Origin of the sequence: Dyella sp. SG609, assembly GCF_012275375.1 — a bacterium.
In the GTDB taxonomy this organism is placed as follows: domain Bacteria; phylum Pseudomonadota; class Gammaproteobacteria; order Xanthomonadales; family Rhodanobacteraceae; genus Dyella_D; species Dyella_D marensis.
Map to the genome: position 1 here is coordinate 1 of NZ_JAAZQJ010000017.1, position 56353 is coordinate 56353.

The 56353-nt window shown below is 66.7% G+C and carries 56 protein-coding genes and 1 pseudogene (1 of these 57 cut by a window edge); 43 read left to right on the forward strand and 14 right to left on the reverse strand.

Features of this window, described 5'->3' with window-relative positions:
* From FHW85_RS21115 to FHW85_RS21260, 30 genes and pseudogenes are all read left to right on the forward strand, one after another.
* A pseudogene (locus tag FHW85_RS21115) lies at positions 1-91 on the forward strand (elongation factor Tu); the annotation flags it as partial.
* A 451-nt stretch (positions 92-542) separates the two neighbouring features.
* The gene (gene rpsJ, locus FHW85_RS21120; protein ID WP_014402136.1) at positions 543-854 is read left to right on the forward strand and encodes a 30S ribosomal protein S10; all 312 of its coding nucleotides are present in this window, start codon (positions 543-545) and stop codon (positions 852-854) included.
* A 20-nt stretch (positions 855-874) separates the two neighbouring features.
* A complete protein-coding gene (gene rplC, locus FHW85_RS21125) occupies positions 875-1516 on the forward strand; it encodes a 50S ribosomal protein L3 (RefSeq protein ID WP_167257939.1) in 642 nt (213 codons plus the stop codon).
* Between the two features lie 11 nt (positions 1517-1527).
* Positions 1528-2130: a 50S ribosomal protein L4 gene (rplD, locus tag FHW85_RS21130; RefSeq protein WP_167257937.1), complete on the forward strand. Its 603-nt coding sequence runs from the start codon at positions 1528-1530 to the stop codon at positions 2128-2130.
* Entirely contained in the window at positions 2127-2420 is a 294-nt protein-coding gene (gene rplW / locus FHW85_RS21135; RefSeq protein ID WP_026635833.1) for a 50S ribosomal protein L23, read from the forward strand. Before rplD ends, rplW begins: the two co-directional genes overlap by 4 nt.
* An 18-nt stretch (positions 2421-2438) precedes the next feature.
* Entirely contained in the window at positions 2439-3260 is an 822-nt protein-coding gene (gene rplB, locus FHW85_RS21140; RefSeq protein ID WP_167257935.1) for a 50S ribosomal protein L2, read from the forward strand.
* A 12-nt stretch (positions 3261-3272) separates the two neighbouring features.
* Positions 3273-3545, forward strand: a complete 273-nt coding sequence (rpsS, locus tag FHW85_RS21145) for a 30S ribosomal protein S19 (protein ID WP_026635835.1) — start codon at positions 3273-3275, stop codon at positions 3543-3545.
* Positions 3545-3880 carry a 50S ribosomal protein L22 gene (gene rplV, locus FHW85_RS21150; RefSeq protein ID WP_026635836.1) on the forward strand — a complete coding sequence of 112 codons (336 nt, stop codon included), beginning with the start codon at positions 3545-3547 and terminating at the stop codon, positions 3878-3880. The genes rpsS and rplV overlap by 1 nt, the downstream gene beginning before the upstream one ends.
* Before the next feature lie 15 nt (positions 3881-3895).
* Positions 3896-4645 carry a 30S ribosomal protein S3 gene (gene rpsC / locus FHW85_RS21155; RefSeq protein WP_167257933.1) on the forward strand — a complete coding sequence of 250 codons (750 nt, stop codon included), beginning with the start codon at positions 3896-3898 and terminating at the stop codon, positions 4643-4645.
* An 11-nt stretch (positions 4646-4656) separates the two neighbouring features.
* Positions 4657-5070 (forward strand): 50S ribosomal protein L16, encoded by a 414-nt coding sequence (gene rplP, locus FHW85_RS21160; protein ID WP_026635838.1) that lies wholly within the window; start codon positions 4657-4659, stop codon positions 5068-5070.
* On the forward strand, positions 5070-5255 hold the full coding sequence (gene rpmC / locus FHW85_RS21165; protein WP_167257931.1) for a 50S ribosomal protein L29: 186 nt from the start codon (positions 5070-5072) through the stop codon (positions 5253-5255). Before rplP ends, rpmC begins: the two co-directional genes overlap by 1 nt.
* Positions 5256-5266: 11 nt before the next feature.
* A complete protein-coding gene (gene rpsQ, locus FHW85_RS21170) occupies positions 5267-5527 on the forward strand; it encodes a 30S ribosomal protein S17 (protein WP_167257929.1) in 261 nt (86 codons plus the stop codon).
* A gap of 15 nt (positions 5528-5542) precedes the next feature.
* Positions 5543-5911, forward strand: coding sequence for a 50S ribosomal protein L14 (gene rplN / locus FHW85_RS21175; RefSeq protein ID WP_026635841.1), 369 nt, complete (start codon positions 5543-5545; stop codon positions 5909-5911).
* 13 nt (positions 5912-5924) lie between these two features.
* Positions 5925-6236: a 50S ribosomal protein L24 gene (gene rplX, locus FHW85_RS21180; protein WP_167257927.1), complete on the forward strand. Its 312-nt coding sequence runs from the start codon at positions 5925-5927 to the stop codon at positions 6234-6236.
* Between the two features lie 12 nt (positions 6237-6248).
* The gene (gene rplE / locus FHW85_RS21185) at positions 6249-6788 is read left to right on the forward strand and encodes a 50S ribosomal protein L5 (RefSeq protein ID WP_167257925.1); all 540 of its coding nucleotides are present in this window, start codon (positions 6249-6251) and stop codon (positions 6786-6788) included.
* A 17-nt stretch (positions 6789-6805) separates the two neighbouring features.
* Positions 6806-7111 (forward strand): 30S ribosomal protein S14, encoded by a 306-nt coding sequence (gene rpsN, locus FHW85_RS21190; RefSeq protein ID WP_167257923.1) that lies wholly within the window; start codon positions 6806-6808, stop codon positions 7109-7111.
* 233 nt (positions 7112-7344) lie between these two features.
* The gene (rpsH, locus tag FHW85_RS21195) at positions 7345-7740 is read left to right on the forward strand and encodes a 30S ribosomal protein S8 (protein ID WP_167257921.1); all 396 of its coding nucleotides are present in this window, start codon (positions 7345-7347) and stop codon (positions 7738-7740) included.
* Between the two features lie 10 nt (positions 7741-7750).
* The gene (gene rplF / locus FHW85_RS21200; protein WP_167257919.1) at positions 7751-8278 is read left to right on the forward strand and encodes a 50S ribosomal protein L6; all 528 of its coding nucleotides are present in this window, start codon (positions 7751-7753) and stop codon (positions 8276-8278) included.
* A gap of 44 nt (positions 8279-8322) precedes the next feature.
* Positions 8323-8676: a 50S ribosomal protein L18 gene (gene rplR / locus FHW85_RS21205; RefSeq protein WP_026635847.1), complete on the forward strand. Its 354-nt coding sequence runs from the start codon at positions 8323-8325 to the stop codon at positions 8674-8676.
* Between the two features lie 113 nt (positions 8677-8789).
* Positions 8790-9299 carry a 30S ribosomal protein S5 gene (gene rpsE / locus FHW85_RS21210; RefSeq protein ID WP_167257917.1) on the forward strand — a complete coding sequence of 170 codons (510 nt, stop codon included), beginning with the start codon at positions 8790-8792 and terminating at the stop codon, positions 9297-9299.
* Complete coding sequence (gene rpmD / locus FHW85_RS21215; protein WP_026635849.1) at positions 9292-9480, forward strand: 50S ribosomal protein L30; 189 nt, start codon at positions 9292-9294, stop codon at positions 9478-9480. Before rpsE ends, rpmD begins: the two co-directional genes overlap by 8 nt.
* A 5-nt stretch (positions 9481-9485) precedes the next feature.
* A complete protein-coding gene (rplO, locus tag FHW85_RS21220; protein WP_167257915.1) occupies positions 9486-9917 on the forward strand; it encodes a 50S ribosomal protein L15 in 432 nt (143 codons plus the stop codon).
* A 4-nt stretch (positions 9918-9921) separates the two neighbouring features.
* Complete coding sequence (gene secY, locus FHW85_RS21225; RefSeq protein WP_167257913.1) at positions 9922-11247, forward strand: preprotein translocase subunit SecY; 1326 nt, start codon at positions 9922-9924, stop codon at positions 11245-11247.
* 135 nt (positions 11248-11382) lie between these two features.
* Positions 11383-11739, forward strand: coding sequence for a 30S ribosomal protein S13 (rpsM, locus tag FHW85_RS21230; protein WP_167257911.1), 357 nt, complete (start codon positions 11383-11385; stop codon positions 11737-11739).
* 12 nt (positions 11740-11751) lie between these two features.
* Positions 11752-12138, forward strand: a complete 387-nt coding sequence (gene rpsK, locus FHW85_RS21235; protein WP_007513384.1) for a 30S ribosomal protein S11 — start codon at positions 11752-11754, stop codon at positions 12136-12138.
* 13 nt (positions 12139-12151) lie between these two features.
* Positions 12152-12778 (forward strand): 30S ribosomal protein S4, encoded by a 627-nt coding sequence (gene rpsD / locus FHW85_RS21240; protein WP_026635853.1) that lies wholly within the window; start codon positions 12152-12154, stop codon positions 12776-12778.
* Between the two features lie 15 nt (positions 12779-12793).
* Entirely contained in the window at positions 12794-13792 is a 999-nt protein-coding gene (gene rpoA, locus FHW85_RS21245) for a DNA-directed RNA polymerase subunit alpha (RefSeq protein WP_167257909.1), read from the forward strand.
* Positions 13793-14027: 235 nt separating this feature from the next.
* Entirely contained in the window at positions 14028-14411 is a 384-nt protein-coding gene (rplQ, locus tag FHW85_RS21250; RefSeq protein WP_167257907.1) for a 50S ribosomal protein L17, read from the forward strand.
* A 191-nt stretch (positions 14412-14602) separates the two neighbouring features.
* Entirely contained in the window at positions 14603-15106 is a 504-nt protein-coding gene (locus tag FHW85_RS21255; RefSeq protein WP_167257905.1) for a disulfide bond formation protein B, read from the forward strand.
* Positions 15107-15128: 22 nt separating this feature from the next.
* Positions 15129-16496, forward strand: a complete 1368-nt coding sequence (locus FHW85_RS21260; RefSeq protein ID WP_168649568.1) for a 3-deoxy-7-phosphoheptulonate synthase class II — start codon at positions 15129-15131, stop codon at positions 16494-16496.
* Positions 16497-16566: 70 nt separating this feature from the next.
* On the opposite strand, the gene FHW85_RS21265 is transcribed toward FHW85_RS21260, so the two are convergent.
* Positions 16567-18165: an amidase gene (locus tag FHW85_RS21265; protein WP_210427880.1), complete on the reverse strand. Its 1599-nt coding sequence runs from the start codon at positions 18163-18165 to the stop codon at positions 16567-16569.
* 101 nt (positions 18166-18266) lie between these two features.
* Here FHW85_RS21265 and FHW85_RS21270 point away from each other — a divergent pair, with 101 nt between their 5' ends.
* Together FHW85_RS21270 and FHW85_RS21275 are read left to right on the forward strand one after the other, a co-directional pair.
* Entirely contained in the window at positions 18267-19022 is a 756-nt protein-coding gene (locus FHW85_RS21270) for a c-type cytochrome (RefSeq protein WP_168649570.1), read from the forward strand.
* The gene (locus tag FHW85_RS21275; RefSeq protein ID WP_167257896.1) at positions 19019-20308 is read left to right on the forward strand and encodes a c-type cytochrome; all 1290 of its coding nucleotides are present in this window, start codon (positions 19019-19021) and stop codon (positions 20306-20308) included. The genes FHW85_RS21270 and FHW85_RS21275 overlap by 4 nt, the downstream gene beginning before the upstream one ends.
* Positions 20309-20484: 176 nt before the next feature.
* On the opposite strand, the gene FHW85_RS21280 is transcribed toward FHW85_RS21275, so the two are convergent.
* Both FHW85_RS21280 and FHW85_RS21285 read right to left on the reverse strand, forming a co-directional pair.
* Positions 20485-20835 (reverse strand): GFA family protein, encoded by a 351-nt coding sequence (locus FHW85_RS21280; protein ID WP_168649571.1) that lies wholly within the window; start codon positions 20833-20835, stop codon positions 20485-20487.
* 32 nt (positions 20836-20867) lie between these two features.
* Entirely contained in the window at positions 20868-21404 is a 537-nt protein-coding gene (locus FHW85_RS21285; RefSeq protein WP_168649572.1) for a mismatch-specific DNA-glycosylase, read from the reverse strand.
* 110 nt (positions 21405-21514) lie between these two features.
* On the opposite strand from FHW85_RS21285, the gene FHW85_RS21290 reads away from it, so the two are divergent.
* From FHW85_RS21290 to FHW85_RS21300, 3 genes are all read left to right on the forward strand, one after another.
* Complete coding sequence (locus tag FHW85_RS21290; RefSeq protein WP_168649573.1) at positions 21515-22621, forward strand: mechanosensitive ion channel domain-containing protein; 1107 nt, start codon at positions 21515-21517, stop codon at positions 22619-22621.
* A gap of 164 nt (positions 22622-22785) precedes the next feature.
* Positions 22786-24276, forward strand: coding sequence for a ribonuclease G (rng, locus tag FHW85_RS21295; RefSeq protein ID WP_167257888.1), 1491 nt, complete (start codon positions 22786-22788; stop codon positions 24274-24276).
* A gap of 24 nt (positions 24277-24300) precedes the next feature.
* Positions 24301-28167: a YhdP family protein gene (locus FHW85_RS21300; RefSeq protein ID WP_168649574.1), complete on the forward strand. Its 3867-nt coding sequence runs from the start codon at positions 24301-24303 to the stop codon at positions 28165-28167.
* Between the two features lie 7 nt (positions 28168-28174).
* Here FHW85_RS21300 and FHW85_RS21305 read toward each other — a convergent pair whose 3' ends face one another.
* Positions 28175-29383, reverse strand: a complete 1209-nt coding sequence (locus FHW85_RS21305; protein WP_168649575.1) for a sterol desaturase family protein — start codon at positions 29381-29383, stop codon at positions 28175-28177.
* Positions 29384-29533: 150 nt separating this feature from the next.
* Here FHW85_RS21305 and tldD point away from each other — a divergent pair, with 150 nt between their 5' ends.
* Entirely contained in the window at positions 29534-30973 is a 1440-nt protein-coding gene (tldD, locus tag FHW85_RS21310) for a metalloprotease TldD (RefSeq protein ID WP_167257882.1), read from the forward strand.
* A gap of 270 nt (positions 30974-31243) precedes the next feature.
* A complete protein-coding gene (locus FHW85_RS21315) occupies positions 31244-32854 on the forward strand; it encodes a S53 family peptidase (RefSeq protein ID WP_168649576.1) in 1611 nt (536 codons plus the stop codon).
* Positions 32855-32954: 100 nt separating this feature from the next.
* Here the strand turns inward: FHW85_RS21315 and yjgA are convergent, their stop codons facing one another.
* Both yjgA and FHW85_RS21325 read right to left on the reverse strand, forming a co-directional pair.
* Positions 32955-33488, reverse strand: a complete 534-nt coding sequence (yjgA, locus tag FHW85_RS21320) for a ribosome biogenesis factor YjgA (RefSeq protein ID WP_168649577.1) — start codon at positions 33486-33488, stop codon at positions 32955-32957.
* A gap of 20 nt (positions 33489-33508) precedes the next feature.
* A complete protein-coding gene (locus tag FHW85_RS21325; RefSeq protein WP_167257876.1) occupies positions 33509-33760 on the reverse strand; it encodes a DUF1653 domain-containing protein in 252 nt (83 codons plus the stop codon).
* A gap of 119 nt (positions 33761-33879) precedes the next feature.
* On the opposite strand from FHW85_RS21325, the gene pmbA reads away from it, so the two are divergent.
* Together pmbA and FHW85_RS21335 are read left to right on the forward strand one after the other, a co-directional pair.
* Positions 33880-35247, forward strand: a complete 1368-nt coding sequence (pmbA, locus tag FHW85_RS21330) for a metalloprotease PmbA (protein ID WP_168649578.1) — start codon at positions 33880-33882, stop codon at positions 35245-35247.
* A 115-nt stretch (positions 35248-35362) separates the two neighbouring features.
* Positions 35363-35791: a DUF4870 domain-containing protein gene (locus tag FHW85_RS21335; protein WP_167257872.1), complete on the forward strand. Its 429-nt coding sequence runs from the start codon at positions 35363-35365 to the stop codon at positions 35789-35791.
* A gap of 52 nt (positions 35792-35843) precedes the next feature.
* On the opposite strand, the gene FHW85_RS21340 is transcribed toward FHW85_RS21335, so the two are convergent.
* The 8 genes from FHW85_RS21340 to FHW85_RS21375 all read right to left on the reverse strand — a co-directional run bounded on the left by FHW85_RS21340 (position 35844) and on the right by FHW85_RS21375 (position 48426).
* Complete coding sequence (locus FHW85_RS21340; protein ID WP_243868222.1) at positions 35844-36707, reverse strand: farnesyl diphosphate synthase; 864 nt, start codon at positions 36705-36707, stop codon at positions 35844-35846.
* Between the two features lie 13 nt (positions 36708-36720).
* Positions 36721-36978 (reverse strand): exodeoxyribonuclease VII small subunit, encoded by a 258-nt coding sequence (locus FHW85_RS21345; protein ID WP_167257868.1) that lies wholly within the window; start codon positions 36976-36978, stop codon positions 36721-36723.
* Positions 36979-37079: 101 nt separating this feature from the next.
* Entirely contained in the window at positions 37080-38342 is a 1263-nt protein-coding gene (gene tilS, locus FHW85_RS21350) for a tRNA lysidine(34) synthetase TilS (protein WP_246866840.1), read from the reverse strand.
* A gap of 34 nt (positions 38343-38376) precedes the next feature.
* The gene (locus tag FHW85_RS21355) at positions 38377-39129 is read right to left on the reverse strand and encodes an NYN domain-containing protein (RefSeq protein WP_167257866.1); all 753 of its coding nucleotides are present in this window, start codon (positions 39127-39129) and stop codon (positions 38377-38379) included.
* 149 nt (positions 39130-39278) lie between these two features.
* Positions 39279-40235: an acetyl-CoA carboxylase carboxyltransferase subunit alpha gene (locus tag FHW85_RS21360; RefSeq protein WP_167257864.1), complete on the reverse strand. Its 957-nt coding sequence runs from the start codon at positions 40233-40235 to the stop codon at positions 39279-39281.
* 175 nt (positions 40236-40410) lie between these two features.
* A complete protein-coding gene (dnaE, locus tag FHW85_RS21365) occupies positions 40411-43959 on the reverse strand; it encodes a DNA polymerase III subunit alpha (protein WP_168649579.1) in 3549 nt (1182 codons plus the stop codon).
* 300 nt (positions 43960-44259) lie between these two features.
* Complete coding sequence (locus FHW85_RS21370) at positions 44260-44514, reverse strand: hypothetical protein (RefSeq protein WP_168649580.1); 255 nt, start codon at positions 44512-44514, stop codon at positions 44260-44262.
* A 1293-nt stretch (positions 44515-45807) separates the two neighbouring features.
* Positions 45808-48426, reverse strand: coding sequence for a LuxR C-terminal-related transcriptional regulator (locus FHW85_RS21375; protein WP_210427879.1), 2619 nt, complete (start codon positions 48424-48426; stop codon positions 45808-45810).
* Positions 48427-48891: 465 nt separating this feature from the next.
* Between FHW85_RS21375 and FHW85_RS21385 the strand changes: the two genes are divergently transcribed.
* From FHW85_RS21385 to FHW85_RS21400, 4 genes are all read left to right on the forward strand, one after another.
* Positions 48892-49515 carry a response regulator transcription factor gene (locus tag FHW85_RS21385; RefSeq protein WP_168649583.1) on the forward strand — a complete coding sequence of 208 codons (624 nt, stop codon included), beginning with the start codon at positions 48892-48894 and terminating at the stop codon, positions 49513-49515.
* A gap of 104 nt (positions 49516-49619) precedes the next feature.
* Positions 49620-50432, forward strand: a complete 813-nt coding sequence (locus tag FHW85_RS21390) for a sulfotransferase (protein ID WP_168649584.1) — start codon at positions 49620-49622, stop codon at positions 50430-50432.
* 513 nt (positions 50433-50945) lie between these two features.
* Entirely contained in the window at positions 50946-51311 is a 366-nt protein-coding gene (locus FHW85_RS21395) for a hypothetical protein (protein WP_168649585.1), read from the forward strand.
* Between the two features lie 39 nt (positions 51312-51350).
* On the forward strand, positions 51351-56353 hold the start of the coding sequence (locus tag FHW85_RS21400; RefSeq protein WP_168649586.1) for an autotransporter-associated beta strand repeat-containing protein. It continues 7435 nt past the right edge of the window; 5003 of the gene's 12438 nt are visible here — the first part of the coding sequence; the start codon lies at positions 51351-51353; the stop codon falls past the right edge of the window.

Genomic DNA, 56353 nt, shown 5'->3' on the forward strand with positions numbered 1-56353 from the left:
GCCGATCGCGATGACGGACGGCCTGCGCTTCGCGATCCGCGAAGGTGGCCGCACCGTCGGCGCCGGCGTCGTCGCCAAGATCACCAAGTAAGTAGCCCGCCTTCGGGCGAGCGAACACCGGGTCTGAAAGAGCGGGGCGCAAGCCCTGCTCTTTTTTTGCCTGTTTTTTGCGCAAAGGGCTTCCCATCGAGCTGATGTTCCTATATGCTTGATAAGTTATCCCTTTGCATTCGGGCCTGATCGCTCGAGGCACACAGCGAAATGAGGTGCAGGACGCGCTTCGAGTTCGCATACAAGGACGTTGCGGGGTCGCATGACGGCAGAGTGACCGCTCTGTTGCCATTTGCGTTTTCGCGTTCTATACTTTTTCGTCTGGGCAGACCGATACCGTCGGTCTGCCCGGTCTTTTAGGGGTCGAATCGCCGGGATTTCCCGGCAGCCGTCGACCCCTTTGCTGCACCAGGTAGTACCAAGGGTTGTGCGGAATGGTGAGAAGCCATTCCGAATCACAGAATCGTTCTTTAGATAACAGGACACGGTTTATGGCGAACCAAAAGATTCGCATCCGGCTCAAGGCGTTCGATCATCGTCTGATCGACCGTTCGGCCAGCGAAATCGTCGAGACGGCCAAGCGCACCGGCGCCACGGTCCTCGGCCCGATCCCGCTGCCGACCAAGATCGAGCGTTACACCATTCTGGTGTCGCCGCACGTCGACAAAGATGCCCGCGACCAGTACGAAACCCGTACCCACAAGCGCGTGCTCGATATCGTTGACCCCAACGACAAGACCGTGGACGCGCTCATGAAGCTTGATCTCGCCGCTGGCGTCGATGTTCAGATCAAGCTCGGCTGAGCGATAGACAGGATACGAAGATGAGTATCGGACTGGTTGGCCGCAAGTGCGGCATGAGCCGACTCTTCACTGAAGATGGACGCTCGATTCCGGTGACGCTGATTGAAGCCACCCCGAATCGCGTCACCCAGCTGAAGACGGAAGATAACGATGGTTACAGCGCTGTGCAGGTCGCGGCGGGCGTCAAGCGCGCCAGCCTGCTGACCCAGCCGCTGAAGGGTCACTACGCCAAGGCGAAGGTCGAGCCGGGTCGTGGTCTGTGGGAGTTCCGCGTGACTGCCGACGAGCTCGGCAAGTACAGCGTGGGCACCGAGATCAAGGCCGATGACGTGTTCCAGGTGGGTCAGATCGTTGACGTCGCCGGCGTGTCGAAGGGCAAGGGCTTCCAGGGCACCATCAAGCGCCACAACTTCACCATGGGTGATGCCACCCACGGTAACTCGCTGTCGCACCGCTCGCCGGGTTCTATCGGCCAGCGCCAGACCCCGGGTCGCGTGTTCCCCGGCAAGAAGATGTCCGGCCACATGGGTGCGGTGAACCGCACGCAGCAGGGTCTGGAAGTGGTCAAGGTCGACGCCGAGCGTCATCTGATCGCGATCAAGGGCGCAGTCCCCGGTGCTACCGGTGGCGACGTCGTGATCCGTCCGACCACCAAGGGTTGAGGAGAGACGCCATGGAACTGAATGTCATTGGCGCCAAGCCGCTCAACGTGTCGGACGAAGTGTTCGGCGGTGAGTTCAAGCAGGCCCTGATCCACCAGGTGGTCGTTGCCTACCAGGCCGGCGGTCGCGCCGGTACCAAGGCGCAGCTGTCGCGTGGTGAGCTGTCGGGTACCACCAAGAAGTTCAAGAAGCAGAAGGGCGGCGGCGCCCGTCACGGCGACTACCGCGCCCCGATCTTTGTCGGCGGCGGTGTCACCTTCGCGGCGAAGCCCCGCAACTTCGAACAGAAAGTCAACCGCAAGGCCTATCGCGTGGCGCTGCGCTCCATTCTCGCGGAGCTCAATCGCCAGGGTCGCCTGAAGGTGGTCGAGAGCTTCGGCATCGACACCCCGAAGACCAAGGCGATGGTTGCCAAGCTGGCCGAGCTGCAGGTTTCCGGTCGTGTGCTGCTGGTGTCGGAAGATGCCAACGAAGCCACCTTCCTGGCTGCCCGCAACATCCCGTACATCCACGTGGTGGACGTGCTGGCGCTGAACCCGGTGAGCCTGGTCGGTTCGGATCACATCGTCATGACCGTCGATGCGGTGAAGAAGATCGAGGAGTGGCTGGCATGAGCAACGAACGCATTCTCAACACGCTGCGCGCGCCGCACATCTCCGAGAAGGCGGCCCGTCTTGCCGAGGGCAACCAGTACGTTTTCGTGGTCGCGCCCGACGCGACCAAGGCCGATGTCCGCGCGGCGGTGGAGCAGATGTTCGACGTCAAGGTCGAGCAGGTGAACCTCGTCAACGCCAAGGGCAAGGTCAAGTCCTTCCGTTTCCGCGCTGGCAACCGCCAGGGCAAGCGCAAGGCCTACGTGCGCCTGGCCGATGGGCAGACCATCGACGTGGCGGCCAAGGCCTGAGCCAGGAGTTGAATTGAGATGGCACTGATCACTCACAAGCCGACCTCGGCCGGACGCCGCGACGCAGTCAGCGTGCGTACCCCGGGCCTGCACAAGGGCGCGCCGTACGCGCCGTTGACCGAAGCCCAGTCCAAGACCGGCGGTCGCAACCATTACGGTCGCATCACCGTTCGTCACCAGGGCGGCGGTCATAAGCAGCGTTACCGCATCATCGACTTCAAGCGCGACAAGGAAGGCATCGTCGCCCAGGTCGAGCGCATCGAATACGATCCGAACCGCACCGCGCACATCGCGCTGCTGTGCTACGCCGACGGCGAGCGCCGCTACATCATCGCCCCGAAGGGCGTGCAGGCGGGCGACCGCCTGGTGTCGGGCCACGATGCGCCGATCAAGGCCGGCAACAGCCTGCCGCTGCGCAACATCCCGGTCGGTTCGACCGTGCACTGCATCGAGATGAAGCCCGGCAAGGGCGCGCAGATCGCCCGCAGCGCCGGCGCTTCCGTCCAGCTGGTGGCCCGCGAGTCCGGCTACGCCACGCTGCGCCTGCGCTCCGGCGAAATGCGCCGCGTGCCGGTCGACTGCCGCGCCACCATCGGTGAAGTCGGCAACGGCGAGCACAGCCTGAAGAAGCTCGGCAAGGCCGGCGCCAAGCGTTGGAAGGGCATCCGCCCGACCGTCCGCGGCGTCGCCATGAACCCGGTCGACCATCCGCATGGCGGTGGTGAAGGCAAGACCTCCGGCGGCCGTCATCCGGTCAGCCCGTGGGGCACGCCGGCCAAGGGCTACAAGACCCGTAACAACAAGCGCACGCAGCAGTTCATCGTGCGTCGCCGCAAGTAACAGGAAACCGTCATGCCGCGTTCATTGAAGAAAGGTCCTTTCGTCGACCTTCACCTCGTGAAGAAGGTGGAAGCTGCGGTTTCCACCAACAACAAGCGTCCGATCAAGACCTGGTCGCGCCGCTCGATGATCCTGCCGGAAATGGTGGGATTGACCATCGCCATCCACAACGGTCGCCAGCACGTGCCGGTGCTCGTCAACGAGAACATGGTCGGGCACAAGCTCGGCGAGTTCGCGGTGACCCGCACCTTCAAGGGCCATGGCGGCGATAAGAAGGGCAAGTGATGAGCACCGAAGCCAAAGCAATCCTGCGCAGCGCCCGCATTTCGGCGCAGAAGGTGCGCCTGGTGGCTGACCTGGTCCGCGGCATGCCCGTGGGCCGTGCCAGCGACGTGCTCCAGTTCACCAACAAGAAGGCCGCGCACATCGTTCGTAAGGTGCTGCTGTCGGCCGTCGCCAACGCCGAGAACAACCTCGGCGCCGACGTCGACGAGCTGAAGATCGCTCGCATCTTCGTCGACGAAGGTCCGGCGATGAAGCGCATGTACGCGCGCGCCAAAGGCCGCGGTTCTCGCATCCTGAAGCGCACGAGCCACATCACTGTGGTCGTTGGCAACTGACTGGGGATATAGACGATGGGTCATAAAGTTCATCCCACCGGTATCCGCCTCGGCATTGCCAAGGACTGGAACTCGAAGTGGTACGCCAATAAGGGCGAATACGCCCAGTACCTCGCTGCCGACCTGAAGGTCCGCGAGATGCTGCGCAAGAAGCTGGCCCAGGCCGGCATCTCGAAGATCCAGATCGAGCGCCCGGCCAAGACCGCGCGCGTGACGATCCACACCGCCCGTCCGGGCGTGGTGATCGGCAAGAAGGGCGAGGACATCGAGAAGCTGCGCAAGGAAGTCAGCCAGCTGATGGGCGTCCCGGCGCACATCAACGTCAGCGAGGTGCGCAAGCCCGAGCTCGACGCGCAGCTGGTGGCCGAGTCGATCGCGCAGCAGCTCGAGCGCCGCATCATGTTCCGCCGCGCCATGAAGCGCTCGGTCGGCAACGCGATGCGCCTCGGCGCCCTGGGCATCAAGATCAACGTGTCCGGTCGTCTGAACGGCGCCGAGATCGCCCGCTCCGAGTGGGCCCGCGAAGGCCGCGTGCCGCTGCACACCCTGCGTGCGGACATCGACTACGGCTTCGCCGAAGCGCACACCACCTACGGTGTCATCGGCATCAAGGTGTGGATCTACAAGGGCGAAATCTTCGACCTGGCGCAGGTTGGCCAGGAAGCGAAGGAAGAGCCGTCGCAGCCGCGCCGCGAAGGTGGCGAGGGTCGTCGTGAATCGCGTCGCGAGGGCGGTGAAGGCCGTCGCGAGCGGACGGCGAAGTAAGGAGAGTTGCCATGTTGCAACCTAAGCGAACCAAATTCCGCAAGCAGTTCAAGGGCCGCAACGACGGTCTGGCGTTCAGCTCGAACCTCGTGAGCTTCGGCGAATACGGCCTCAAGGCCACCACTCATGGCGCGCTGACCGCGCGCCAGATCGAGGCGGCCCGCCGTTGCATCACCCGCTTCGTGAAGCGTGGCGGCAAGCTGTGGATCCGCGTGTTCCCGGACAAGCCGATCACCAAGAAGCCGATCGAAGTCCGAATGGGCGCGGGTAAGGGTGGCGTCGAGTACTGGGTCGCTCCGATCCAGCCCGGCCGCATGCTCTATGAAATCGAGGGCGTCGACGAAGCCACGGCCCGTGAGGCGTTCCGCCTCGCCGCCGCCAAGCTGTCGGTGCAGACCCAGTTCGTATCCCGAGCGGTGATGTGATGGCCATGAACGATCTGATCAACAAAACGGCCGACGAGCTGAAGCAGCATCTGCTGGACCTGCGCAAGGAGCAGTTCAACCTGCGCATGCAGAAGGGCACCGGCCAGCTCAACCAGCCGCACCAGCTGCGCCGCGTTCGGCGCGACATCGCCCGCGCGAAGTTCGCGCTCGGCGGCAAGAAGTAAGGACGGCGGATATGAGCGATAACCAGAAGCAGGCGCGCACCCTCGAGGGCCGCGTCATCAGCAACAAGATGGACAAGACGGTGACCGTCCTGATCGAGCGCCAGGTGCAGCACGGCCTGCTGGGCAAGATCATCCGCCGGTCGACCAAGCTGCATGCGCAGGACGACCTCGGTGCAAACGAGGGCGACCTGGTGCGCATCGCGGAATGCCGCCCGCTGTCCAAGACCAAGCATCACCGCGTGGTCGAAATCGTCACTCGCGCGGTCGGCTAAGGGGAGGGTGCAGACATGATCCAGATGCAAAGCACGCTTTCCGCGGCGGACAACAGCGGCGCGAAGGAACTGATGTGCATCAAGGTGCTCGGCGGCTCCAAGCGCCGTTACGCCGCGATCGGTGACGTGATCAAGGTCACCGTGAAGGATGCCATTCCGCGTGGCAAGGTGAAGAAGGGCGAGGTGTACAACGCCGTGGTGGTCCGTACCGCCAAGGGTGTGCGTCGTCCGGACGGCTCGCTGATCCGTTTCGACGGCAACGCGGCGGTCCTTCTCAACAACAAGCTCGAGCCGATCGGCACCCGTATCTTCGGGCCGGTCACTCGCGAGCTGCGCAGCGAGCGCTTCATGAAGATCGTCTCGCTCGCACCCGAAGTGCTCTGAGCGGAGGCTAGACATGAACCGTATCCGCAAGGGTGATCAGGTCATCGTGATCACCGGCAAAAACAAGGGCCAGCGCGGCGACGTGCTGCGCGTGGATGGCGATCGCGTGTTCGTCTCCAACGTCAACGTGGTCAAGCGTCACACCAAGCCGAATCCTCAGGCCAACCAGGCCGGCGGCATCGTCGAGCGTGAGGCTTCGATCCATATCTCCAATGTGCAGCTGTTCAACCCCGCTCAGAACAAGGGTGAACGCGTGGGCTTCAAGACGCTCGAAGATGGGCGCAAGGTCCGCGTGTTCAGTTCTGGCGAGGTCGTGGACGCGTAAGGAACACAAGTCATGACGCGCCTTGAAAAGTTTTATAAAGACGAAGTAGTCAAGAAGCTCACCGAGCGCTTTGGCTACGAGAACGTGATGCAGGTTCCCCGCATCACCAAGATCACGCTGAACATGGGCGTGGGCGAAGCGGCGGCGAACAAGAAGGTTCTTGAGAACGCCGTGGCCGACATGGCCAAGATCTCCGGCCAGAAGCCGATCCAGACCAAGGCGCGCGTTTCCGTCGCCTCGTTCAAGATCCGCGACGGCTGGCCGATCGGCTGCAAGGTCACCCTGCGCCGTGCCCAGATGTGGGAATTCTTCGATCGCCTGATCAACATCTCGCTGCCCCGTACCCGCGACTTCCGCGGCGTGTCGGGCCGCGCCTTCGATGGCCGTGGCAACTACAACTTCGGCATCAAGGAACAGATCATCTTCCCGGAAATCGACTTCGACGCCGTCGACGCGATGCGTGGCATGGATATCTCCATCACCACCACCGCCAAGTCGGACGAAGAGGCCAAGGCCTTGCTGGAAGCCTTCAGCTTCCCGTTCCGCAACTAAGAGAGCGCGAGAGATTTATGGCTAAGACCTCGATGATCAACCGCGATCTCAAGCGGACCAAGCTCGCCAAGAAGTACGCCGCCAAGCGTGCGGAACTGAAGGCGATCGTGCTGAGCCCCACCGCCTCGTACGACGAGAAGATGGAAGCCCAGACCAAGCTGCAGAAGCTGCCGCGCGACGCCAGCCCGACCCGTCAGCGCACCCGTTGCGCCCTGACCGGCCGTCCGCGCGCCGTGTACCAGAAGTTCGGCCTGGGCCGCAACAAGCTGCGCGAAGCCACCATGCGTGGCGATGTGCCCGGCCTGCGCAAGTCCAGCTGGTAAGCAAGACCTGTTAAACGACCCGCCCGGGCCTGGCCCGGGCGGGTTCATACGTCCGGGGGCGGGCTGTTCCAGTGCCGCCGCCGATGCGAAACGCGTGCCGTTATTCGCAAAACCGGAAAAGAGCTGATATAGTCGACAGTCTGCGCAAAGCAGACCGGCGCCTATGCCGGCTTACAACTCAATATTGATTTCCGGTTTTATCGGATATCGGTGCACTCTGAAGGATGTTTTTCATGAGCATGACTGATCCCATCGCCGATCTGTTTACGCGCATCCGCAATGCCCAGGCTACGGGCAAGCAGGCTGTCAGCGTGCCGTCGTCGAAGCTGAAGGTGGCCATCGCCAACCTTCTCAAGAACGAGGGCTACATCCTCGACGCCAAGACTTCCTCGCAGGAAGGCAAGCCGGTGCTCGAGATCAAGCTCAAGTATTTCGAGGGCCGCCCGGCCATCGAGAGCATTTCCCGCGTCAGCCGCTCGGGCCTCCGCGTGTACCGCGGCAAGGACCAGCTGCCGAAGGTCCTGGGTGGCCTGGGTATCTCGATCATCTCGACGTCCGCCGGTCTGCTGACCGATGCCCAGGCTCGCGCCAAGGGCCTCGGCGGTGAAGTCATCGGCCAGGTCGCCTAAGGAGCCGACGATGTCCCGTGTAGCCAAGAAGATCATCAATCTGCCCAAGGGCGTCGAGCTGAAGGCTGGCGCTGAAGGCATCTCCGTCAAGGGCCCGAAGGGCACCCTGTCCACGCACAACCTGCCGGGCGTGTCCGTGGCCGTCGATAACGGCAACGTGAGCATCGTGCTGGCCGAGGGCGCGGACCACAAGTTCGGCGGCACCGCGCGTGCGCTGCTGGCCAACATGGTCAAGGGCGTGTCGGACGGCTACGAGCGCAAGCTCGAGCTGGTCGGCGTCGGTTACCGTGCCGCCATGCAGGGCAAGGCGCTGAACCTGAGCCTGGGCTTCTCCCATCCGGTCGTGTTCAACGCTCCGGAAGGCATCACGCTGGAGACCCCGACGCAGACCGAAATCCTGATCAAGGGTTCGGACAAGCAGCTCGTGGGCGAAGTGGCCGCCAAGATCCGTGGCTATCGTCCGCCGGAGCCGTACAAGGGCAAGGGCGTGCGCTATGCCGGCGAGAAGATCACCCTGAAGGAAGCCAAGAAGGCCTAAGGCGCTGAAAAGCGCGTGCCTATCCGCTTCCTGGAGAGAACACGATGAACAAGAACGAATCCCGCCTGCGTCGCGCCAAGTCCACCCGCTCGCACATCCGCAAGCTGGGCGTGGCCCGCCTGTCCGTGCATCGCACCGGCCAGCACCTCTATGCCCAGGTGTTCGACGCCTCGGGCAAGAACGTGGTTGCCGCTGCCTCGACGGTGCAGAAGTCGATCGCCGAAGGCCTGAAGGGCACCAAGAACATCGAAGCCGCCACTGCCGTAGGCAAGGCGATCGCCGAGCGCGCCAAGGCCGCCGGTATCGAAGCCGTGGCGTTCGACCGTTCGGGTTTCCGCTATCACGGTCGCATCAAGGCTCTGGCCGATGCGGCGCGCGAAGCCGGCCTGAAGTTCTAAGCACCAAGGGGCAGGGCTCTGCGTAGCGCCTGCCCCATCAGCTGTACCTACAACTCCAAGCGGCCCAGCCGCAAGCAAAAGTCCCGGATCTTCCGGGCATGACGGAAAAGAATATGTCTTCTACCGATCGCGAAAATTCAGACGGCCTGCTCGAGAAGCTGATCGCCGTCAACCGCGTGGCCAAGACCGTGAAGGGTGGCCGCCAGATGAGCTTCACCGCGCTGACCGTGGTGGGCGACGGCGAAGGCCGCGTCGGCTTCGGCTATGGCAAGGCGCGCGAAGTGCCGGTCGCCATCTCCAAGGCCATGGAACGCGCCCGCCGCAACATGGTCGCCGTTGACCTCAACAACGGCACGCTGTGGTACGCCGTGAAGGCCAACCACGGTGCGGCCCGCGTGTTCATGCAGCCGGCTTCCGAAGGTACCGGCGTGATCGCCGGCGGCGCCATGCGCGCCGTGCTGGAAGTGGTCGGCGTAAAGAACGTGCTGGCCAAGGCCGTCGGCTCGCGCAATCCGATCAACCTGGTGCGCGCCACCATCAAGGGCCTGCAGGCCGTCGCCTCGCCGAAGCAGATCGCTGCCAAGCGCGGCAAGACCGTTGAAGAGGTGCTGGGCAATGGCTAACAACGAAAAGACCGTCCGCGTCCGCCTAGTCAAGGGCCTGCGCGGCGTGCAGAGCCGTCATCGCCTGAGCGTCAAGGCGCTCGGCCTGAACAAGCTCAACGACGTCCGTGAACTGAAGGACAGCCCGCAGGTGCGTGGTCTGATCAACACGGTCTACTACCTGGTCCGGGTCGAGGAGTAAGCATCATGCGTCTGAATGACATCAAGCCGGCCGCTGGCGCCCGCAAGACCCGCCTTCGCGTGGGTCGAGGCATCGGTTCGGGCCTGGGCAAGACCGCCGGCCGCGGCCACAAGGGTCAGCACGCCCGCGCTGGCGGCACCCACAAGTACGGCTTCGAGGGCGGCCAGATGCCGCTGCAGCGTCGCCTGCCGAAGGTCGGCTTCCGTTCGAAGAAGAAGGCCGAGAGCCAGGAAGTGTTCCTGTATCAGCTGGCCAACCTCAAGGCTGACGTGATCGACGTGGTCGTCCTGCACCAGGCCGGCCTGATCGACAGCAACGCCAAGAAGGTCAAGGTCGTCGCCAAGGGCGAGATCGGCCGCGCGGTCAAGCTGTCGGGCGTGCTCGCCACGGCCGGCGCCAAGGCAGCCATCGAGGCTGCCGGCGGCAGCGTGGAGTAATCACGTGGCGGCAGCCAAGGGCCCTTCGCTCGGATCGCTCGGCAAGCTGACCGAACTGCGTCAGCGCATCTTCTTCGTGATTGGTGCGCTGATCGTTTTTCGCCTCGGTTCGTTCATTCCCGTTCCGGGCGTCAACCCGGAAGCGATGACCAGCCTGATTGAATCGGGCGGCGGCCTGATGAACATGTTCAACATGTTCTCGGGCGGCTCGCTGGCCCGCTTCTCGGTGTTCGCGCTCGGCGTGGTGCCGTACATCTCGGCATCCATCGTGGTGCAGATGATGGGCGCGGTCATTCCGAGCCTGCAGGCGCTGCGCAAGGAAGGCGAGTCGGGTCGTCGCAAGATGACCACGTACACCCGCTTCGGCACGGTCGGCCTCGCGGCCTTCCAGGCCTTCGGCATCGCGGTGGCCCTGCAGAAGCAGGTCGCCAACGGCGGCGCGCCGGTGGTCTATACGCCGGGCATGGGCTTCATCATGGCTTCGGTGGTCGGTCTCACGGCCGGCACCATGTTCCTGATGTGGCTGGGCGAGCAGATCACCGAGCGCGGCATCGGCAACGGCATTTCGCTGCTGATCTTCGCCGGCATCGTGGCGGGCCTGCCCGGTGCGGTGGCGCACACCCTGGGCATGGCCAGCAACGGCGAGCTCAGCGTGATCCGCATGATCATGGTGGTGGGCCTGATCCTGGCCGTGACGGCCTTCGTGGTGTTCATGGAGCGTGCCCAACGGCAGATCACCGTGAACTACGCAAGGCGTTCCGGTGGGCAGCGGGCCTACATGAACCAGACCTCGCACCTGCCGCTGAAGATCAACATGGCTGGCGTGATCCCCCCGATCTTCGCCTCCAGCCTGCTGATGTTCCCGGCCACGGCTGCCACCTGGTTCACCGCCGGCAACCAGTCGCGCTGGCTGCAGGAGCTCACCCAGGCGCTGACGCCGGGCGAGCCGCTGTATGACATCGTGTTTGCGGTCCTGGTCATCACCTTCGCCTTCTTCTATACGGCGATCGTGTTCAATTCCCAGGAAACCGCCGACAACCTCAAGCGGTCGGGTGCGCTCATTCCAGGCATCCGTCCGGGTCGTTCGACGGCCGACTACATCGACAACGTGATGACCCGCCTCACCGGCGTCGGCGCGTTGTACCTGGTGCTGGTCTGTCTGGTGCCGTCGTTCATGCAAAAGGCTTGGCACGTTCCGTTCTACTTCGGCGGCACCTCTCTGCTGATCGTCGTGGTCGTGGTGATGGACTTCACTGCTCAGGTGCAGGCGCATCTGGTCAGTCACCAATATGAAAGTCTGCTCAAGAAGGCCAATCTCCGCCGCAACTGAGGCTGCTGGGGCGACGGAGTAGGGGCCTAAATCGGAGAGCGGCGGCACCTAGGGGCCGCAGGGCTTTCCTGTCGGGATAATTCAGGTTAGAATTGCGCGTTTACCGCGCACGAAACGCATCGGAGAAAGTACATCATGGCGCGCATCGCGGGTGTCAATTTGCCGGTCCACAAGCATGTGTGGGTTGGCCTGCAGAGCATTTACGGCATCGGCCGCAGCCGGGCCAAGAAGGTCTGCGCGGACGCTGGCGTGGTTCCCACCACGCCGATCAAGTCCCTCAGCGAGGGCGAGGTGGAGAAGCTCCGCCAGGAAATCGGCAAGTACGTCGTCGAAGGCGACCTGCGCCGTGAAGTCGGTATCGCCATCAAGCGCTTGATGGACCTGGGTTGCTACCGCGGCCTGCGTCATCGCCGTGGCTTGCCGGTGCGCGGCCAGCGCACGCGTACCAACGCCCGTACCCGCAAGGGTCCGCGCCGCGCGATCAAGAAGTAACGGATTCCTATCATGGCTAAGCCCGTCAAGACCAAGAAGAAGATCAAGCGCGTTGTCACGGATGCCGTGGCCCACGTGCAGGCCTCCTTCAACAACACCATCGTCACCATCACCGATCGCCAGGGCAACGCCCTGTCGTGGGCGACTGCCGGCGGCGCGGGTTTCCGCGGCTCCCGCAAGTCCACCCCGTTCGCTGCCCAGGTGGCCGCCGAGAAGGCCGGCCGCGCTGCTGGCGACTACGGCGTGAAGACGGTGGAAGTGCGTATCAAGGGCCCCGGCCCGGGCCGCGAGTCGGCCGTGCGTTCGCTGAACGCGCTGGGCTACAAGGTCCTGAACATCATCGACGTCACGCCGATTCCGCATAACGGCTGCCGTCCCCCCAAGAAGCGTCGCGTCTAAGGAGCTATAGACCATGGCACGTTATCGTGGAGCTACCTGCAAACTCGCGCGTCGTGAGGGTTCGGACCTGAGCCTGAAGTCCCCGGCGCGCGCGATCGACTCCAAGTGCAAGCTGGAGAACAAGCCCGGCCAGCATGGCGCCAACAAGCGCATGCGCATGTCGGACTACGCCCTGCAGCTGCGTGAGAAGCAGAAGGTCAAGCGCATCTATGGTGTGCTCGAGCGTCAGTTCAGCAACTACTACAGCAAGGCGTCGACCCTCAAGGGCAACACCGGCGAGAACCTGCTGCGCCTGCTGGAAAGCCGTCTGGACAACGTCGTTTACCGCATGGGTTTCGCGGTCACCCGCGCCCAGGCCCGCCAGCTGGTCAGCCACAAGGCTGTGCTGGTCAACGGCAAGAAGGTCAACATTCCGTCCTACCAGGTCCGTCCGGGCGACCAGGTCGCGCTGACCGAGCGTGCGCGCACCCAGCTGCGCGTGCAGGAAGCGGCGACCGTGTTCGACACCATGGACCTGCGTCCGCAGTGGGTCGAAGTGGACGCCAAGAAGTTCGAAGGCACCTTCAAGGCTGTGCCGGATCGTGGTGATCTGCCGTCCGACATCAATGAAAGCCTGATCGTCGAGCTTTACTCGAAGTAATTACCGGAGCCCTGCATGGCAGTTTCGTCAACTAGCGTGCTGCGGCCTCGCGGCCTCAGCGTCGAGCAGCTCGCCCCGAACCGCGCCAAGGTCGTGGTCGAGCCGCTCGAGCGTGGTTTCGGCCACACCCTGGGCAACGCGCTGCGCCGCGTGTTGCTCTCCTCGATCCCCGGCAGCGCCATCGTCGAGGTCGAGATCGACGGCGTGCTTCATGAGTACACCACCCTCGAGGGTCTGCAGGAGGACGTGATCGAAGTCCTGCTCAACCTCAAGGAAGTGGCCATTCGCCAGCACACCGGCGACGAGGTCACGCTGACCCTGGCCAAGAAGGGCAAGGGCGTGGTCACCGCCGGCGACATCACGGTCGACCACACGGTCGAAATCGTGAATCCCGAGCACGTGATCTGCCACCTGACCAAGGACATCTCGCTCAACATGCGCCTGAAGGTGCGTCGCGGCGTCGGCTACCAGCCGGCCAGCTCGCGCCAGCATCCGGACGAGGAAGCTCGTCCGATCGGCCGCCTGCAGCTGGATGCCTCGTTCGCGCCGGTGCTGCGCGTGGCTTACGAAGTGGACGCCGCTCGTGTCGAGCAGCGCACCAACCTCGACAAGCTCGTGCTGGACATCGAGACCAACGGCACCATCGGTGCGGAAGACGCGGTCCGCAAGGCCGCCGAGATCCTCAACGACCAGCTGTCCGTGTTCGGTGACTTCTCGCGTCGCGAGAGCGCCACCGACAAGGCCGAGAAGGGCGGTTTCGACCCGCTGCTGCTGCGTCCGATCGACGATCTGGAGCTCACCGTGCGTTCGGCGAACTGCCTGAAGGCCGAGAGCATCTACTACATCGGCGACCTGGTGCAGAAGACCGAGGTCGAGCTGCTGAAGACGCCGAACCTGGGCAAGAAGTCGCTGACCGAGATCAAGGACGTCCTTGGCGGTCGTGGCCTGGCCCTGGGCATGAAGCTCGAAAACTGGCCGCCGCCGGGCCTGTCGCACGGCATGCAGCTGGGTTGATCAGCCTGATTTGATCAGTCCGATCTGATCAGTGTGTTTGGCGGTCCTCTTTGATCGCCTGCAGTACCCAAGCCCCGGCGGAGCGCCACGCGCATCCGCCGGGCACCAGAAGCGGCCAGTCCTGGCCCGTCTCTTAAGAAGAGCCCGAACCAACAAGGCTCCAAAAGCGGGTAACCGCGGGAAGCCGGTCATTCCGACCGGTTTTTCATAACAACAGACATAGAGAGTAAACGTCATGCGCCACCAGAAATCCGGTCGCAAGCTCAACCGCACGAGCAGCCACCGCGAAGCCATGTTCCGCAACATGGCCGCCTCGCTGATCAAGCACGAGCTGATCCGCACTACCCTGCCGAAGGCCAAGGAACTGCGCCGCGTCGCCGAGCCGCTCATCACGCTCGCCAAGACCGACGGCGTCGCCAACCGCCGCCTCGCTTTCTCGCGCCTGCGCGACAAGGAAGCCGTGGGCAAGCTGTTCGTGCAGATCGGCCCGCGCTACAGCCAGCGTCCGGGCGGCTACCTGCGCATCCTCAAGTGCGGCTTCCGTCCGGGCGACAACGCCCCGATGGCTTATGTCGAGCTGGTGGATCGTCCGCGTACCGAAGCCGTCGACGCCGAGTAATTCCGGCTCCAGGCTGAGCAAGACCTAAAACCCCGGTCGGTATCCGACCGGGGTTTTTCTTTTGGGTTCCCTGGCCGGTGCCCGCGTAAAAACGCCGCGCAATTTATGCGTGCGCATAGGCCGAAAGCGTGCTGACAGCGCCATGGCGAGCGGGTAATGTCGCCGTTCCGCACCGCAACAGCCCGCTGGCCATGAACCCACTCCGCTGGTCGTACCGCACCTCTTTCCTCGTCGGCTTCCTGATCTGCGCCGGCCTGCTCGCCTTCGCGCTGTATGCCGAATACGGGCTGCACATGGAGCCCTGTCCGCTGTGCATCTTCCAGCGCATCGCCTTCATGGTGATGGGCGTATTCTTTCTGATCGGCGCCGTCCACGGCCCCCGCAGCAAGGGCGTGCGCTGGGTCTATGCGGCGGGTGCGATCCTCGGCGCCATCGGGGGCATCGCCACCGCGGCGCGCCATCTGTGGATCCAGACCCTGCCGGCGGACCAGATCCCCGCCTGCGGCCCCAACCTCGGCTACATGATGGACGCGTTCCCCATGGCCAAGGTGCTGAAGATGGTGTTCACCGGCTCCGGCGAATGCGCCAAGGTCGAACCCATCCTCGGGCTGCCGATGCCGGCCTGGACGCTGTTCTGGTACGTGGCGCTGCTGGCGCTGGTGGTGATCGCCGCCACCCGCCGCGTCCAACGCTGAGGTTCGAGAGGAAACGCAGTCCATGAACGCCGATATCCAGCTGTCCACCGTGCCGACCACGTGGGCTCCCGATTCCTGGCAGCAGCGCACGGCGCTGCAGCAGCCGCTGTACGAGAACGCCGGCGAGCTGGCCCAGGCCACGCGGCATCTCGCCAGCCTGCCGCCGCTGGTCACCTCGTGGGAGGTGCTCGCGCTCAAGCAGGCATTGGCCGAAGCACAGGAAGGCCAGCGCTTCCTGCTGCAGGGCGGCGATTGCGCGGAGAGCTTCGCCGACTGCACCAGCCCGGTGATCTCCAACCGGCTCAAGGTGCTGCTGCAGATGAGCCTGGTGCTGGTTCACGGCCTGCGCATGCCGGTGCTGCGCGTGGGCCGCTTCGCCGGCCAGTACGCCAAGCCGCGTTCGGCCGACATGGAAACGCGCGATGGCGTGACTCTGCCCAGCTTCCGCGGCGACCTGGTCAACAGCCCCGAATTCACCCCCGCCGCGCGGCGCGCCGATCCGCAGCGCCTGATCCAGGCGCACGCGCATTCCGCGCTGACCATGAACTTCGTGCGCGCGCTGATCGACGGCGGCTTCGCCGACCTGCATCACCCGGAATACTGGGACCTGGCCTGGGTGGAACACTCGCCGCTGGCCGCCGAGTACCGCCGCATGGTTGCCGGCATCGGCGACTCGCTGCGCTTCATGGAAACCCTGGCCGGTCCGATCGCCGGCTTCACCCGCGTCGACTTCTTCACCTCGCACGAAGCGCTGCTGCTGCACTACGAAGAAGCGCTGACGCGCCAGGTGCCGCGCCACCAGGGCTGGTTCAATCTCTCCACGCATTTCCCGTGGATCGGCATGCGCACCGCCGCGCTCGACGGCGCGCACGTGGAATATTTCCGCGGCATCCGCAATCCGATCGCGGTGAAGGTCGGGCCATCGGTGACGCCGGACCAGCTGCTGCCGCTGATCGACGCGCTCAACCCCGACGACGAACCCGGCCGCCTCACCCTCATCCACCGCATGGGCAACGCGCAGATCGCCAAGGCGCTGCCCCCGCTGCTCGACGCGGTGAAGCGCGCCGGCCGCCGCGTGCTGTGGGTGGCCGATCCGATGCACGGTAATACCGAGAGCACCTCCAACGGCTACAAGACGCGCCGCTTCGACAATATCCGCGGCGAGCTGGATCAGGCTTTCGATATCCATGCGGCGGCGGGCACGCGGCTTGGCGGCGTGCATCTGGAGCTGACCGGCGAGGACGTCACCGAATGCATGGGCGGTGCGCGGGACCTGAGCGAGGCGGATCTGGATCGCGCCTACAAGTCGATGGTCGATCCGCGCCTCAACTACGAGCAGTCGCTGGAGCTGGCGATGCTGATCGTGCGGAAGTCGCAGAAGACGGTCTGATTCCATCGGTGCCGCAATAAAAAGGGGCGCTCTTCAGCGCCCCTTTTTTATCTAAGCGAAATAGCGCGCTTCATGGCGCCGTATCGGCCACCACCGGCTTCCCACCCACGGTATCCAGGAACTTCGGCGCCCGCCACGCCTGCGCATGCTGCTCGAAGCCGTACGCAATCGTGATCAAGGCCGGCTCGCTCCACTTCGCACCGAAGAACACGATGCCCACCGGCAGCTCATGCGCAAAGCCCGCCGGCACCGTGATCGACGGATAACCCGCCACCGCCGCCGGCTGCGAGGCGCCGCCCACGGTCGGGTCGCCGCTCACCACGTGATCGCCCAGCACCGGATCGGTCACGAAGGTCGGACCCCACGACGGCGCCAGCAGCGCATCGAGGCGATCCTTGGCCAGGGCGGCGTCGATGCCTTCCGGTCCCGCGAAACGCTTCGCCTTGGCCTGCGCTTCCACGTAATCCTTGTCGGTCAGCGGCCCCTTCGCCTGCGCCTGCTCGAACAGCTCCTGCCCGAACCACGGCATCTCGCGTTCGGCTTCGCGCTTATTGAAGGCGATCAGGTCGGCCAGCGTCTTCATCGGCGTGCCGCGGCGCGTGGCCAGATACGCCTGCATATCGTGCTTGAGGTCGTACAGCAGCACGGTGAGTTCCGGATCGCCCAGCTCCTTCAGATGCGGCAGTTCCACCGGATCGACGATCACCGCGCCTTGCGCCTTCATCAGGGCGATCGATTGTTCCAGGATGCGGTCGGCATTCGGCTCCGCGCCGGCCAGCCCGCGCACCACGCCGATGCGCTTGCCCTTCAGGCCGTTGGGGTCGAGAAAGCGCGTGTAGTCGGTGGCGTGCTTGTCCGCCTCCGCCGTGGCGGGATCGCGCGGATCGCTGCCGGCGATCGCGCCCAGCACCGCCGCCGCATCGGCAACGTTGCGCGCCATCGGGCCGGCGGTGTCCTGGTTATGGCTGATCGGGACGATGCCGCTGCGGCTGACCAGGCCCACGGTCGGCTTGATGCCGACGATGCCGTTCGCCGCGGCGGGGCAGATGATCGAGCCATCGGTTTCCGAACCGATCGCCGCGGTGGCCAGGCCCGCCGCGACCGCCGCGCCGGAGCCCGCGCTGGAGCCGCAGGGATTGCGATCCAGCACATAGGGATTGCGCGTCTGCCCGCCGCGCGCGCTCCAGCCGCTGCTGGCGTGGCTGGAACGCATGTTCGCCCACTCGCTCAAATTGGTCTTGCCCAGGATCAGCGCGCCGCTCTTGCGCAGCCGCGCCACCAGGCCGGCGTCGCGCGGCGCCGGCGGCGCGTCGGCCAGGGCGAGCGAGCCGGCGGTGGTGAGCATGCGGTCGCCGGTATCGATGTTGTCCTTCAGCAGCACCGGGATGCCGCGCAGCGCGCCCTTGGATTTCTGCTTGTCGATCCGCGCGGCGAGCTTGAGCGCATCCGGATTGGTTTCCAGCACCGAGCGCAGCGCCGGGCCGTCGCGGTCGATGCGCTGGATGCGTTCGAGGAACAGCTGCGCCAGTGCTTCGCTGCGCAGCTGGCCGGCATCCATGCGCTGGTGCAGATCCTTGATCGAAGCCCAGGCCAAGGCGGGATCCGCCGATTGGGCGGGCAGGGCAGTACTGGCAAGCAGCAGCGCGGCAAACGAGAGCGAAAGCGGCAAACGAGTCACGGCGTGTCTCCTGGGCGCGGCATGATGTCGCGAAGCGGCAGCTTAGCGGCTTCGACCACGGAGCGAGGAAGGGCGGCGCCTATAATCGGCGCATGAACAGAGCCCAGCTGTGCCAGGCCAGGCGTGTGTGCTCCGCCGTCCTGCTGATCGCCGCCATCGCCCTGGCCGGCGCCGTGCACGCCCAGGCGGCGGCCAACGACCCGCCGCACGTGCCGGACACGCTCAAGCAGCGCATCGCCAGCTGCACCGCCTGCCATGGCGAGCGCGGCGAAGGCACGCCGGATAGCGGCTTCTTCCCGCGCCTGGCCGGCAAGCCCGCCGGCTATCTGGCGCGCCAGCTCAAGGACTTCCAGGACGGCCTGCGCAAGTACGGTCCGATGGAATACACCACGCGCTACCTCACCCCGGCTTACATGCGCGAGATCGCCGAATACTTCGCCGCGCAGGAGGTGCCCTACGCGCGCTCGCCGATGCCGCGCATCGCGGCGGATGCGCTCAAGCGCGGCGAGGAACTGGCCACCAAGGGCGACCCGTCGCGCCAGATTCCGCCCTGCGCCGCCTGCCACGGCACCCAGCTCACCGGCGTGCAGCCGGACGTGCCCGGCCTGGTCGGCCTGCCTTACGACTACCTCAGTTCGCAGCTCGGTTCCTGGCGCACCAGGACACGCGCTACCGTGGCGCCGGACTGCATGGCCGAGATCGCCAACCGCCTGAGCGTGGACGACATCAGCGCGGTCTCGGCCTGGCTGGCCGGCCGCGAGCTGCCGGCGGACATGCATGCGCAGCCGGCCGGTTCGATCACGCCGCCGCTGCATTGCGGCGTGCTGAGCGCGGAGGCCAGGCCATGAAGATCTTCCGCATCGGTTTTGCCGTCGTCGTGCTGGCCGGCCTGGGCGTGGCCGGCTGGCTGTTCCTGCGCGGCGGCCAGCCGTCGGTGCCGCGCTCGGCCAGCCAGGTGGATGCCGCCGCGCTCAAGGACCCGGCGCTGATCGCCAAGGGCGCCTACCTCACCCTGGTCGGCGACTGCGCCTCCTGCCATACCGGGCAGGGCGGCGCGCGCTTTGCCGGCGGGCGCGTGGTGGGCACGCCGTTCGGCGACATCCCCGCGCCCAACCTCACGCCGGACCGCGAGACGGGCCTGGGCGAGTGGAGCTTCGAGGCGTTCCGCCAGGCGCTGCACGACGGCGTCGACCGCAACGGGCAGTTCCTGTATCCGGCCTTCCCGTACACCTCGTACACCAAGGTGTCGCGCGAGGACGCGCTGGCCATCTTTGCCTATCTGCAATCGCTGGCGCCGGTCCACCAGGCGGCGAAGCAGCCGGGCCTCGGTTTTCCCTACAACGTGCGCAACACGCTGAAGGCCTGGCGCGCGCTGTATTTCCGCGAAGGCGAATACGTGGCGGACGACACCAAGTCGCCGGAGTGGAACCGCGGCGCTTACCTGGTGCAGGGCCTGGGCCACTGCAACGAATGCCACGTCGAGCGCGATGCCTTCGGCGGCATGCGCAGCGACCAGTCGCTGTCCGGCGGCCAGATCCCGGTGCAGAACTGGTACGCGCCGGATCTCAGCACGCAGGCCAACGGTGGCCTCGCCGGCTGGAGCGCGCAGGACATCGTCGACCTGCTGAAGACCGGCCAGTCCGCCAAGGGCACCGCGTTCGGACCGATGGCCGAAGTGGTGTCGCGCAGCACCCAGCATATGAACGAGGCGGACCTGAAAGCGGTCGCCACGTATCTGCAGTCGCTGCCGGCGCGTCCGCGCGTGTCGTACCAGCCGTCACCGCTGGATACCAAGCCGATCCTCGACCAGGGCGCCAAGGTCTATGCCGAACGCTGCGCCGATTGCCACGGCAGGCAGGGCGAGGGCGTGGCCGGCGTGTATCCGCCGCTGCGCGGGAATTCCTCGGTGAACGAGCCGACCGGCATCAATGCGATCCGCGTGGTGCTGCTCGGCGGCTTCGCGCCGGCGACGCAGGGCAACCCGCGCCCGTATTCGATGCCGCCGTTCGCACAGCAGCTCAACGACAGCGACGTGGCGGCGGTGGTCACCTACATCCGCCAGTCGTGGGGGAACGACGCGCCGCTGGTGCAGGAGCGCGACGTGATCAAGTACCGGCATACGCCGATCGATTGATGGCGAGCTGCGCCTATTCAATCTGCCGCAACTTCTACTACTTCGTCATCCCGGCGCAGGCCGGGATCCAGTGACGTCACCGCTCGCTTGTCGCGAAAGGCCGAAGTTCCCGGCCTTTTCGCTTTCCATGTAGCGCATCGCTACTGGATCCCGGCCTGCGCCGGGATGACGAGCGTTTAGAAGCTGCGGCCGTCAACGGGCACGCGCTTGATCGCCGCTAGATCGACACCCTCCAGGCACCGCACATTCACCGCCGTCATCAACTTCCCATCCGGCATCGTCCCCAGCGCAAACGGCGCGCAACCGCACTGCCTGCAGAAGTGATGGGCGATCACGTGCTTGTTGAAGCGATACACGCCGAGCTGGTCTTCGCCGCCGTGGACCTGGACCTGCTCGCGCGGCACGAACCACAGCAGGTAGCCCTTGCGGCTGCAGTGCGAGCAATTGCATTCCATCGCCTGCTCCGGCGGATCGGCGCGGTCGACTTCCAGGGTGATCGCGCCGCAGTGGCAGCTGCCTTTGAGCATGGGGAGTCCTCCTTGCCGGGTGAGGCGCAACCCTACGCGCCGCGGCTGCGGCGGACAACGTCCGCCAGCGCCAGCCATGGCGCCAGGTCCCAATGCCCGCGCGCCTGCCCGGATGGCGAGGGCAGCACGAACAAACGCGTCGCGCCGATGCGCTCCGGCTGCGGGCCGTAATCGGCCGCGCGGCCCAGCGCCGCGCGCGCGGCGGCCTTGCTGGTGAAGGCGAGCAGGGCAGGGGCGTAGCGTTCGATCTTGGTGTGCAGGGCCGGGGCGTCGAAGGCGCCGCGCGGCAGTTCGTCGTCGTTGCCTGAGTGCAGCTTGGCTACGTCGGTCAGGCCCACGCCGTAATCCGGCAGCTGCGGATACTCGGCCGGCCGCAGCAGGCGCGGCGTCAGGCCGCAGGCGTGCAATGCGCGCCAGAACATGTTGCCGGGATGCGCGTAATAGGCCTGCTCGGCCGCCGAGCGCTTGCCCGCCGCGGTGCCGCAGAACACCAGGGCCAGGCCAGGGCGCAGCACGTCGGGAAGGATATGCGCCGGCGCGGCGGCGAGCGGGCGGGGAGTGGCGGGCATGACGCGCACTGTAACGGGGCGCCGCGCGTTCATCGATCGACCACGGAATCTGGACATCCCCTGCGGCACGGTAGGGCGTCGTTGTATCCCCTACGCCTCCCCCGCGACGTATGGCCATCGATCTCGCCAGTTTCTGGAACGACCATCCGCTCGGCCGCCTCGGCATCACGGTGGCCATCGCGCTGGCGCTCGCCTTCGTGCTGCGCCGCGTGGCGCGCGCGGTGCTGCGGCGGCTGTCGCGCCGGCACCCCGCCGCCTACGGCATGGTCAGCCGCGCCAATGCGCCGATGGAATGGCTGGTGCCGCTGCTCACCGTGGCGGTGGCGCTGCGCGTCACGCCGGACGTGGAGTCGCTGCGCTTCATGGGCGACGTCCGCCACCTGCTGCTGGTGGCGCTGATCGCCACCACCACCTGGCTGGTGGTGCGCTGCATCGGCGCGCTGGAAGACCTGGTCATCCGCCTGCATCCGGTGGACCTGGCCGACAACCTGCGCGCCCGCAGCGTGGTCACCCAGGTGCGCGTGCTGAGCCGCTCGACCATGGTGCTGTTCATCCTGGCCGGCCTGGCCGCGGTGCTGATGACGATTCCCGGCGTGCGACAGTTCGGCGCCAGCCTGCTGGCCTCGGCCGGCCTGGCGGGGCTGGCGCTGGGCATCGCGGCCAAGCCGGTGCTGAGCAACCTCATCGCCGGCCTGCAGATCGCCCTGGCCCAGCCGATCCGCCTGGACGACGTGGTGATCGTGAAGGGCGAATGGGGCCGCATCGAGGAGATCACCGGCACCTACGTGGTGGTGCGCATCTGGGACGAGCGCCGGCTGGTGGTGCCGCTGAACTGGTTTATCGAGAACCCGTTCGAGAACTGGACCCGGCGCAGCGCCCAGCTGATCGGCACGGTGTTCCTGTGGGTGGATTACCGCCTGCCGCTCGACCCGCTGCGCGCCGAGCTGGAACGGCTGTGCCGCGAGACCCGGGAGTGGGACCGGCGCGTCTGCGTGCTGCAGGTGGTGGAGGCCGGCGAGCGCGCCATGCAGCTGCGCGCCCTGGTCAGCTCGGCCGACTCCGGCCAGGGCTGGGACCTGCGCTGCCGCATCCGCGAGGGCCTGATCGCCTTCATCCGGCGCGAATACCCGGACTGCCTGCCGCTGACCCGGATCGACTGGCGCGCCGGCCACGAGGACGAGCCCGCCGCACCGGCCCGGGGCCCGGCGCCGGGCTGACGAAGGCCCCGAACCGGGCGCGGCTGATGAAACCCGCAGCCGCCGAGCCTGTCTCAAGCCAGGAGGCGCCGGCCACGGCGCGAACGGGTTCGCGGCCCGCGCACGGGCGCATCGACGCCCGTCCGCCCAGCCGCTATAAAGACCCTCCGAGAGGGGAGTGTTCGGTGAGTGAAGAGATTCTGATCAATGTGACGCCGCGCGAAACCCGCGTCGGCGTGGTCGAGAACGGCATGCTGCAGGAAGTGCATGTCGAGCGAGCCTCCCGCCGCGGCTACGTGGGCAATGTCTACAAGGGCCGCGTGCAGCGCGTGATGCCCGGCATGCAGGCGGTGTTCGTGGATATCGGCCTGGAGCGCGCGGCCTTCCTGCATGCCTCCGACATCGTGCGCCCGCCGCTGCCGGTGGCCGCCGAGGGCGAGGCGGTGGCGGTGCCGGCCGGCAACGGCCATACCCCGTCCATCAGCGAGCTGGTGCACGAAGGGCAGGAAATCGTGGTGCAGGTGGTGAAGGACCCGATCGGCACCAAGGGCGCCCGGCTGTCCACCCACCTGTCGATTCCCTCGCGCTACCTGGTGCTGCTGCCGCATGCGCGCACCCTGGGCATTTCCGCGCGCATCGAGGACGAGGCCGAGCGCCAGCGCCTGAAAGAGGTGATGACCTCGCTGATCGGCGAAAACCCGCTCGGCTACATCGTGCGCACCAACGCCGAGGAGCAGACCGCCGAGTCGCTGGCCTTCGACGTCACCTACCTGGGCAAGGTCTGGCGCGTGGTGCAGGAGAACATCGCCAAGGCCAAGGTCGGCGAGCGCGTGTACGAGGAACTCTCGCTGCCGCTGCGCAGTCTGCGCGACATGCTCAACGACGACATCGAGAAGGTGCGCGTGGATTCGCGCGAGACCTACGAGAAGGTCGTGAAGTTCGTGCACAAGTTCATGCCGAGCCTGGACGATCGCGTCGAGCATTATTCCGGCGAGCGTCCGATCTTCGACCTCTACGGCGTGGAAGACGAAATCCAGCGCGCGCTGCGCAAGGAAGTGCCGCTGAAATCCGGCGGCTACCTCATCGTCGACCAGACCGAGGCGATGACCACGATCGACGTCAACACCGGCGGCTACCTGGGCACGCGCAACCTGGAGGAAACGGTCTACCGCACCAACCTCGAAGCCGCCCAGGCGGCCGCGCGCCAGCTGCGCCTGCGCAACCTCGGCGGCATCATCATCATCGACTTCATCGATATGACCGACGAGGAACACAAGCGCCAGGTGCTGCGCATGCTGGAAAAAGGCCTGCTGCGCGACCACGCCAAGACCACGGTGTATCCGATGTCCGCGCTGGGCCTGGTGGAGATGACGCGCAAGCGCACCACCGAAAGCCTGGAACGCCAGCTGTGCGAGCCGTGCCCCGCCTGCGGCGGCCGCGGCACGGTGAAGACCGCCGAGACGGTGACCTACGAGATCTTCCGCGAGATCACCCGCGCGGTGCGCCAGTTCAATGCCGAGAAGCTGCTGGTGATGGCCAGCCCGAAGGTGGTCGGCCGCATCCTCGAAGAGGAGTCCGTGGCCGTGGCCGAATTGGAGGAGTTCATCTCCAAAAGCATACGCTTCCAGGCCGAAGAGCATTATTCGCAGGAACAGTTCGATGTCGTTCTCCTCTAGTTCGCTGCGCGGCGAGAGCCCGCAGTGAACATTGCCGCGCGCCACCTGCACCGGATCGCCCGCGCCCTGGGCTGGATCCTGGGCGTGGCCCTGATCAGCCTGGCGGTGCTGGCCGGGCTGATCCAGCTGCTGCTGCCGACCCTGGCCAGCCATCCGCAATGGGTGGCCGCGCAGCTGGGCAAGCTGCTGGAGCGGCCGGTCTCGTTCAGTTCGCTGGAAGGGCGCTGGGAGCCGTCCGGCCCCTTGTTCGTGATGCGCAATACGGTGGTGGCGGCGGGGCCGGGCGAGAGTCCGCTGAGCATCCCGGAGACCGAGCTGAAACTGGACCTGGGCGGCTGGCTGATGCCCTCGCGCCACCTGGTCAACCTGCGCGTGCGCGGCATGCAGCTGGACCTGGCGCGCGGCAAGGACGGCAGCTGGCACGTCAACGGCATCGGCGTGGCCGGCGGCGGCGAACGGCAGAACCCTTCCTTCGGCCGGCTCTCGGTGGAGCTGTGGCTGCGCGACCTGCGCCTGGACATCGCCGACGAAACCACCGGCAAGCACTACGCGCTGCTGGCCAGGCAATTGCGCGCCAGCCGCCAGGGCGGCCGCGTGCGCGTGGGCGCGATCCTGCAGCGCGAAGGCGTGGCGGGCGAGCTGCGCGGCGCCGGCAATTTCCGCGAGGACGGCGCCGACGGCCGCCTGTGGATCAGCGGCAGCAAGATGGACCTGCGCGCCTTTACCGCCGGCGTGGATATGGGCGGCTATACGGTCGACAGCGGCAGCGGCAGCTTTTCCAGCTGGCTGGACTGGCGCGACGCGAAAGTGGTGCGCAACCTCACCCGCGTGGATCTGGACGGCCTGGCGCTGACCAACCCGCAAGGCCGCCAGGCCCGCGTCGCCTCGCTGCATGCGCTGGGCGACCTGCACAAGACCGACCAGGGCCTGCACGTGCGCTGGGGCGCGGACGACGGCGGCGCGCTGGCGCTGGATGTGCGCAACGGCAGCGACGGCCATGCCGACGAAGCGCTGATCGCCGCGCGCGATCTGCAGCTCAGTGCGCTGGCGCCGTGGGCGGCGCTCAAACCCGAACTCTCGCCCGGCATGGCGCAATGGCTGGGCACCGGCAAGCCGCGCGGCAAGCTGGGCAACGTGGCGCTGCGCTGGACGCGCGCCGACGGCCTGGCCAGCGCCACGGTCGGCTTCAGCGGCTTGGGCATCGACGCGGCGGGCAAGCTGCCCGGCATCGACCACCTCGACGGCACCCTGCGCGGCGACGCCGGCGCGCTGGCCATCGAGCTGCCTGCGCAGTCCACCGTGCTGCGCTTCCCGCACACCTTCCGCAAGCCGTTCGTGCTGCCGCGCCTGGCCGGCAGCTTCGCGGCCTGGCACGAGGACGGCGACTGGCATCTGGGTATCGAGCCGCTGGACTTCGAGGGCGAAGGCTTCGGCGGCCATGCGCGGGGCGAGATCCGCCTGCCCGACGCCGGCGGACGTCCGTTCCTGGACCTGTACGCCGTGCTCGACCACGCCGACATGGAGGCCGCCAAGCTGTTCTGGCCGACCGACTCGATGTCGCCGCAGGCGATCGAATGGCTGGACCGCGCGCTGGTCTCCGGCAAGATCGAGCGCAGCGACCTGCTGGTGCGCGGCGACCTCAAGGACTGGCCTTTCCATGCCAACGAAGGCCGCTTCGAAGCGCGCGCCGAAATCAGCGGGCTGAACCTGGACTACGGCAAGAACTGGCCGCGTGCCGAAGGCATCAACGCGGTGGCCAGCTTCGTCAACAACAGCATGCTGGTGGAGGCCAGCGACGGGCAGTCGCTGGGGGTCAAGGCCGAACGCGCGGTGGCGCTGATTCCCGATCTCGCCCACACCGTGCTGGACCTCAACGTGCATGGCTCCGGCAGCGGCGCCAGCCTGCTCGATTTCGTCAAGCACAGCCCGATCGGCAGCCGCCAGGCCGATGCGCTGAACAAGCTGAGCCTGGGCGGCGCCGGCAGCTTCGATTTCCATCTGTCGCTGCCGATGAAGGACTCGAAGGACTTCTTCCTCAATGGCACGGCCGAGCTGAAGGACGTCGACCTCAATGCGCCGGACTGGAACCTCAAGCTCGACAACATCAGCGGCCCGGCCACCTTCGATGCGCACGGCTTCCACGGCGGGCCGCTGGATGCCGTCTTCCGCGGCCAGCCGTCCAAGCTGGACATCGCCATCGCCGCCGCCACCGGGAAGCCGGACACCGAGTTCTCCGCGCGCCTCAGCGGCCGCTACGGCATGGCCGAGCTGGTGCAGGGGCTGTCCCAGCTCGACTGGCTGAAGGACGTGGCCAGCGGCCGCAGCGATACCACCGTCGGCTTCGACATCGTGCGCCAGGACACCGTGGCCAGCAGCGCGCAGCTGCTCACGCTGGACACCAATTTCGCCGGCATGGCGCTGGACCTGCCGGCGCCGCTGAAGAAGTCCGCCGACGGCAGCCTGCCGACGCATCTGGCGCTGACCCTGCCGGTGTCGGGCGGCGACCTGCAGATCGCGCTGGGCCAGGCGATGCGCCAGCGCTTCCGCCTGCCCGACGACAAGCGTCCGCTCGCCGCCACCTTCAACTTCGGCACGCGCATGCCCGACACCGTGCCCGACAAGGGCATCCGCGTGCGCGGCCGCGCCGCGCGCATGGACGTCACCGGCTGGGTGCAGCGCGCCGCGGCCGGCAGCAGCGGCGGCCCGGGGCTGGAGAGCATCGACGTCAGTGCGGACCAGGCTGAAGTGTTCGGCCACGCGTTTCCGTCCATGCGCATCCAGGCGGCGCCGGAAGGCGGCCAGCTGAACGTGGACGTGGACAGCGCGGATATCGTCGGCCGCTTTGTCGTGCCCACCGCCGATCTCGATAAACGCGGCGTCACGGCGCGGCTGCAGCGCTTGTACTGGCCCAAGACCAATAGCCAGTCCGGCGACAACAAGAACAACCCCGGCGACCAGCCGAAAGCCGATCCCGCCAATACCGGCATCACACCGTCCGCGCTGCCGCCATTCCACCTGTGGGTCGGCGACCTGCGCTTCGGCGAATCCAAGCTGGGCGAGGCGCGCCTGGAAACCTGGCCGACCGACCGCGGCATGCATATCGACCAGCTGCGCGCGTTGTCGCGCAGCGTGCAGATCAATGCCAGCGGCGACTGGGAAGGCACCGCCAGCAACAGCCACAGCCATCTGCGCATCGACTTCGCCGCCGAGAACCTCGGCGACATGCTCGGCGCCTTCGGTTTCGCCGGCATGTTCAACGGCGGCAAGACGCGCGCGCACCTGGACGCCACCTGGCCCGGCGCACCCTCGGCGATGGAGCTGGCCAATATGGACGGCAAGCTGAGCATGCAGGTCACCGACGGCAGCATTCCCGAAGTGGCGCCCGGCGTCGGCCGCCTGTTCGGCCTGGTCTCGCTGGTGGAACTGCCGCGCCGCCTCACGCTGGATTTCGGCGACGTGTTCGGCAAAGGCCTGGCCTTCGATTCGATCACCGGCGACTTCGCGCTGGCCGGCGGCAATGCCACCACCAACAACCTGGCCATGCGCGGCCCGGCGGTGGAGATCACCATCAAGGGCCGCACCGGCCTGCGCAGCAAGGACTACGACCAGCAGGCGCTGGTGATTCCGCATGTGGGCAACAGCCTGCCGATCGTCGGCGCGGTAGTGGCCGGTCCGCTGGGCGCGGCCGCGGGCTTCGTCGCGCAGGGCCTGCTGGGGCGCGGCCTCAACCGCGTGGCCAGCGCGCGCTATCACATCGGCGGCAGCTGGGATAAACCGGATATTTCGCTGGTGGAGAAGAAAAACCTCTCCGCCGCCGAAGCCGCGGCGGCAGCGCCGGCACCCGCCGCGCCGGTGCCGGTACCCGCGCCGGCGAGCAGCGCGGCGCGCTGAAGCGGTTTCAGGACTCGCCCGGCTCCACCGGCCTGGTGCTGCCGCGGAACGGGAACAGCTGCTGGCGCACGAAGCCGTCCGGCATGTAGTCGCCGACCACGCCGTACTTCTCCGGGAATTTCTTCGTCGACTTCACCGCCGTGCCGAATACGTAGTCGAGGAAGGCGTAGTGCGCCGCGTAGTTCTTGTCGATCGCCTCGTCGTCGGAGGCGTGGTGCCAGTGGTGGAAATCCGGCGTCACCACCACGTACTTCAGCGGGCCCCACGGCAGGTGCACGTTGGCGTGGTTGAACACCGCCTGGAAGCCGACCACGATGATGTAGGCATTCATCACGCCTTCGCTGAAGCCCAGGATGTACAGCGGCGCCAGCACGCAGACGCGGGTGAAGATCAGCTCCAGCATGTGCTGGCGCGAGCCGGCCAGCCAGTCCATGGTCTTCACGCTGTGGTGCACCGCGTGGAAGCGCCACAGGAACGGCACCTCGTGATACGCGCGGTGCGTCCAGTACTGCGCCAGGTCCGCCACCAGGATGCACAGCAGCAGCTGCGGCACGAAGGCGATGTCGCGCACCGTCTGCTGGAAACCGCTGCTGACCAGCCAGCCGAACAGATGGTGCAGCAGGAAGTTCACCACCAGCAGCGCCAGCCCCACGATGAAATGATTCACCGCGAAATGCTTGAGGTCCGTCTGCCATTCCTTGCGGAACAGCGACTGGCCCTTGTACAGCGGGAACAGTTTCTCGATCACCACGAAGATCAGGGTGGAGCCGAGCAGGTCGAGGATGAACCAGTCCAGCCCGATATACGGCGTGTGATCCGGAAAATTGCCCACCGGCACGCGCGAGCCGCCCATCGCGGTGGCGGCCACCACCAGCGCGAACGCGACGATATTGATATTGCGCAGGCGCCCGAGAATGACATTGCCGAGCGAAATGCCGCCGGCGATCAGCAGCGCGCCCAGCAGCAGCTGGCGCAGCAGGTCGACCGAATACTTGTGGCGCAGGTCCGGCGTGGTCAGGTACTGCGGGAAATGGAAAGCCAGTACGCCGAGCAGGCTGAGCACGCCGAGCGACAGCGCGAGCACGCTGCTGATCTTGCCCAGGCCGGGTTTGAGTTCGCCGTCGCGGTGCAGCAGTTCGCGGGTGTCTTCGAGTGGTGCCTTGACGGTGCGGTCGATGACCTTCTGGGCCAGCTCGCGTTTGGAGGTGTCGCTCATCGGTGGTCCTTCACGTGGGGCGCCGGCGGTTCCGGCCAGCCTGGAGCATGGTAGCCGGGCGGGGGCGTGCCGCTCCACAACGGCTTTAAACGCGTGGCGGCGGCCCCCACTTGCTACAGTCTTACGTCCCATCGCACAGGCCGTCACCCCATGGATTCATTGATTGCCCAGGCCGAGCGCCGCCTCCTGGCGCCGGGCGGCCTGGCCGCCACCGATCTCGACCGCGTGTTCTCCCAGCTGATGGGGCCGTCGATCGACGCCGCCGACCTGTATTTCCAGCATTCGCGCAGCGAGTCGTGGATTCTCGAGGAAGGCATCGTCAAGGACGGCAACCACTCGATCGAGCAGGGCGTGGGCGTGCGCGCCATCGCCGGCGAGAAGACCGGCTTTGCCTATTCCGACGAGATCGTGCTGCCGCAGCTGCTGGAAGCCTCGCGCGCCGCGCGCGCGATCGCCCAGGACGGCAACGGCGCCGGCAAGCCACTGGCGCTCAACGGCGCGCGCCAGCTGTACCCCGCGATCGACCCGGTGGAAAGCCTGCCCAACCCCGACAAGATCGCCCTGCTGCGCGAGGTGGACGCCTATGCGCGCTCGCGCGACCCGCGCGTGAAGCAGGTGATCGTGAGCATCGCCGCGGTGATGGACACCATCCTGGTGGCGTCCTCCGACGGCACCCTGGCCGCCGACGTGCGCCCGCTGGTGCGCCTGAGCGTGCAGGTGATCGCCGAGCAGAACGGCCGCCGCGAGCAGGGCCACTCCGGCGGCGGCGGCCGCTACGGCTACCGCGAGCTGATGGAAAACGGCCGCGCCCTGGCCTTCGCCGACGAAGCCGTGCGCCAGGCGCTGGTGAACCTGGACGCGGTCGACGCGCCGGCCGGCAGCATGACCGTGGTGCTCGGCCCGGGCTGGCCCGGCGTGCTGCTGCACGAGGCGATCGGCCATGGCCTGGAAGGCGACTTCAACCGCAAGGGCAGCTCCGCCTTCGCCGGCCGCATCGGCCAGCGCGTGGCGGCGCCGGGCGTCACCGTGGTGGACGACGGCACCCTGCCGGGCCGCCGCGGCTCGCTCAGCATCGACGACGAAGGCACGCCGACCGAGTGCACCACCCTGATCGAGGACGGCATCCTCAAGGGCTACATGCAGGACAAGCTCAATGCGCGCCTGATGGGCATGCAGCCCACCGGCAACGGCCGCCGCGAATCCTTCGCGCAGCTGCCGATGCCGCGCATGACCAATACCTACATGCTGGCCGGCCAGCACGATCCGCAGGAGATTCTCCGCTCGGTCAAGCGCGGCCTGTACGCGGTGAACTTCGGCGGCGGCCAGGTCGACATCACCAGCGGCAAGTTCACCTTCTCGGCGAGCGAGGCGTACCTGATCGAGGACGGCAAGGTCACCCGGCCGGTGAAGGGCGCCACCTTGATCGGTTCCGGCCCCGACGTGCTCACCCGCGTGTCGATGATCGGCAACGACCTGGCGCTCGACGAAGGCGTGGGCGTGTGCGGCAAGGACGGACAGAGCGTGCCGGTGGGCGTGGGCCAGCCGACCTTGCGCGTGGACGGCATGACGGTAGGCGGCACCGCTTCCTGATGTTTGCGATGCGCTTTCGCGCATGCGCTATTCGCGAGAAATATCGCTGTATTCGCAAGGACTTTCTCGCTTTTTAAAAGGCAAACGAAAGCTTCTTCCCGTGTGCTAGCGGCACGCGGGGAGGGGCGGTGCGTTGCCGGGGAACGGGAGCTTCACAGGGGGAATCCAGACAAGGAACGGCGAGGTATCCGGGTTGCCTGCGTCCGGCGGCGTGCCGCCGGTACTCACGCCCATCACGGGCATCGAAGACAACCTTTTGGAGATGTTTTCATGCAGATGAAGAAGACCTCGTTGTGCCTGGCGCTTGCCGCGATCGTGGGGACGATCGCAGCCGCACCCGCCATGGCCGCAGGACCGAACAGCGCGTGGGCGAACACCGCCACGCATGCGCACGAACTGGCCGCGACGGCGACCACCGCGGACCTGGCCGAAGCCAGCCTGCCGGTGCACGTCGAAGTGGTGCTGAAGCTGCAGAACCGCTCGGCGCTCGACGACTTCATCAAGGCCTCGCAGGACCCGGCCAACGCACTGTTCCACGCCCGGCTCAGCACCGCCGATGCGCAGGCGATGTTCTCGCCGAGCCAGGCGCAGGTGCAGGCGGTGGTCGACCATCTGCGCGGCGCCGGCTTCAGCAATATCCAGGTGTCGGCCAACCGCCTGATCGTTTCCGCCGACGGCAACGCCGGCAGCGCGCAGAACGCGTTCGCCACGCGCCTGGTCAAGGCGCACGACGCCGAAGGCCGCGCGGCCTACGCCAATATCGACGACGCCAAAGTGCCGGCCCATCTGGGCGACTCCGTGCTGGCCGTGGTCGGCCTGCAGACCGTCGCGCACCCGCACACCATGCTCAAACTGGCGGCGCGCAGCGGCACCAACGCCACCACCGGCGTGACCGGCCACAATCCCACCGCGTTCCCGACCATCTACAACGTGGGCAGCACGCCGAACGCATCCACGATCACCGTCGGCATCATCAGCGACGGCAACATGACCCAGCCGCTGAAGGACCTGGCCAGCTTCACCAGCGCCAATGGCCTGCCGGCGGTGAACACCCAGGTGGTGACGGTGGGTACGGCGGGTACCGATACCAGCGGCACGCCGGAATGGGACCTGGACAGCCAGGACATCGTGGCGATGTCCGGCGGCGTGGGCAAACTGATTTTCTACGCGGCCAACTCGCTGTCCAACAGCGCGCTCACCCAGGCCTACAACCAGGTGGTGACCGACAACCAGGCGCGCGTGATCAATGTGTCGCTGGGCGAGTGCGAGACGTCCGCCAACAGCGACGGCTCGATGGCCGCCGACGACCAGATCTTTGCGCTGGGCGTCGCGCAGGGGCAGACCTTCTCGGTCTCCACCGGCGACTCGGGTTCGAACGAGTGCAGCAAGGCGCCGCGCGGCACCACGCCGAGCTATCCGGCCAGTTCGCCCTACGTGGTGGCGGTGAGCGGCACCACGCTCAGCACCGGCACCGGCAACAGCTGGGCCGGCGAGACGCTGTGGTCCAAGGCCGGCGGCAGCCCGAGCACGCTCGAACCCAAGCCGAGCTGGCAGACCCAGGGCGGCGGCACCACGCGCGACGTGGCCGACGTGGCGATGGATGCGGATCCGAACTCGGGCTCCATCATCATCGTCAATGGCAGCAACGCGCAGTACGGCGGCACCAGCCTGGCCGCGCCGCTGTTCGCGGCGACCTGGGCGCGCATGCTGGCGGGGCATTCGACCCTGGGCTTTGCCGGTCCGCATCTGTACCAGATGCCGGCGACGGTCTATCACGACATCACCTCCGGCAGTAACGGCGGCGAGACGGCGACGGCCGGCTGGGACTATGCCAGCGGCTTCGGCAGCACCATCGTGACCAATCTCAACAGCAGCCTCTGAGGTTTCGCCACGCGCAAATGCAAAGGGGCGCCGCGAGGCGCCCCTTTGTCGTATCCGCCGGCGTAGGTTGGGGTTCGCCTGCGGCTCACCCCAACCTACGTCATTCGTCTTCGCCGGTGGCGGCCAGGTCCTTCAGCAGCTGGAAGATTTCGCGGTACGCGCGCGGCGGCTTGTTCTTCTCGCGTTCCAGCCGCGCCTGGCGCAGCAGCGAGCGCAGGTGCTGGCGGTCGAGCTGCGGATAGGCGGCGATCAGTTCCGGCAGCGCGCTTTCCTCGTCGGCGAGCAGCCTGTCGCGGGTGGCTTCCAGGCGATGCATCGCCGCGGTTTCCTGGCGCTGGCGCTCGCGGTTCTCGCCGAGCGCGGCGCGCACGCCGTCGAACACCTCGGTGTCGTGCTTGCGCATGGTCTTGGCCAGAAAGCCGAGCTGGCGCTTGCGTGCGATATGCGAGGTGATCTTGCGGGTGTTGGCGATCTCGCGCAGCACGTCTTCCGGCAGGTCGAGCTTGGCCAGGCGGCTGGGCGGCAGTTCGACCAGCTGCTGCGCGAGCTCCAGCACGGCCAGCGCATCGCGGCGCTGCTGCGTGCGGGTCGGGCCGTAGTCGTGGTCGGGATTGTCGGTGTAGGTGCGATGCACGGGTTCAGTCTCTTTCTGCGTCAGGGCGCGGCGATGGCCGCGCCAATGGCGATGCCGGGTTCGGCGCGTTCGAGCGCGAAGCGCGGCACGGTTTTTCCGTCGACCTGCACCGTCTCGCAGAACATCGCCGCGGGACGCACCCACAGGCCGTGCTCGCCGTACAGCGCCTGGTAGACCACCAGCGTTTCCATGGTCTCGCTGTGGCGGGCGGTGCCGAGCACGCGGTAAGGCTGCCCTTTGTAGTGACGGTACAGGCCGGTCTCCGGCACCATGGCGCTTTTCTCCGCGGCGAGGGCTTTGCATCGGCCGCGGCGCCCCCACGTCGGGAGGCTGCGCGGCTGCTGCTTGGAATGGGCCGCGTATTCTACCCGCCAGTCTTCAGGAAGCCCATGTGAGCGCGATTTCCGTTCCCTCCGACCGCAGCCAGCAGGATCTCGACCGCCTCGCCGATCTCGCCCAGGACGTCATCCGCCGCGCCCGCGCCGCCGGCGCCAGCCAGGCCGAGGTAGCCGCCAGCATCGACACCGGGCTGAGCGTGAACGTGCGCCTGGGCGAGGTGGAGACGGTGGAGCACACCCGCGACCGCGGCTTCGGCCTCACCGTGTACTTCGGCCAGCGCAAAGGCTCAGCCAGCACCGCCGACCTCAACCCGGACTCGATCCAGGCCACCCTGGACCAGGCCTGCGCCATCGCCCGCTACACCGAGGAAGACTCCGCCGCCGGCCTGGCCGACCCCGCGCGCATGGCCACGGTCTTCCCCGAGCTGGACCTGTGGCACCCCTGGGCGCTGGACACGCCGGCCGCGATCGAGCTGGGCCAGCGCGTGGAGCAGGCCGGCCGCGCGCAGGCCGGCATCACCAATTCCGAGGGCGCCAGCGTGCAGGCGGGCGAGAGCCTGTCGGTGTACGCCAATTCGCACGGCTTCGTCGGCCGCGAGCGCGGCACGCGGCATTCGCTGTCGCTGTCGCTCATCGCCGGCGACGAGGACGGCATGCAGCGCGACTACTGGTACGACAGCGTGCGCAGCGCCGACGATTTCATGAGCGCCGAGGCGCTGGGCCGCAAGGCCGCCGAGCGCACCCTGGCGCGGCTGGGCGCGCGCCGCCTGTCCACCCGCCAGAGCCCGGTGCTGTTCGCGCCGGAACTTGCGCGCAGCCTGGTCGGCCACCTGGTGGGCGCGGTCTCCGGCGGCGCGCTGTACCGCCGCGCCAGCTTCCTGCTCGACCACGCCGGCAAGCAGGTGATGCCCTCGTGGCTGAACATCGTGGAGCGGCCGTTCCTCAGCCGCGGGCAGGGCTCGGGCGCGTTCGACGCCGAGGGCGTTGCCACGCGCGACAGTTCGCTGATCGAGGACGGCGTGCTCGCCCGCTACGTGCTGGGCAGCTATTCGGCGCGCAAGCTGGGGCTGGAATCGACCGGCAATGCCGGCGGCATCCACAACCTGATCGTGGAAGCCGGCGCCGCCGACGGCGGCCGCGACGACTTCGCCGGCATGCTGCGCCGCCTGGGCACCGGCCTGCTGGTGACTGAGGTGATGGGGCAGGGCGTGAACACCATCACCGGCGACTATTCGCGCGGCGCGGCGGGCTTCTGGGTCGAGAACGGCCGGATCGCCTACCCGGTGGAGGAAATCACCATCGCCGCGAACCTGCGCGACATGTACCTGGGCATCCAGGCGGTGGGCACCGACGTGGATCCGCGCTCGCACCTGCTGACCGGGTCGATCCTGCTGGACAGGATGACCATCGCGGGCGAGTGAGTCCGGCCGTACGGCCGCATAGGCCGCCCGTTGGCTCGGCAAACCGCCGCGCCGCTTGCTAGCATCGGCGCCACCGGCACCGAGGCCGGATCACCGCATGGCCAGGAGAGCACGCATGAGCGTCCCACCCGAATCCGTCGAGCCTACCGATCCGACACCGCCCTCGGACATGCCGAGCGCCGAGGAGCGCCAATGGGCCATGCTGGCTCATCTGTCAGCCCTGCTGGGCACCCTGGTCACCGGCGCCTGGTTCGGCATCGGCTGCTTCCTGGGGCCGTTGATCATCTGGCTGGTGAAGCGCGAGACGATGCCCTTCGTCGACGACCAGGCCAAGGAAGCGCTGAACTTCAACATCACCATGGCGATCATCGCGGTGGTGCTGCTGCTGATCACCGTGCTCACCTTAGGCATAGGCATCATCCTGGCCGTGCCGGCCGGCATCATCATCGGCATCGCGTGGCTGGTGCTGGTGATCATGGCGACGATCAAGTCGAACGAAGGCGAGCGTTACCGCTATCCGTTCTGCCTGCGCCTGATCAAGTAAGCCGGCTTGCCGGCGCAACGAAAGAGGCAGCCACGGGCTGCCTCTTTGCGTTTCAGTGGTGGCGCCGCGCCGCGTACAGCGCCAGCCGTTCCAGCAGCGCGCCGCGTTCGCCCAGCGGGGCGATCGCCTGCAGCGCGGTGGCGGTGAGTTCGTCCAGCCGCGCGCGCGAGGCGTCCAGGCCGATGATCGAAGGGAAGGTCGGCTTGTCGTCGGCCGCGTCCTTGCCGGCGGTCTTGCCGATCACGGCGGACTCGCCTTCCACGTCGAGGATGTCGTCGCGCACCTGGAAGGCCAGGCCCACGGCGTGGGCGTAGCGGTCCAGCGCGTCGAGCGTGGCTTCGTCGGCCCTGGCGGCCAGCGCGCCCAGGCGCACCGAGGCGCGGATCAGCGCGCCGGTCTTGCAGGCGTGCATGTGTTCCAGCGCGGCCAGGCTCAGCGTGCCGCCGACCGCGCCCAGGTCCAGCGCCTGTCCGCCGGCCATGCCTTCGGCTCCGCAGGCGCGGCCCAGGCTGCGCAGCATGGCCAGGCAGCGGGCGGGGTCGGTGTGGCCGTCGTTGGCCAGCAGTTCGAAGGCCAGCGCCTGCAGCGCGTCGCCGGCCAGGATCGCCATGGCCTCGCCGAACACCACGTGGCAGGTGGGGCGGCCGCGGCGCAGGTCGTCGTCGTCCATCGCCGGCAGGTCGTCGTGCACCAGCGAGTAGGCGTGGATCAGCTCCACCGCGCAGGCCGGCGCATCCAGCGCCGGGCCGTCCTCGCCCAGCGCATGGCCGGCGGCGTACACCAGCAGCGGACGCAGCCGCTTGCCGCCGCCCAGCACGGCATAGCGCATGGCGCGGTGCAGGTCGGCGGGAGAGCGTTCTTCGGCGGGGAGGGCGCCGGCGAGAGCCTGGTCGGCGCGTACGATCAGCGCCTTCAGCGCCGGACCTAGATCAAAGTTCGGGTTCAAACGGTTCTGCGCTGTCGGGGTGTTCGGGGTCGAGCAGCAGGCGCACGCGCAGTTCGGCCTGTTCCAGGGCCTGCTGGCAGTGGCGATAGAGGCCGATGCCGCGCTCGAACGAGGCCAGGGAGTCGTCCAGGCTCAGGTCGCCGCCTTCCATGCGCGCCACCAGCTGTTCGAGCTCGTCCAGCGAATGTTCGAAATCGGCGGGAGCAGCGGGTTCGGCAGGGGCGGGTGCGGGCTTGGCCATGGCCGGAAAAATTAACGCAGCACCCGCGCGGAATCAATCCGCGCGAGACTGAAAAGCATGTCGGAACGCGCCCGGCCGGGCTGGCGGCGCAGCGCCGCGGCTCAGCCGGCGGGCCGCCAGCGCGGCTGTCCGCCGGCAGCGCGGAACCGGTCCGCGCCGGCATCGCTGCGCCAGCGATCGGCGACGGCGAGCAATTCCTCGCCGGCATAGATCAGCGGACAGGCCGCACGCTGCCACGGCGGCAATTCGCCCTGCTGGAACAGGTCGCGCAGTTCGCGCGTGTGGCGGTCGCCGCTGGGGCGCAGGCGTTCGCCGCCCCGGCGCAGGCGCACGGTCAGCGGCTCGCGCAGCGGCGTGCCTTGCCACTCCAGCAGGCCGCCATCGGGCAGGCGCAGCGGCTGGCCCGTCCATGCCGCCTCCCAGTTGGGCGCTGGCGCCGGTGCCGGCGGCACGGCCCACAGGCGGCCTTTCCAGATGCGCAGGTCGGTGTCCGGCCAGTGGATGCACGGCACGCGTCCTTCGCGCAGCTCGCGCAACTGGCGTTCGACCTGTGCGCGTTGCGCCAGGGTGGGGATGCGCCGTCCGCGGGCGCGCAGCCAGTGGTCGAGCAGCGGGTCGCGCAAGGCGGGCGGCAAGGCGAGCCATGCCGCCGCGTCGAGGCTGCCGGTGGCGCGGTCGTGCAGCCGCTCGAACTGCACCAGCCACTGCTCGCGCAGCGTGTCCGCCGCGGCGCGCTGGTGCGCGGCGGCGTGCAGGATGGCATCGATCGCGTGCGGCCAGTGTTCCATCACGCGCGGCAGCACTTGATGGCGCAGATAGTTGCGCGACAGCTGCGTGTCGGCATTCGACGGATCGTCGATCGCCGGCAGGCGATGGCGCAGCACGTACTCGCGCAGCACCTCGCGCGGCGTGCGCAGCAGCGGACGCCACAGCAGGCCCGCGCCGAGCGGACGCAGCTCGCGCATGCCGCCCAGCCCTTCCGGACCGCCGCCGCGCAGCAGCTTGAGCAGCACGGTCTCGGCCTGGTCGTCGCGGTGATGGCCGAGCAGCAGGAGTTCCTGCTCGCGCAGCACGTCGGCGAATGCGGCATAGCGTGCGTGGCGCGCCGCGGCTTCCAGTCCCTCGCCGCCCTGGCGCTGCACCTGCACGCGCACGACGCTGCAGGCGATCTCCAGCACGGAGCAGAACTGCCGCGCCTGCTCGGCCCAGGCGCCGCTGTGCGCATGCAGGCCATGGTCGACATGCACGGCGCGCAATCCACGAGCCCGCGCTTGTTCCAGTCCGGCCAGCGCATGCAGCAGTGCGGTGGAATCGGGCCCACCACTGAAGGCGACGCACAGGCCGCCCGCGGGTTGTTCGTCCAAGGCCTGCCGCAGTCGTGCGTGCAGTGGCTCGGCGTTACTCACGAGTCACGGGTTTCTTCGACTTGTTGCGCACGTAGATCACCTTCGGCCGCCCTTCGCCCGGACTGCGCGCATCCACCTCGAACAGCGAGGTGGCGGCGATCAGTTCGCTGAGCTTGTTGTAGCCGTAGCTGCGCGCGTCGAAGTTCGGCCGCTGCTTGGTGATGATCGAGCCGACGCCGCCGAGCCCGGCCCAGCCTTCGTCGTCCGAGGCTGCTTCCACCGCGTTGCGCAGCAGGTTGACCAGGCCGCTGTCCTGCTTCAGCTGGGCGGCGGTGCGCGGCTGGCGCGGTGCTTCCTCGTCGGGCTTGGCGAGCAGGATGTCGGTGTAGATGAACTTGTCGCAGGCGGCGACGAACGGGTCCGGCGTCTTGCGCTCGCCGAAGCCGTACACGATCAGGCCGGATTCGCGGATGCGCGCGGCCAGGCGGGTGAAGTCGCTGTCGCTGGAGACGATGCAGAAGCCGTCGAAGCGGCCGGAGTACAGCAGGTCCATCGCATCGATGATCATCGCCGAGTCGGTGGCGTTCTTGCCGCTGGTGTAGCCGAACTGCTGGATCGGCTGGATCGACTGCGTGAGCAGCTGTTCCTTCCAGGTCTTCAGGTGATGGCTGGTCCAGTCGCCGTAGGCGCGCTTGACGTGCGCGGTGCCGTACTTGGCCACTTCGGCAAGCAGGGCCTCGGCGAGATTCGGCTGCGCGTTGTCGGCATCGATCAGGACGGCGAGCTTGGTGCTGTCGCTGGCCATGGCGGCCTCCGGCGGAATGGGCCGGGGGATGATAGCGCTAAGGAAACGCGGCGTAGGTTGGGGTGAGCGCAGCGAACCCCAACGTGAGGATGGCGTGGGAGGCCTGTTGGGGTTCGCCTTTGGCTCACCCCAACCTACGCGCTTCGTTGTTACTCGCTGTACGCGCCGTACCCGCGCAGCCGGTGATAGCGCTGCTCCAGCAGTTCGTCGATCGGCAGCGCCTCCAGCTCGTCGAGCTGGTTCATCAGCACGGCCTTCAGGCGCACCGCCATCGAATGCGGATTGCGGTGGGCGCCGCCCAGCGGCTCGCGCACCACCTTGTCGATCAGGCCCAGCTCCAGCAGGCGCGGCGCGGTGAGGCCCAGGGCCTCGGCGGCGTCCTTGGCCTTTTCGGCGCTCTTCCACAGGATCGAGGCGCAGCCTTCGGGCGAGATCACCGAATACGTGGAGTACTGCAGCATCACCGTGCGGTCGCCCACGCCGATGGCCAGCGCGCCGCCGGAGCCGCCTTCGCCGATCACGGTGCACACGATGGGTACGCGCAGGTCGGCCATTTCCAGCAGATTGCGCGCAATCGCCTCGCTCTGGCCGCGCTCCTCGGCGCCGACGCCGGGGTAGGCGCCGGGGGTGTCGATGAGCGTGAGCAGCGGCAGCTTGAAGCGCTCGGCCAGCTTCATCAGGCGCAGCGCCTTGCGGTAGCCCTCCGGGCGCGGCATGCCGAAGTTGCGGCGCACCTTGCCCTTGGTATCGCGCGCCTTCTGGTGGCCGATGATCACCACCGGGCGGCCGTTGATGCGGCCGATGCCGCCGACGATGGCGGCGTCGTCCGCGTAGGCGCGGTCGCCGGCCAGCTCGTGGAATTCGTCGCAGATCACGCTGATGTAATCCAGCGTGTAGGGGCGGGCCGGGTGGCGCGACAGCTGGGTGATCTGCCAGGAGCTGAGGTTGCGGAAGATCTCCGCGGTCTTCACCTTCAGCTTCTCGCGCAGCCGGACCACCTCGTCCTCGATGTTGAACGCCTGCCCGTGGCTGGCGTGGCGAAGCTCTTCGATCTTCGCTTCCAGTTCGGCGATGGGTTGTTCGAAATCGAGGAAGTTCGGGTTCATTCGATGCTATGGAGAGACGCAGAAGCCGCGCAGTATACCGGGGCGGCGGGAAAGGCGGAGAACGGGGCCGTATGGGGTGGAGCCGGCAATAGGGAATGGGGAATAGAGAACAGGAAGAGCAGGCGCCCACAAGCTCGTGGGACGGCGCTCTTACCTATTCTCTATTCCCCATTACCTATTCCCCGCGGCCTTCGGCCGTCCTGACGATGCGCAGCTTGGCCGCCTGCACCCCGGGCACGGCGCGCACGGCGCGCAGCAGGGCCGGGATGGCCTCCACCCGCCATTCGTCGCCCAGCTCCAGGTCGGCCTGGGCGACGGCGTTGTGGTAGCCGTGCAGCACCACGCTGGTGCGGCCGTTGCGGTAGCCGGCCAGGATCTGGCGCAGCTGGTCGACGAAGCCGGGGCCGACCCCGTTCAGCTTCACATGCAGCACGCGGGCGAAGCGGCGGCAGGCGTCGGCCAGGGTGTGGGCGCTGCGCGCGCGCACGGCGAAGCCGCCGCCGGAGAAATCGTCGATGCGCAGGCCGCCCTCGACCACCAGGATCTCGTCGCGCGTCAGCAGCGGCGCCACCTGCTGGTACAGCTCGCCGAAGAAGCTCACCTCGATGATGCCGGTGCCGTCTTCCAGCCGCACGAAGGCGTCGCTCTCGCCGCGCTTGCGGATGGCGGTGACCATGCCGGCCACGGTCCAGGGCGTGTCGGGGCCGCGGCGGAAGCGGTTGTCCTCGTCGCCCTTGCGCGGGCGCGGCGGCTGGTAGCGGTCGGCGATCTCGCCCAGCGGGCAGGTGGACAGCTGCAGCAGTTCTTCGCGCCAGGGGTCGGTGGGATGGCCGGAAAGGTAATGGCCCAGCGTGTCGCGTTCGCCTTGCAGCTTCTGCTCCAGCGGCCATTCGGGGGCGGTGGGCAGGTCGATCTGCACTACGGGCGCTACCGCACCCATCATGGCTCCGAACATATCGTTCTGCCCCGACTGCTTGTCGCGCAGATGCTGCTCCGCCGCCTTGATCGCATCCGGCAGCTGCAGCATCAGGCTGGCGCGGGTCGGCGCCAGCGCGTCCAGCGCGCCGGAAAGAATCAAGGCTTCCAGCACGCGGCGGTTGAGCTTGGTGGAATCGACGCGGCGGCAGAAATCAGCCAGGTCCTTGTAGTTGCCGCCGCGCTTGCGCTCTTCGGCGATCGACTCGCAGGCGCCCTGGCCGACACCCTTGATGGCGCCCAGGCCGTAGCGGATCACCTTCGGTTCCACCGCGACGAACATGAACTCCGACGCATTGACGTCCGGCGGCAGCACGGTCAGCCCGATCGCCTTGGACTCGTCGATGAAAGTCACCGCCTTGTCGGTGTTGTCCATGTCCGACGAGATCGTCGCGGCCATGAACTCGGCGGGGTAGTGCGCCTTCAGCCACGCGGTCTGGTAGGAGACCAGCGCATAGGCGGCGGCGTGCGACTTGTTGAAGCCGTAGCCGGCGAACTTCTCCATCAGGTCGAAGATCTCGTCGGCCTTTTCGCCGGACAGTCCGTCCTTGGCGGCGCCCTCGCGGAACTTGGCGCGTTCCTTCGCCATCTCCTCGAGCTTTTTCTTGCCCATCGCGCGGCGCAGCAGGTCGGCGCCGCCGAGCGAATAGCCGCCCACGATCTGCGCCATCTGCATCACCTGCTCCTGGTAGACCATGATGCCGTAGGTCTCTTTCAGGATCGGCTCGACGCGCGGGTCGGGGTACTGCACTTCCTCGCGGCCGTGCTTGCGCGCGACGAAGCTGGGGATCAGGTCCATCGGGCCGGGGCGGTACAGCGCCACCAGGGCCACGATGTCTTCGAAGCGGTCGGCGCGCGCATCTTTCAGCATGCGCTGCATGCCGGAGGATTCGAGCTGGAACACCGCCACCGTCCTGGCCTGCTGCAGCAGCTTGTAGGTGGCGGCGTCGTCCAGCGGCAGCGCGGCGATGTCCAGCGGCTCGCCGCCTTCCTTCGCGCGGCGCGCGTTGATCGCCTTCACCGCCCAGTCGATGATGGTGAGCGTGCGCAGGCCGAGGAAGTCGAACTTCACCAGGCCCACGGCTTCGACGTCGTCCTTGTCGTACTGCGTGACCACGCCCGCGCCGCCGGCTTCGCAGTACAGCGGGGCGAATTCGGTGAGCGGCTTGGGCCCGATCACCACGCCGCCGGCATGCTTGCCGGCGTTGCGGGTGAGGTTTTCCAGGCTCAGCGCCAGGTCGATCAGCGTTTTCGCTTCCTCGTCCTGGTCGTACAGATCGCAGAATTCCTTGACGACGCGGTCGGGTTCTTTCTTGGCTTTCTCCGAGCGGCCCAGCGCGCACGACAGCGTGAGGTCGAGCGGGCGCGGTGGAATCAGCTTGGCGATCTTGTCGACCGCGTTGTAGCCCATGCCCAGCACGCGGCCGGAGTCGCGCAGCACCGCCTTCGCGGCCATCGAGCCGTAGGTGATGATCTGGCTGACGTGGTCGCGGCCGTACTTGCGCGCGACGTAGTCGATCACCTCGTCGCGGCGGTCCATGCAGAAGTCGATGTCGAAGTCGGGCATCGACACGCGTTCGGGATTGAGGAAGCGCTCGAACAGCAGGTTGAACGGCAGCGGGTCCAGGTCGGTGATCTTCAGCACCCAGGCGACCAGCGAGCCCGCGCCCGAACCGCGTCCCGGACCCACCGGAATGCCGTTCTGCTTACCCCAGTTGATGAAGTCCGCCACGATCAGGAAGTAGCCGGGGAAGCCCATCTTGATGATCACGTCCAGCTCGCGGTCGAGCCGGGCGATGTAATCGTCCAGGGTGTAGCCGGGCGCCAGCGGATGGGTGGCGAGGCGCTCCTTCAGGCCTTGGTGCGACAGCTCGCGGATATAGCTGCCCAGGTCGTGGCCTTCCGGCACCGGGAAGTTCGGCAGGTAATAGGTGCCGAAGCTCAGTTCCAGCGTGCAGCGCCTGGCCAGCTCGACGGTGTTTTCCAGCGCCTCGGGGATGTCCGCGAACAGCTCGGCCATCTGCGTGGGCGTCTTCAGGTATTGCTGGTCGCTGTACTCGCGCGGGCGCTTGGGGTCGGCCAGCACGCGGCCCTGGTGGATGCAGACGCGCGCCTCGTGCGATTCGAAGTCGCTCTGGCGCAGGAAGCGCACGTCGTTGCTGGCAATCACCGGCAGGTCGAGCTCGGCGGCCAGCGCCAGCGCGGCGGCGTTCCAGGTTTCCTCGCCCTCGCGGCCGCAGCGGGTGAGCTCCAGGTACAGGCGGTCCTGGAACAGCCGCGCGAACGGGCGCAGGCGCGCGGCCGCGGCGGCGACGCCCTGGTTGACCGCGATGCGCGCCACTTCGTGTTCGCGCCCGATCAGGGCGATCAGGCCTGCGCTCGCCTGCGGCGTAAGCCAGGCCATTTCGGCCATCGGCTTGCCGTTGCCCTGGCCTTCGCGCCATACGCGCGAGACCAGGCGCGACAGGTTCAGATAACCGTCGCGGTTCTGGCAGAGCAGGGTGACGCGCGAGGGGCGCGGGTCGTCCGGCATCGACAGCCACAGGTCGCTGCCGCCGATCGGCTTGATGCCGGCCGCGCTGCAGGCTTTGTAGAACTTCACCAGCGCGAACATGTTCGTCTCGTCGGTGAGCGCGACGGCGGGGATGCCTTCGCGCACGCAGGCGTCGACCAGCGCTTTGATGCGGATGGTCGAGTCGACCAGCGAGTATTCGCTGTGCAGGTGGAGGTGGGCGAAGCGGACGGTCATGCGGACTCACGCGGTGAGTTTGGGGAGGCTAGCTGGCGCTTGCGGGCGGGGCAAGATTGACTTCCGCCGAGTTTGTGCGGCGCGGCTTTGCGCCGCGCCCGGCGTAGGTTGGGGTGAACGTAGTGAACCCCAACGGGGGGGGCTGGTGATGTGCTGTCGTGTGAGTGTCTCGCCGTTGGCGAGGGTTTCGCCCCGCTGCCGCGGGGCGAGTTACTTCTTCTTTGCGTGCCCAAAGTCAAGTCTATATAAACTTTTCGTGGGCACGAAAAAAAAGCGGCCGTTGGGCCGCTTCGTAGTGTCTCAGTTTACAGCGCTCGGTGGACCGCAGAACACCCGAAGGTGTCCTTGTCCTACCAGGAAATTCTTGTAGCAGGCGAGTGTGACATTCCAGGCCTCCTGGGCAACGGCTGGGCCTCTTTCGATAACCTTTCCGTTTTCGTCAATGATGGCGAGCGTCGCTTTTCGTCCCTCTCGGGTCTCAGCAGAAAGGCCTTCGAAGCAGACCGCGGTAAGGACAGCCTGAGTCAGGCTGCCGGTTGAGGGGATGCCGATCATGCAAGCTCCAGCAATGGGAAGGGAGGGGATATGAGCGTTTCGTTGGAGGTCACCAGGAGGATGCAGTGACATCCGCGAGCGTGGTCATGGTGACGACAGACAGCATTACGCTCGTCTCAAGGTCGGGCAAGGAGAGGCCGTTCTGAACTCGGTCTCTCAGAACAATGGGTGTGCTGCATAGGGGAAGCGTGGCGAATGAGGCCACTATCGTCGGCATGGCGAGTCACCTGAGCAACCTCGCTGTGGTGTATGAGTGGGTCAGTACACAAGCGATGGCACTGCGATAGATGCGACGGGAAGCCTCTGTCCGTGGCCGCGTGCTATGGGTGCAAACAGGCATCCAAGAGAGCGCTACCTAGGTGACAAGACTGGTGCGATGTGCGGAGGCGTTGTGGCGAGCGCCACCCGATGTGCCAGCAACGATGTGCAGTTGCGCGGTCCTGGAGATTGCTGTCGATCACGATGGAGAGGGACGTATCGCTCCTTCATGACCTGGAAAATGTTTGACCCCATCGGAAAAAGGTAATCAAGGTAATCACGCCTTTTCGTAGATACATTTTTATCGGTAGATCAATGCGGTAGGAATCCATCTTTACGGTAATCTTTTGAGTAATCAGAAGGTAATTGATTACCCCCTTAAAAGGTAATCATGAAGATGGAGTCGGCCACGGAAAATCAGTCACTTAGAAAGTGATTACCTTTGGGGTTACCTTGGATCACCTTCCTGAGGTAACCACTGATCGGCGAAAAATCAATGACTTGAATGCCGAAAGGCGACCGAATTACCTGAATCACCTGTTTCCGATGTACCCAGGCTTTCCGCGGGGAAAAGCGGGGGCTGGCGGGCTTAGAAAGCCCGGCCGAACAGGTTGGTGATGGCCGATGCGGATTCCCGAATTGTCGAGCCACCCCGTCGACGCGGACCGCTTTCGCTAGCGCGTGCATAAGCCGCGCGTGCTTCGTAAGGAGCGATCACTCAAGGGACTATTGGGGCTATGGCGTGCGTCAAAGCGCGTCGCTGCCGCCTCACTTTTCATGCCCGCCAGACCGCATCAGACGGACCCTGGAGGGCTGTGAATAGCTGCGTCGAAATCGACCTCTAAAGGGTGCGCGGGTGCGGTGGGGTAACTGCGCGGCGCAGGGGCGTGCCGGTGCTGTTATCGGGGGCGCTCGCCTTTAACCCTTCGCACGCCGCCACGCGAACTCCTCGGCTCGGCTATGGATCTGTCTGTGAAGGCCACCGCCATGAACGCTAGCTCCGTGGTGGCGAGGTATGCGAGAGCGGATGATCGCTTACTCGTCAATTAGGCCGAGCAGCCGGGCCCGATCGACGGCGTGTCGCCGTGTGCTCGCCGATAATTTCTGAAACAGATTCTTCAGATGCCATTTAACGGTCTCGCCGCTGATATCCAGTGTGCGGGCGATCAGCTTGTTCGGCATACCCTTTTCGAGCAACTGGAGAATTTCGGCTTCTTTCGTCGTCAGCAGGCCCTGCTTCACCGGAACGGCTGACAAGGCTTGCTCGTTGGCCGGCGAGGGCAAGAGTTCCCCGGCCATGCGTACCGCATCCGGATGGGTGTCGATGAGCAGGCGCACATTGCCGCCAAGCTGAGCGAGGCCGATCGCTTCCGACATCAATGCAGCCGCCTCGACGGCGCCGCGCCGCCGCGCCAGTACCGCGCGCAGCACCTTGAGCGCATGCACATCCTGGTTGCGGTTCAGTTGATGGGCGAGCGCATCCGCGGATTTCAGCTGCCGCTCCACCTCGTCGAAATGGTGGCGCACGAAGGCGGCGTACGCCTTCGCGATCGCGCAGGCCAGCGAGAACTGCAGCAGGAACGGCTGGTAGGCCTTGCGCCGGAACACGGGGGCGAGCTGTTCCAACGCCGCCACCAGCTTCGCCACCGTCTCGGCGCGCCCGCTCAGCGCATGGATGCGCACCCGCTCGGCCAGGCTGTGCAGCTGCAGGCGCGGCGACTTGCGCTGCTGCGCTAGCTCGTCGAGACGGTCGAGCAGGGCCAGGGCGCGCCGCTCGTCGCCTTTGTCGAGCGCGATGCGGACCAGCGTGTAATAGGCGCTCAGGATGACATCGGGGTAGCAGCCGTCGATCACGTCGAGCCGGTTGGCCAGCAGCGCCTGCGCCGCTTCCGACTGTCCGCGCTGCAAGGTGGCGGCGGCGAGCACGGAGGCATAGGTGCAGGCGATCGTGCTGCGCCGGCCTTCCTCCGTTTCCGCCGCGGCCAGCAGGGGGCGCAGCGCAAGCTCGGCCAGGTAGGCGTTGCCGTCCCACAGATGGCTGAGGCCGACCATGGTCTTCGACATGGCGGCGGTAAGCCGCAGGGATCCACCCTCGCCATGCTTCGCCACCTGCGAGGCCAGTTCGCGGACTTTACCGGTGAGGCCCGCATGCAGTGCGACGATGCAGGTGCCATTCACTGGTGCGGCGAAATACACCGGCTCCTCGACCTGGGCCGCCGCCTGCGGCCACCGCGCGACCAGTTCGGGCACCAGCCCGAGACGATCGGAAAAGATCGCCGCCGCGCCGGCCACCCATAGCGCGACCATCAGCCGTTGCGGCGTGTTTGCCGGATCGGCCGCCGCCTTGAGGCCGATCCGCAGCGCTTCCTCGTGGCGGTCGCCGAGCGCCCACACCCAGGCAGCGACCAGCTTGAACGACATGTCCCCGGCGAGGATCCGCGACGGGATGCGCGTCAGCCATTCGCGCGCCTCGGCCAGCCGGCCATGTGTGCCGAGCATCCACATCGCACGCATAGCGTACGCATAGGCCTGTTCTTCATCGCCGGCGGCGAGCGCATGGCGCGCCGCTTCGTGGAAGCGTTCGCGCCCCGCGAACCAGCGCGACGCGTGTGTATGCAGCTGGACCTGCTCGGCGCGCGGCAAGGCCTCGAAGCGCTCCAGCAGGAATTCCCGGGCCAGCGGATGCAGGCGGATCCAGCCTTCGCCTCCGCCCATCATCATGAGCGGGGTTTCCCTGGCCAGCGCATCGAGCAGGGCTGCCGCGCGCGGATGACCGGTCACGGCTTCGCACAGGTCGGCGTGCAGATAGTCGAGGATGGCGATGCGGATCAGGAAATCCGCATCCGACGCGGAAAAGCCGGAGAACAAGGCATCGACGAAGTAACTCTGCAGATCGCCATGGCGGGCCGAAAAGGTGTCGGCCGCGCGAGCCGCGTCGTCGGCGTACTCGATCCTGGAAATGGCGAACTGCAGGCCGATCGGCCAACCCTGCACGGTGTCGTGCAGCTTGGCGGACTGATGCACGCTCAGCCGCTGCCCCAGGCGACGGTCGAGAATGTCAATGGATTCCTCGAGCCGGAAGCGCAGGTCTTCCGTCTTCAGCACGGCGAGATTGCCCTTCGCCACCAGCTCCGCGATCGGCAGCGGCAGCAGCACGCGTGATCCCATCACCACATGCAGGTTCGCCGGCGCGTTGAGCAGCAGGTATTGCAGCGCGGTGAGTACGGTCGCCTCGGGCAGGCGTTCGGCGTCGTCGATCATCAGCACGGTGTCGGTACCGAGCAGCGCGATCTCGCCCAGCAGCGCGGTGAGGGTGGCCACTTCCTGGTCGATGCTGTTCTCGCACTGGATCGCGAGCGCGCCGAACACCGCCTTCCCGCTGACGTTGCCGACGGCGTGCAGCAGGCCGAGCGTGAAACGCATCGGCTCGTCCTGGCGGTCGGTGCTCAGCCAGGCGACCAGTGCGCCCTGTTCCATCCACTGGCGCCGCCACTGCAGCAGCACGGTGGTCTTGCCGAAACCGGCGGGCGCCGCCAGCAGGATGGCGGCGCGTTCACGGGCGGAGATCCAGAAAGGTTGCAGCCGGTCGCGTTTCGCTGCGCCACGCAGCAGGCGCGGCGGTGTCGTCTTGAGAACCAGCTCGGGCTCGGTCATGGGCTGCAAGGCAGCCGTGACGCACGTATCGAATGGCTGGCTGCGCCGATCGCCCGACCAGGAAACGCCATGACATACCCCCTGTAAGCCCCCCGACCGTCACGCTGCTTCGAGGCACCGTGAGGAGTGCATCTTGCCAATGATCGGCCGAATGATAATCTCCGCCGGCAAGAATTTACGAGGCGGCGGTTCCGGCGTCCGGAACGGGCGGATTCATCATGGCATTCACGCCGCCGCCGCTTCCAGGGGATCCCCCCCATCGTGGGTGGGGGCTGCACGCACATCTTCGGCGGGACCAAAGGCAGAATGAAGCCCGACATCCCAGGCGCAGATCATCGCGCCAACGGACGCCGGCGATCCTGGCTTGAGCTGGAGTGCTCGAGCAGGAAGGTAAGCGTTCGCGGACCGGCAAGGGTAGGGGCCGGTCCACAACCTTGCAGGCGTGCATTTCCGGGGAGGGGGACAATGAGGTTCCTGATTGCCGATGTTCATCCCATCATTCTGGTGGCGTTGTCCGACATGCTGCGGACGGCATTTCGCGACAGAAATTCGCAGATCGACACCGCCATCGGCGTCCCCGGGCTGCTGCGCCGCCTGAGGGGGGGCTGCTACGACTACCTCATCCTGGAGCCGGACATGGCCGCAGCGAAAGGCATCCCTCTGCTCAAGGCCGTCCGGGATGCGGGCTCGCCGCCGCGGCTGATCGTCTACACCGGCAACACGAGTCCCTGCGTGGCGCTGGCGGCACTGGACCACGGCGCCGCGGCCTACATCTCTAAATGCAGCGGACCGCAGGTGGCCATCGATGCGATCCATGCCGTAGTCGCGGGCCAGACCTTCATTGATCCGTCGATCGACGTGGAGGCGGCACGCAACCACCCGTGGTACAGGCTCAGCCATGCCGAACGCAATGTCATGCTCGCGCTCGCCAAGGGCGAAAACATGCAGGCGCTCGCCATTGACAGTCAGCGCAGCTACAAGACTGTCTCGACGCACAAGTACAACGCTTTCAAGAAGCTCGGCCTGCGTTCCAAGGCCGAGATCGGCGCGTTCCTCAATCACCATGGGCTGGGCTTTCTGATCGAGTGACGGAGCGGCCATGATCCAATTCCCAGGTGGGCGCCTGCATGGCACAGTGGCAGTACCGCCAGCGGACGGCCCGGCGAACTGAACGCACCACGCGAAGAGAAAGCATGCGACCTGTCCACTTCATTTCCGGCCTGCCCAGGTCCGGCTCCACGCTGCTGGCGGCGTTGCTGCGCCAGAACCCGCGTTTCCACGCGCATATGAGTAGCCCGCTCGCCGGCATGGTCGATGCCATGCTGGGCGAGATGAGCGACCGCAACCAGTATTCGGCCTTCATCACTGACGAGCAGCGCCGGCGCGTGCTGCGGGGTCTTGTCGCCAGTTACTATGGCGGCGAGTACACGGCAGAGGTCATCTTCGATACGAGCCGCACCTGGTGCGCGAAGCTGCCGGTATTGAGCGAACTCTATCCGGACTTCAAGATCATCGCGTGCGTGCGCCAGGTGCCGTGGATTATCGATAGCCTGGAGCGGGCGGTGCAGAAGAATCCCTTGCGCCCGTCCTTCATGTTCAATTTCCAGACCAGCGGCACGATCTACCACCGTGTCGAAGGCTTCGCCACGGGCGAGGGCATCCTTGGGTACTCGTATAACGCCTTGAAGGACGCTTTCTTCGGCGAACATGCGCAACACCTAATGCTGCTGCAGTACGAGACGCTGGTGCGCGAGCCGGCCGCGGCCATGGCGGCGGTCTACGATTTCATCGGCGCGCCGCGCTTCCAGCACGACTTCGACCACGTGCAGTTCGACGCCAGCGAGTTCGACGAGCGCACCGGCATGCCGGGCCTGCATGCGGTCGGCAGCAAGGTGGCCGCGCGCGAACGCGCCACCGTGCTGCCGCCGGATCTGTTTCGGCGCTTCGAGAACGATGCGTTCTGGCGCCATGCGTCGTCGAACCCGCGCGGCGTGCGTGTGGTGTGAGGCGCGCGTTCGCTGCCACGCAACCACACGTTGCCGATCCGTGATCTTCCGCCACCGCGACCGGATCGCCACCATCTGACCCGCATCCGCCGGAAACGCCTCGCCCTCCGGACGGTCCGGTGGCAGTCACTACCCCCTGCGCTGGACGTGCACAGCTTCTCTTCCCTGGAGGAGCTCCGAGCGTCGTGAGACGGTGGCGAAGGGGCGAAAGCAGGATGGCTTTCGTCCCTTTTTTTCCACGTCGCGGCGTTCGCGCAATGGCAACCAGAGGTTGCCGTTTTGCTGGCTTCCGGCACACGTCCGGCACCGCCAAACTTTTCATCGCGAACTTCAACGCCGACGTTGTGGCCGGCGATCCCATCAAGACCAGAGGGACAGGGTAGTGGCGAGCGATCACCCTAAGAGTTTTCCCAATAGTTCGGCGCGGCTGCCGAACCTAGCCTATGCATACCTCCGATGGCCTTTCGACCTACACGGGCGACCGGCGAGTTTCTCAGACGCAAGGAACGGGAGATGGACGCGGCGCATCACGAAGAACATCCGGCGTATCCGGCCCTGGCCGCATTGCTCGGCAACGACGCCTGTCGGGTCGGCGTGGTGCTGTGCGTGTTTCACCACACGGTCGGCGGCGACCTGCGGAGGATGGAGCATGCCGCCGTCGCCGGTGAATGGATGCGGGTGCGCGAGCTCGCCCATCGCACCGCGTGGGGTTGCCGCTTCATCGGCGAAGACCGGGCCGCGGATGCGCTGGAGGCCGTGGGGCACTCGGTGCCCGACGCCTTCGTCAAGACTTTTTGGGGCGCCCACGGAGCGCTCGTCGACGTACTCGATCGCGCTGCCGCGTTTACGGACATCCGCGACAGGAGACACCTGGACTGAGCAGTGCATCCGTTGGAGCCAACAGGGGAGGAAGGGCTCATGAATCGTGTTTTCCGCATTATCTGGTCGCGGGCGCTGCACACCTGGGTGGTGGCGTCCGAGCTGGCGACCCGCCGCGGCAAGAGCGACGGCAGCGTGGATCGGCGCGTCGGCGCCGCCGGTATCGCGCCGGAGCATCTCGATGTCGCGCACGCGTCCTCGCCCTGGCCGCTGCGGCTGAGCATCCTCGCGGCCCTGCTGGCGCTGCAGGCGCCTGCGTATGCGGTCGACCGCTACTGGGACGTCAACGGCACCAGCCTCGGCAACGGCGGCACCGGTACCTGGAATACCACCAGCCCGTTCTGGAGTCCGAACAGCGACGGCGTCAGCGGTCCCTACAGTGCGTGGAACAACGCCGCTCTCTACGACGCGTACTTCGGTGGAACAGCGGGCACAGTCACCCTGGGCGGCGCGATCACCGCTCACAACCTCACATTCCAGACCACGGGCTACTCGCTCACGGGCGGCAGTCTGACGCTCGGCGGCACCAGCCCCACCATCACGGTGACGACCGGTAGCACCACCATCGCCTCGCCGATCATCAGCACCAGCGGGCTGATCACCGGCGGCGCGGGCACGTTGACGCTCAATGGAAGCAACAGCTTCGGCGGTGGCATCACCATCAACGGCGGCGCCCTGGTCCTGAATGCCGCGAACAGCTTCACCGGCGACATCAATGCCATCGGAGGCAATCTCAGCATCGGCGCGACTGGCGACGCGGCGCTGGGCAATGCGGCCAACCAGATCTATCTGGCTAATGGGCGGTCGTTCTCATCGATAGGCATGATTTCGTCGAGCCGCACCGCCAACCTCACGGGCGGCATCGCCTCCATAAGCGGCGCCGGCGTGGGTGGCGTGCGCTACACGGGCGCCGGCGGACTGAGCCTCGCCGACGGCGTATCGCTGACCAACAACGCCAACGACTACCAAGGGCAGACCCGGTTCACCACGCAGACGGGCTGGTCCGGCAGCTACAACGCCTTCAGTTCGATCGCCGACCTCGGCGTGGCGAGCGCGCTCGGCGCTCCCACCACGGTCGCCAACGGAACCATCGTCATCGGACCGGGCGGCGGTCAGTCCCTCGGCCCGAATCAGGTCTACTACACCGGCACTGGCAATAGCTCCAACCGTAACTGGCAGATCAATCCGGGCGCGTACGCGGGTTCCGCCACGTTGTTCAACGCGGGCAGCGGCACACTGCGATTGACCGGCAATATTGCCGGCGGCGGCGCAGGGGGCCATGCCATCGGCTTCAATGCACAGTCAGCCGACATGGAACTGCTGGGCGTCATCAGTGCCAACGATGCCCGCCCCATCGCCTTCACCGCCGGAAGCGGGCATACGGTCCGGCTGGGCGTCGCCAACACCTTCACGGGTCCGGCTTCGATTAGCGGCGCCGGCAAGGTGGAGGCATCACTGATCGCCAATGCCGGCGTCGCCGGATCCCTCGGCGCCGGTTCGGTTTCCATCGGTGGCGGCAATCTTTCCTACGTCGGCGCCGGTGAATCGACCAACAAACCCTGGACCATCTCCAATGGTTCACTCAACAGCAACGGCAGCAGCGCGCTATCCTTGAGCGGCACCGTCGGCATTTCCAATACGGCCACCCTTGGCGGCAGCTTCACCGGGGCGGACAACCTCATTTCGGGCGTGATCTCCGGCACCGGCAACCTGCGCAGCGCGGGCAACGCCACCTGGATCCTGACCGGCGCCAATACCTATACCGGCAATACCATCGTCGATTCCGGCATCCTGCGTGCCGGCACGGGCACGGCCTTCGGCGCATCCGCCACCGCACAGGTCAACGGCGGCACGCTGGACCTCAACGATTTCGACAAGACGTTCACCACGCTTACAGGCACAGGCGGCACCGTGGACCTGGGCACGGCCACGATGACCTTGCAGGCGGCGGCAGGCACCACCGCGATCTACGCCGGCAACATCACCGGCACCGGCGGCCTGACCAAGCTCGGGGCCAGCACGCAGACGCTGACCGGCGCCAATACCTACACCGGCGCCACCACTATCGGCGGCGGCATCCTCGCGCTGGATTTCAGTCCCGCCGGCGGCCCGGCCAGCAACATCGTCAGCAGCAGCTCCACGCTCAACATGGCCGGCGGCCGGCTCAACGTCATCGGCGCGGCGGGGGAGAGCAATACCCAGACCTTCAACGGCCTCAACGTCAGCGCCAGCAACAACACTATCGACGCCAAGTCCGGCACCGGCGGCAGCCTGACGGTGAACCTGGGCGCCATCAACCGCACGGGCGGGCTGATCAACTTCAACCTGCCGAGCAGCGGCCGTATCACCACCACCAACACCACGCTGGGCGGTTGGGCGACCGTCAACGGCACGGACTACGCCAAGGTAGTGGGCGGCAATATCGTTGCGTTCACACCCGTGGACTACACCAACAAGGACAACGCGGCCAACTGGCTCAACGGCGAGTACATCACCGATTCCACCGGCTTCTTCAATACGGTGTCCGGCACCAAGCAGCTGGGCGGCCTGCGCTATACGGTGGCCAAGTCCACCACAGTCACCGTGAGCCCCGGCCAGACCCTGGGCGTGGACGGCACCATCATCGTGGCACCGTCGGTGCTCAACACCAATCAGGTGATCACGGGCGGCATGATGACCGGCGCCAGCGGTGGCGACCTGGCCGTACAGCAGAACAGTGCCGGCAACTTCACCATCGCCTCGCAGATCGTCGACAACGGCACGGGCACAGGCTTCGTCAAGGCGGGTACCGGCCTGGTGACGCTGAGCAATAACGGCAACACCTACACCGGCGCCACGCGCGTGGCGCAGGGCACGCTGTCAGTGAGCAGCATCAAGAGCGGTGGCGTGGCCAGTGGCATCGGCGCATCCTCTGCCGCGCCGTCGAATCTGTCGCTGGAAGGCGCCACGCTCAGCTACACCGGCACCGGCGACACCAGCGACCGCGGCTTCACCTTCGCCAAGTCCGGCGCCATCGTGGAAAGCGGCGTGCAGGTGACCAACGCCAACGCCAACCTCACCTTCAGCGGACTGGTGAGCAGCCCGGACGGGGCGAACTTCCTCAAGAGCGGCCCCGGCACGCTGACCCTGGCCAATCCCGCCAATACCTTCACCGGCATCGTCACCGTCAATGGCGGCCTGCTCGGCGCGACGACCCTGGCCAACGGCGGGCAGGCGAGCAGCATCGGCGCGGGAAGCAGCGCGTCGGCCAACCTCGTGCTCAATGGCGGCGGCCTGCAGTACACAGGCGTCACCGTCGGCACCGACCGTGGCTTCACCCTGGGCAGCAGCGGCGGCACCATCGATGTGACTCAGGCAGGGACGACGCTGACCGACAGCGGTATCGTGACCGGCAGTGGCCGCCTAACCAAGAACGGCGCCGGCATGCTGGTGCTGACCGGCGCCAACACCTATACCGGCGGCAATACGGTCAATGGCGGCATCCTGCGCGCGGGCGCGGCGAACGTGCTTGGCGCCTTGACCAGTGCGCCCACCAACCTGGCCAACGCGGCGGGCGTGGGGCTCGACCTCAACAACTTCGACAACCTGATCGGCCCGCTCAACGGCGGTGGCGCCAACGGCGGCAACGTGACGCTGGGCTCGGGCACGCTGCGCATCGCCTCCGGCAACGGCAGCTACTCGGGTGTGATCAGCGGCACCGGAGGCGTCTGGCGCACCGATGGCGGCAATCAGAACTTCAATGGCTGCAACAACACGTACACCGGCGCCACCACCCTGCAGGGCGCCACCCTCACGACCGACTGCCTGGCCAATGGCGGGCAGGCCAGCGGCATCGGCGCATCGTCCGCCGCGTCGGCCAACCTGGTGTTCAGCAACGGTAACCTGAACTACACCGGCAGTACGGTCAGCATCGATCGCGGGTTCACGCTCTCGGGCTACGGCGTCATCGACGTCATCAACGGCACCACGCTCGGTTTCAGCGGCCAGGTCATCGGCGGCGGCGAGCTGTACAAGGACGACACCGGCACGCTGGTGTTGTCCGGCAACAATACCTACACCAACAACACCCACGTCAGGGGCGGCATCCTGCGCGCCGGCTCGGCCACGGCCTTCGGCAGCACCAACTCCTTCTGGATGGACAACACCGCCGGCGCACTGCTGGACCTGAACAACTTCAACGCCAACGCGGGAGCCCTGATCGGCGGCGGGAGCACGGGCGGCAATATCGCGTTGGGCACGGGTATGCTGACGATCCGGGACGGCCTGGGTCAGACGTATGCCGGTGCGATCTCCGGCACCGGCAGCCTGATCAAGAACGGCGCGGGGACGCAAACCTTGTCCGGCTGCAATAACAGCTACACCGGCGCGACGACGATCAATGCGGGCGTGCTGGCAGTCAACTGCCTCAATAACGGCGGCGTGGCCAGTTCGGTCGGCGCATCCAGTGCCGCGCCGGCCAATCTGACCATCAATGGCACGCTGCGCTATGTCGGCACCGGCAGCAGTACCGACCGCCAGTTCACCCTGGGCACCAGCGGCGGCACGCTGGATGCCTCAGGCACGGGCATCGTCGAATTCACCAGCACCGCCCCGGTGACCCTGGCCGGCGCCAACACCGCCCGCATGCTGACCCTGACCGGCACCAACACTGGCTACAACCTGCTGGCCGCGCAGCTGGACAATAACGGCGCCGGCGTCACCTCGCTGACCAAGACCGGCACCGGCACCTGGCGCCTGACCAACGCCAACAGCACCTACACCGGCGTCACCCGCATCAACGGCGGCGTGCTGAGCGTCGACCAGATGGCCAATGGCGGGCAGGCCAGCAGCATCGGCGCCTCGTCGAATGCGGCGGCCAACCTGGTGATCGGCAATGGCTCCACGCTGCGCTATACCGGCGCAGGCGATACCAGCGATCGTCAGTTCACGCTGGACATCGGCGTGACGTACATCGAATCCTCCGGCACCGGCGCACTGCAATTCACCAACACTGGCGCGGTGGCGCTGCTCGGCACCAATGCGACTCGCACCATCGCCCTGGG

What these genes read in the sequence shown, in the direction of transcription:
- rpsK (WP_007513384.1), top strand. Translation starts at nt 11,752, where the DNA reads ATGGCTAAGCCCGTCAAGACCAAGAAGAAGATCAAGCGCGTTGTCACG.
- rplQ (WP_167257907.1), top strand. Translation starts at nt 14,028, where the DNA reads ATGCGCCACCAGAAATCCGGTCGCAAGCTCAACCGCACGAGCAGCCAC.
- FHW85_RS21290 (WP_168649573.1), top strand. Translation starts at nt 21,515, where the DNA reads ATGGCCATCGATCTCGCCAGTTTCTGGAACGACCATCCGCTCGGCCGC.
- rplE (WP_167257925.1), top strand. Translation starts at nt 6,249, where the DNA reads ATGACGCGCCTTGAAAAGTTTTATAAAGACGAAGTAGTCAAGAAGCTC.
- FHW85_RS21355 (WP_167257866.1), bottom strand. Translation starts at nt 39,129, where the DNA reads ATGGCCAGCGACAGCACCAAGCTCGCCGTCCTGATCGATGCCGACAAC.
- rplP (WP_026635838.1), top strand. Translation starts at nt 4,657, where the DNA reads ATGTTGCAACCTAAGCGAACCAAATTCCGCAAGCAGTTCAAGGGCCGC.
- FHW85_RS21360 (WP_167257864.1), bottom strand. Translation starts at nt 40,235, where the DNA reads ATGAACCCGAACTTCCTCGATTTCGAACAACCCATCGCCGAACTGGAA.
- rplX (WP_167257927.1), top strand. Translation starts at nt 5,925, where the DNA reads ATGAACCGTATCCGCAAGGGTGATCAGGTCATCGTGATCACCGGCAAA.
- rplF (WP_167257919.1), top strand. Translation starts at nt 7,751, where the DNA reads ATGTCCCGTGTAGCCAAGAAGATCATCAATCTGCCCAAGGGCGTCGAG.
- rpsN (WP_167257923.1), top strand. Translation starts at nt 6,806, where the DNA reads ATGGCTAAGACCTCGATGATCAACCGCGATCTCAAGCGGACCAAGCTC.
- rplD (WP_167257937.1), top strand. Translation starts at nt 1,528, where the DNA reads ATGGAACTGAATGTCATTGGCGCCAAGCCGCTCAACGTGTCGGACGAA.
- tldD (WP_167257882.1), top strand. Translation starts at nt 29,534, where the DNA reads ATGGATTCATTGATTGCCCAGGCCGAGCGCCGCCTCCTGGCGCCGGGC.
- rpsD (WP_026635853.1), top strand. Translation starts at nt 12,152, where the DNA reads ATGGCACGTTATCGTGGAGCTACCTGCAAACTCGCGCGTCGTGAGGGT.
- FHW85_RS21315 (WP_168649576.1), top strand. Translation starts at nt 31,244, where the DNA reads ATGCAGATGAAGAAGACCTCGTTGTGCCTGGCGCTTGCCGCGATCGTG.
- rplV (WP_026635836.1), top strand. Translation starts at nt 3,545, where the DNA reads ATGAGCACCGAAGCCAAAGCAATCCTGCGCAGCGCCCGCATTTCGGCG.
- rpsC (WP_167257933.1), top strand. Translation starts at nt 3,896, where the DNA reads ATGGGTCATAAAGTTCATCCCACCGGTATCCGCCTCGGCATTGCCAAG.
- FHW85_RS21305 (WP_168649575.1), bottom strand. Translation starts at nt 29,383, where the DNA reads ATGAGCGACACCTCCAAACGCGAGCTGGCCCAGAAGGTCATCGACCGC.
- FHW85_RS21280 (WP_168649571.1), bottom strand. Translation starts at nt 20,835, where the DNA reads ATGCTCAAAGGCAGCTGCCACTGCGGCGCGATCACCCTGGAAGTCGAC.
- rpoA (WP_167257909.1), top strand. Translation starts at nt 12,794, where the DNA reads ATGGCAGTTTCGTCAACTAGCGTGCTGCGGCCTCGCGGCCTCAGCGTC.
- rpsH (WP_167257921.1), top strand. Translation starts at nt 7,345, where the DNA reads ATGAGCATGACTGATCCCATCGCCGATCTGTTTACGCGCATCCGCAAT.
- rplO (WP_167257915.1), top strand. Translation starts at nt 9,486, where the DNA reads ATGCGTCTGAATGACATCAAGCCGGCCGCTGGCGCCCGCAAGACCCGC.
- FHW85_RS21270 (WP_168649570.1), top strand. Translation starts at nt 18,267, where the DNA reads ATGAACAGAGCCCAGCTGTGCCAGGCCAGGCGTGTGTGCTCCGCCGTC.
- rpmC (WP_167257931.1), top strand. Translation starts at nt 5,070, where the DNA reads ATGGCCATGAACGATCTGATCAACAAAACGGCCGACGAGCTGAAGCAG.
- rplN (WP_026635841.1), top strand. Translation starts at nt 5,543, where the DNA reads ATGATCCAGATGCAAAGCACGCTTTCCGCGGCGGACAACAGCGGCGCG.
- FHW85_RS21375 (WP_210427879.1), bottom strand. Translation starts at nt 48,426, where the DNA reads ATGACCGAGCCCGAGCTGGTTCTCAAGACGACACCGCCGCGCCTGCTG.
- FHW85_RS21260 (WP_168649568.1), top strand. Translation starts at nt 15,129, where the DNA reads ATGAACGCCGATATCCAGCTGTCCACCGTGCCGACCACGTGGGCTCCC.
- rpsJ (WP_014402136.1), top strand. Translation starts at nt 543, where the DNA reads ATGGCGAACCAAAAGATTCGCATCCGGCTCAAGGCGTTCGATCATCGT.
- rplC (WP_167257939.1), top strand. Translation starts at nt 875, where the DNA reads ATGAGTATCGGACTGGTTGGCCGCAAGTGCGGCATGAGCCGACTCTTC.
- FHW85_RS21345 (WP_167257868.1), bottom strand. Translation starts at nt 36,978, where the DNA reads ATGGCCAAGCCCGCACCCGCCCCTGCCGAACCCGCTGCTCCCGCCGAT.
- rpsM (WP_167257911.1), top strand. Translation starts at nt 11,383, where the DNA reads ATGGCGCGCATCGCGGGTGTCAATTTGCCGGTCCACAAGCATGTGTGG.
- rpmD (WP_026635849.1), top strand. Translation starts at nt 9,292, where the DNA reads ATGGCTAACAACGAAAAGACCGTCCGCGTCCGCCTAGTCAAGGGCCTG.
- FHW85_RS21335 (WP_167257872.1), top strand. Translation starts at nt 35,363, where the DNA reads ATGAGCGTCCCACCCGAATCCGTCGAGCCTACCGATCCGACACCGCCC.
- FHW85_RS21275 (WP_167257896.1), top strand. Translation starts at nt 19,019, where the DNA reads ATGAAGATCTTCCGCATCGGTTTTGCCGTCGTCGTGCTGGCCGGCCTG.
- FHW85_RS21385 (WP_168649583.1), top strand. Translation starts at nt 48,892, where the DNA reads ATGAGGTTCCTGATTGCCGATGTTCATCCCATCATTCTGGTGGCGTTG.
- rplW (WP_026635833.1), top strand. Translation starts at nt 2,127, where the DNA reads ATGAGCAACGAACGCATTCTCAACACGCTGCGCGCGCCGCACATCTCC.
- rpsQ (WP_167257929.1), top strand. Translation starts at nt 5,267, where the DNA reads ATGAGCGATAACCAGAAGCAGGCGCGCACCCTCGAGGGCCGCGTCATC.
- rpsS (WP_026635835.1), top strand. Translation starts at nt 3,273, where the DNA reads ATGCCGCGTTCATTGAAGAAAGGTCCTTTCGTCGACCTTCACCTCGTG.
- rplB (WP_167257935.1), top strand. Translation starts at nt 2,439, where the DNA reads ATGGCACTGATCACTCACAAGCCGACCTCGGCCGGACGCCGCGACGCA.
- FHW85_RS21370 (WP_168649580.1), bottom strand. Translation starts at nt 44,514, where the DNA reads ATGATCGGCATCCCCTCAACCGGCAGCCTGACTCAGGCTGTCCTTACC.
- FHW85_RS21255 (WP_167257905.1), top strand. Translation starts at nt 14,603, where the DNA reads ATGAACCCACTCCGCTGGTCGTACCGCACCTCTTTCCTCGTCGGCTTC.
- FHW85_RS21285 (WP_168649572.1), bottom strand. Translation starts at nt 21,404, where the DNA reads ATGCCCGCCACTCCCCGCCCGCTCGCCGCCGCGCCGGCGCATATCCTT.
- rplR (WP_026635847.1), top strand. Translation starts at nt 8,323, where the DNA reads ATGAACAAGAACGAATCCCGCCTGCGTCGCGCCAAGTCCACCCGCTCG.
- FHW85_RS21325 (WP_167257876.1), bottom strand. Translation starts at nt 33,760, where the DNA reads ATGGTGCCGGAGACCGGCCTGTACCGTCACTACAAAGGGCAGCCTTAC.
- dnaE (WP_168649579.1), bottom strand. Translation starts at nt 43,959, where the DNA reads ATGACCGTCCGCTTCGCCCACCTCCACCTGCACAGCGAATACTCGCTG.
- FHW85_RS21395 (WP_168649585.1), top strand. Translation starts at nt 50,946, where the DNA reads ATGGACGCGGCGCATCACGAAGAACATCCGGCGTATCCGGCCCTGGCC.
- FHW85_RS21390 (WP_168649584.1), top strand. Translation starts at nt 49,620, where the DNA reads ATGCGACCTGTCCACTTCATTTCCGGCCTGCCCAGGTCCGGCTCCACG.
- rpsE (WP_167257917.1), top strand. Translation starts at nt 8,790, where the DNA reads ATGTCTTCTACCGATCGCGAAAATTCAGACGGCCTGCTCGAGAAGCTG.